This is a genomic window from Streptomyces sp. NPDC050287 (assembly GCF_044459385.1).
GTDB lineage: Bacteria > Actinomycetota > Actinomycetes > Streptomycetales > Streptomycetaceae > Streptomyces.
On record NZ_JBITIY010000002.1, the window covers coordinates 1,085,355 to 1,129,747 of the forward strand.

The window sequence follows — 44,393 nt, forward strand, 5'->3', positions numbered from 1 at the left end:
CGGGCCGGCCGTGCCCGTCTTCTGCATGTACCTCGTCGCCGCCGAGCGGCAGGGCGTGGATCCGGGGGTGCTCAACGGGACCCTCCAGACCGACATCTTCAAGGAGTACATCGCGCAGAAGGAGTGGCTCTTCCAGCCGGAGCCCCATCTGCGCCTGATCGGCGACCTCATGGAGTACTGCGCCGGCGGCGTCCCCGCGTACAAGCCGCTGTCCGTCTCCGGCTACCACATCCGCGAGGCCGGCTCGACGGCCGCGCAGGAGCTGGCGTACACGCTCGCGGACGGCTTCGGATACGTGGAGCTGGGGCTCAGCCGCGGTCTCGACGTCGATGTCTTCGCCCCCGGCCTGTCCTTCTTCTTCGACGCGCACGTCGATTTCTTCGAGGAGATCGCCAAGTTCCGCGCGGCACGCAGGATCTGGGCGCGCTGGATGCGGGACGAGTACGGGGCGACGTCCGAGAAGGCGCAGTGGCTGCGCTTCCACACGCAGACGGCCGGTGTCTCCCTGACGGCCCAGCAGCCGTACAACAACGTCGTACGGACGGCCGTGGAGGCGCTCGCGGCGGTGCTCGGCGGCACCAACTCCCTGCACACCAACGCCCTGGACGAGACCCTCGCGCTGCCCTCCGAGCAGGCCGCGGAGATCGCGCTGCGCACCCAGCAGGTCCTGATGGAGGAGACCGGCGTCGCCAACGTGGCCGATCCGCTGGGCGGTTCCTGGTACGTCGAGCAGCTCACCGACCGGATCGAGGCGGACGCCGAGAACATCTTCGAGCAGATCAAGGAGCGGGGACTGCGGGCCCACCCGGACGGCCGGCACCCCATCGGCCCGATCACCTCCGGCATCCTGCGCGGCATCGAGGACGGCTGGTTCACGGGCGAGATCGCCGAGTCGGCCTTCCAGTACCAGCAGGCCCTGGAGAAGGGCGACAAGCGGGTGGTGGGGGTCAATGTCCACACCGGGTCCGTCACCGGCGACCTGGAGATCCTGCGGGTCAGCCACGAGGTCGAGCGGGAGCAGATCCGGGCGCTCGGCGCTCGCAAGGCCACGCGGGACGAAGGCGCGGTGCGCTCCGCGCTGGACGCGATGCTCGCCGCCGCGCGAGACGGTTCGAACATGATCGACCCGATGCTGGACGCCGTACGGGCCGAGGCGACGCTGGGGGAGATCTGCGGGGTGCTGCGGGACGAGTGGGGGGTGTATACGGAGCCGGCGGGGTTCTAGTGCCGCATCAGCGGAGGAGAGCTCGGACAGGTTCGGTCAAGAGCCCGATCCCTGTGCATCCCGTTGTGCATCCCGTTCAGAAAAGACGCTGGATGGCTGGGCGCGTCCCGCCTTACGGTGACGCCATGAGCAACCACTCTGAAGCGCCTGTCGCGGCCGTCGAGGCCTATGAACCCCCCTACTACGTGGCTGTCTTCACTACGGTGCGAACCCAGGACCAGAGCGGCTACAGCGAGACCAACGCACGCATGGAAGACCTGGTGAAGGACATCCCTGGGTTCCTGGGGATGGACCACGCGCAGACTCCTGGCGGGCTGGGCATCACCGTCGGGTACTTCCGCGACGCCGACGCCCTCACGCAGTGGCGGAGCAACGCCGAGCACCGCGCGGCGCAGAAGCGCGGGCGAGCCGAGTGGTACCAGAGCTACACGCTCCATGTGGCGAAGGTGGAGCGGAGCCACGGGTTCACGCGAGCGGAGCTCGCGCAGGGCCCGACAGCAGGCTGACCGGCCGAAGGCACCTCAGCGACCGTCCCGCCACGAGCTCGCATCCGAGCGGGGCATCGGCCGCGGCGCCGACACGCTGAGCCTGGCGGATTCCGGGGGGTGGACACCGCCTGGTGGCCCTGCCGCCACTGGTCGGCGAGGCCGTCAACGCCTGCCTGCGAAACGGTCCGTCGCCTTCTGGCGTGGCAATGCCGACCCTTGACCTGACGTCCGAGCAGGTGATCGAAGTGGACGGATGGCAGTACTTCGACGCGGTCGCGGAGCCGGTCACCGCTGCCGGGACGTCAGGCCAGGAAGGCAGGAACGCGGGCAGGCGGGGATGAACGTCAGGCCGTTGTCGACGCGGCCAGGCCGTTGAGCAGGAGTTCGGTGAAAGCCCGGGTCCATTCCGGGTCGACGGGCTCGGCGCTCACCAGGGCGCGGTGGACCACCGCGCCCGCGATCACGTCGAAGATGAGGTCCGCGGTGCGGGCGGCGGCGTCGGGGTCGTTCTCGGCCGGGAGTTCCCCGCGCTGCTGGGCACGGGCGCGGCCCTCCAGGACGAGCAGTTTCTGGCGGTCGACGATCGAGGAGCGGATGCGTGCCCGCAGCGCCTCGTCGGTCGTCGACTCGGCGATCAGGGCCATCAGCGCGGTCCTCGCCTCGGGGCGCTCGAGGAGTCCGGCGAAGCGGAGTACCACGCCCTCGATGTCGGCGGCCAGGGTGCCGCGGTCGGGCGGCAGACGCAGTTCGTCGAAGAGTTCCGCCACCGCGTCGACGACGAGTTCGTTCTTGCCGGCCCAGCGGCGGTACAGGGTCGTCTTCGCGACCCCCGCCCTCGTCGCCACGTCTCCCAGGGTGAGCTTCGACCAGCCGAGCTCCACCAGCGCCTGCCGGGTGGCCGCGAGGATCGCGGCGTCCGCGGCGGTGCTGCGCGGGCGTCCTGTGGCGCGCGGGGCGGGAGTGCGGCTCTGCATCCCCTGACCATAAACCGGCGGTAGGTGGGAATCCGTGAGGGAGATCACCGGGGGGTGCTGGCCGCGAGGCACCCAGTGCCATTACGCTACGACGCGTAGCGAAACCACAGGCGTGGCGCGGGGTGGGGACCCGGCGCCGAACACCACGCCGTACGACCGGCTTTCACCACGCTTTTCACACCTGCGCGCTGACGGGGGAGGATAGACGCATGCAGCCACGGAACATGTCCATGAGCGGAGTCGTCGACCTCGCCGCGGTGAAGGCGGCCCAGGAGGCCAAGGCGAAGGCGGAGCAGGCGCGAGCCCAGGCCGCACGGCAGGGCGGCGGTACCGGCGGTGTCCCGCCCGCCGATCTCGTCATCGACGTCGATGAAGCAGGGTTCGAGCGGGATGTCCTGCAGCGGTCCGCCGAGGTGCCCGTCGTCATCGACTTCTGGGCCGAGTGGTGTGAGCCCTGTAAGCAGCTGAGCCCGGTCCTGGAGCGGCTCGCCGTCGAGTACAACGGTCGCTTCCTGCTCGCCAAGATCGACGTCGACGCCAACCAGATGCTGATGCAGCAGTTCGGGATCCAGGGGATCCCGGCCGTCTTCGCCGTCGTCGCCGGGCAGGCCCTGCCGCTCTTCCAGGGAGCCGCCGGCGAGGCGCAGATCCGGCAGACCCTGGACCAGCTGGTGCAGGTCGCCGAGGAGCGCTTCGGTCTGACCGGCCTGGTGGTCGACCCGGACGCCGAGCCGGGCGGCGCGGGTGCCGACCAGTCCGCTGCCGAGGTGCCGGCCGGGCCCTACGACTCGCTCCTCGAAGCCGCCGTACGGGCCCTGGACGCGGGCGACTTCGGTGGTGCCGTCCAGGCGTACCGGAACGTACTGAACGACGACCCCGGCAACACGGAGGCCAAACTGGGTCTTGCCCAGGCCGAGTTGCTCCACCGGGTGCAGGGCCTGGACCCGCAGCAGGTGCGCAAGGAAGCGGCCGAGAAGCCGGCCGACCCGCAGGCGCAGATCGCCGCCGCCGACCTCGATCTGGTGGGCGGGCACGTGGAGGACGCCTTCGGGCGGCTCATCGACACCGTGCGCCGCACGGCGGGTGACGACCGGGACGCCGTACGCCTGCGGCTGCTTGAGCTGTTCGAGGTCGTCGGCGGCGACGATCCGCGGGTGGCGGCGGCGCGCAGGGCGCTGGCGCGGGCGCTGTTCTGACCGGGCCGACGGCCCCGTTCTGACCAGTCCGCGGCGGCGCGCAGGGCGCTGGCGCGGGCGCTGTTCTGACCGGGCCGACGGCCCCGTTCTGACCAGTCGTTAAACGTCACAGCATGTGATGCCCGAGTGAAAGATTGGCCGACAGACGACCACTGCGGCCGCGCTTTACCAAAACTTGGTAAACGCGGCCGCTGTTACTGCCAGTAAGCCAGGGCCGTTGTTCTGTCGGATTCTGTCCAGTGGTCAACGGTTTTGTGCAGCCCCTTGTTGCCACCCAGCGTTGCCGACCGAGACCGGTGGGTCGTTGTTCGGTTATCCGGCCGTTACTAGCGAGTAACGAACCCCCTTGTGTCAGCGGCGAGAATGGACCACGATCGGCGACGCTCGGTCCATTCCCGTACCCCGGCAGCCGGTTGGGTCGACGGGAACCCAGGGTCCCCACCGAGCAGAGCCGGCGGCAGTGGCGCCGGCTCTGGGACAGGGGGGTCTTCGCTCATCCGGCGAAGCCTGTCCAGCAGGGTTGTGCGTGATGCGTGTCAGGCGCGACCAGTGGTTGTCGCTCGGGGGTGATCGCCGGTGATTCGGGTGCGATTCGCGCCTCCGAGCGCGGGCGCTCTCCTTCCCGAGGACGTAGCACTTCTCCCATCCCTGCCCGGCTGAACCGTCGACTCGACAGGGGCAGCCAGGGCCAGGAGATGTACGTCCGAGAAGGAGGAAATATGGAGTCCCAGGTGCGTGGCGGGACAAGATGGAAGCGGTTCGCTGTGGTGATGGTGCCCAGCGTTGCCGCCACGGCGTGTATAGGTGTCGCTCTCGCGCAGGGCGCGCTCGCCGCGTCGTTCAGTGTGTCGGGCCAGGAGTTCAAGGTGAAGGCCGGCAAGCTCGTCGGCTACGACATGAATCAGTACGGCTCCATAGACTCGGGCAAGAGTCTTGAGGGCAAGGACGAGGCACACCCGGTGTCGGTTTCGGCGTTCGACCACGCCACCATCACCGACATGTGCCAGTCCGTGGTCACCCCGATTCCGTTCCTGAACAAGTCGGTCACCCTGAAGCTGACCGCGGGTGACAAGGGCACGGATGTAGTGGCCGACCAGATCTACATCGATGTCGCCCAACTCGACTCGACCCAGGCCGTGTTCGAGGGAATCGACATCGGCGTCCCCGCCGGGAGCGGCGGTGAGAAGACCCCGAAGCCCAAGAGCGGAGAGAAGGCCAACCCGTTCGGGTTCGCTCAGCAGGCCGACAAGGCCACGCTGACCGATGTGCAGCAGACGGCGTGGGCCACCACGGCCGGCACCTTCAAGCTCGCCAATCTCCACATGGGGCTGAGCTGGGGCAGCGGCAAGGGAATCGAGTGCTACTAGGCGCTCGGTGACGGGCGGGGGAGCCGTTACGGTCCCCCGCCCGCCACCCCTCCGCCCACGCCTTCACATCCCCCCACAATCTCCATCGCGTTACACCCTCACTAAGAGCAACGCCGCACCAGGGAGCTGTTTTCCATGAGCGCCGAGAGTCCTGCCGCGCCCGGTCAGTTCGCCCGCCGGAGGCAGCAGTTCCGCGCCTGGCGGGGCACCCGCCCGTTCTGGGCGGGGCTGTTCGTCATGATCAGCGGCTTTCCGATCATGTACTTCCCGTATGCGCACATCAAGCTCGGTGGCCTGACCGTCGCCATGGCCACCACGGCGGGCGCCGGATCCCTGATCATCGGCGTGCTGCTCGTCGTCCTCGGCATCACCCTCTGGTTCCAGAAGCACGTACGCACGTTCGCGGGTGTCGCGGCGATCCTGCTCGGCCTCGTGTCCTTGCCCGTCTCCAACTTCGGCGGCTTCATCGTCGGCTTCCTCTTCGCGCTGATCGGCGGGGCGATGGCCGTGGCGTGGGTGCCGGGCGTACCGCCCGCGGAGGAGCCGGCCAAGCAGGACATGACGGGTGAGGGCGGCGCGCCCGAGGCCACGGATTTCGACACCACGCTCCTGCGGCCCGTGAACCCGGTGGGCGAGCCGAACGATCTGTCAGGAACGAGCCCGGTCAACGGGGCGAACGGGAGGCACAGTGCCGGCTGACGAGGTGACCCACGGGGCTGACGTGGAAGCGTCCCGTGTGAGATCCGGGCCCCGCCACGCGGCACCGAAGAAGCCACTGTTCACCAGGTTCCACGTGCCCGCGGGCAAGGCGATAGCCCTGGCGGCGATGCCGACGGCGGTCCTCATGGGTATGGGCTTCACGCCGACGCTCGCGCTCGCCGACGACCATCCGACGTCCAAGTCCCTCACGGCGGACGAGTACAAGGCGTGCATGGCGGCGTTGGAGGACGGCGCCTCGGCGTCGGCCAGCCCGTCGCCGTCCGCGAGCGACGAGTCCAAGGACCCGTCCGCGGACGCCTCCAAGGACGACTCCTCCGGCTCCTCGGACAAGGGTGACGGCACGGCCGACCCCAAGCCGTCCGCATCCCCGGACGGTTCGGGTTCGTCGGATTCAGGTTCCGACGACAAGGCCGACCCCACGCCGACCCCCACAGCCGGAGGCTCCGCCTCGACGGGCAAGGACAGCGACGCCACCGCGTCCCCCTCGCCCTCCGAGACCGACAAGAACCTGCTGGACGACATCGGCGACGCGGTCACCGGTATCTTCACCGGCGGTTCCAAGGCGACCGAGAGCGGAAGCCCGACGCCGTCCGCCACCCCGTCCGCCTCGCAGAGCCCGACGGCGGGCTCCGGCGGCTCGGCGAGCACCGGCAAGGGCACGTCGGACGCCCTCAAGGACACCACCAAGAAGGTCACCGACACGGTGGACGGCACCGTGAAGGGTGCGACGGACACCGCCTCCAAGGCGGCCGAGGACGCCACCAAGGCCGTCGAGAAGGCCGCCCAGGACGCCAAGGACGCCGCCGGGAAGGCCACCTCGTCGCCCAGCCCGTCCGCAGGGGCCTCCACGGCCCCGGAGGACTGCCCGGCCGCCACAGAGGCCGACGGCGCCGTCGACAACGACGTCCTGCTGCCCGACGACCCGTGGTACCTCGACGCCAGCAAGCTGACGCTGAACGGGGCCGACTACAAGGGCGTCGTCGAGGTGCGGACCGCGAGCGGCAAGGTCAAGAAGGTGCTGAAGTACGTCATCTCCGACGGCACCGAGATAGTCGACCTGCACCAGACCGTCAAGGACAAGAGGTCCGGCAACACCTACCACGTGCAGGCGGCCAAGGGCTCGACGTCCAAGATCGAGAACGGCAAGACGGTGATGTACACAGAGAGCATCTCCGGGAACCTGCTCGGCCTCATTCCGCTCACCTTCACCCCGGACAACCCGCCGCCGCTCAACATCCCGCTCATCATCTTCACCAACGTGAAGGTCGTCCAGGCGGGCCAGTTCGGTGGCACGCTGACCATCCCCGGGATGCGCCAGTACATCACCGACTGAGCCTCACCACACGAACCATTCCGGGAGCCGCAACAGACTGTGCCCCGCCGGGAGTCACCCGGCGGGGCACAGTCCTGCCGGAGACGGCTACGGCCGCTGGAGCGCGTCCGCGGCGGCCCGCCTGATCTTCTTGGTCCGGCCCTGCTCGGAGATGACGCGCAGGACCTCCTTGTCCGGGGTCGCACGGACGGCTCTCAGCTGAAGCCAGTCGGACCAGCCGTCGATGCGTCCACCGACGGCCGCGACCGGCACGGCGCCCCGCTCCAGCGAGGCCAGGACCCCGAGTTCCCGTGCCCGGCGTGCCGGGAAGTCGCGCACGGAGGGCGGGAGGACCTCCACCCATCGCCGGCGCTCGTCCTCGGGAACCCGTTCCAGTACGTCGCCGACGACGCCCGAGGCCAGCGGACCGTCCCGTTCCAGGGAAACCGCCTCGAACAGCAGCGAAAGCGCGGCAGGGGTGTCCATCGCCGCACGGTAGAGCGACCAGCGCTCGTGCCCGTCGGTGAAGGAGGCCCCGGCTTCGTCGTGCCCGACCGCCTGGGCGAGTTGCCGCAGCAGCTCACCCAGAGCCGGGGAGGGATCAGCGGCCACGCGCCTTGAACCTCAATCCGAAGGCTGAGGGCGCCCCCTGTCCCAGGAGGCGCCCTCAGTGCCGTACAACAGCGGTCAGCGGCCGGTCAGTTGGCTCCGCCCAGGTGGTGCACCCGCAGCATGTTCGTCGTGCCCGCCACCCCGGGCGGTGAGCCCGCGGTGATGATGACGATGTCGCCGGGGTTGAAGCGCTTGGTCTTGGTGATCTCCTGGTCGACCAGGTCGACCATCGCGTCCGTGCTGTTGACGAACGGCACGACGTGCGACTCGACGCCCCAGCTGAGGGTGAGCTGGTTGCGGGTGCCCTCGTCGGTGGTGAAGGCGATGATCGGCTGGACCGCGCGGTAGCGCGAGAGGCGGCGGGCGGTGTCGCCGGACTGGGTGAAGGCGACCAGGCCGCGGCCGCCGAGGAAGTCGGCGATCTCGCAGGCGGCACGGGCGACCGAACCGCCCTGGGTGCGCGGCTTCTTGCCCGGGACCAGCGGCTGCAGGCCCTTGGACATCAGCTCCTGCTCGGCCGCGGTGACGATCTTCGACATCGTCTTGACGGTCTCGATCGGGTACGCGCCCACCGAGGACTCCGCCGACAGCATGACCGCGTCCGCGCCGTCCAGGATCGCGTTGGCGACGTCGGAGGCCTCGGCGCGGGTCGGACGGGAGTTGGTGATCATCGACTCCATCATCTGGGTCGCCACGATCACCGGCTTGGCGTTGCGCCGGCACAGCTCGATCAGGCGCTTCTGCACCATGGGGACCTTTTCGAGCGGGTACTCGACGGCCAGGTCGCCACGGGCGACCATCACGCCGTCGAACGCCATCACGACGTCCTCCATGTTCTCCACCGCCTGCGGCTTCTCCACCTTGGCGATGACGGGGACCCGGCGGCCCTCCTCGTCCATGATCTTGTGGACGTCGTCGACGTCCGAGGCGTCCCGGACGAAGGACAGGGCGACCAGGTCGCAGCCCATGCGCAGCGCGAAGCGCAGGTCGTCGACGTCCTTCTCGGACAGCGCCGGTACGTTCACGGCCGCGCCGGGCAGGTTGATGCCCTTGTGGTCGGAGACGACACCGCCCTCGATGACGATCGTCTTCACCTTGGGGCCCTCGACCTCGGTGACCTTCAGCTCGACGTTGCCGTCGTTGATGAGGATCTGGTCGCCCTTGGTCACGTCACCGGGCAGGCCCTTGTAGGTGGTGCCGCAGATCTGCTTGTCGCCGGGGACGTCCTCGGTGGTGATGACGAACTCGTCACCCCGCTCCAGCTCGACCGGGCCCTCGGCGAAGGTCTCCAGCCGGATCTTCGGGCCCTGCAGGTCGGCGAGGACCCCGATGGCCCGGCCGGTCTCCTTGGCGGCGGCACGGACGCGGTCGTACCGGCCCTGGTGCTCGGCGTGTGAGCCGTGGCTGAAGTTGAAGCGGGCCACATTCATGCCGGCCTCGATCAGCGACACGAGTTGTTCATGGGAGTCGACCGCGGGGCCGAGAGTACAGACGATTTTCGAACGGCGCATGGGGCGATCCTATCGGTTTGTTTCGCAACGGAATATTCCGTCTGGTGGAAGAACAAATGGGCGGCTCTGTGCTCAGGCGTGTTACTGCCGTGTATTGCTCAGCCGGCCACGCGGCGGAGCCGCATATTGTTACTGCCCGACCAGTGCGTAGGTCTGTGTGGCGATCTCCAGTTCTTCGTCGGTCGGCACCACGGCGACGGCCACGCGGGCGTGAGCCGGCGAGATCAGTCGCGGCTCGTCGCCGCGTACGGCGTTGAGCGCGCCGTCCACCGCGAGGCCCAGCCCTTCCAGTCCCGCCACGGCGGCCTCCCGCACCGGGCCCGCGTTCTCCCCGACACCCGCCGTGAACGCCACCGCGTCCACCCTGCCGAGTACGGCGTAATAGGCGCCTATGTACTTCTTCAGCCGGTGAATGTAGATGTCGAAGGCGAGCTGGGCTTCTTCGTCGCCCTCGTCGATCCGGCGACGGATCTCCCGCATGTCGTTGTCCCCGCACAGACCGATCAATCCGCTCTTCTTGTTGAGAAGAGTGTCGATCTCGTCCGTGGACATTTTGCCAACACGCATCAAATGGAAGATGACGGCCGGGTCCATGTCTCCGGAGCGCGTACCCATCACGAGTCCCTCCAAAGGCGTCAGCCCCATGGAGGTGTCCACGCACTTCCCGCCCCGTACGGCGGAGGCGGACGCCCCGTTGCCCAGGTGCAGCACGATCACGTTCACCTCTTCCGGCGACTTGCCCAGCAGCTTCGCCGTCGCCCGGGACACGTACGCGTGCGAGGTCCCGTGGAAGCCGTAGCGCCGGATCCGGTGCTCGTCGGCGGTCTTCACGTCGATCGCGTAGCGTGCGGCCGACTCCGGCATCGTGGTGTGGAAGGCGGTGTCGAAAACGGCGACCTGGGGCAGATCCGGGCGCAGGGCCTGGGCGGTGCGGATACCGGTCAGGTTGGCCGGGTTGTGCAGCGGGGCCACCGGGATCAGCCGCTCGATCTCGGCGAGCACGGCGCTGTCGATGACCGTCGGCGCGGTGAAGAGCTTGCCGCCGTGCACCACCCGGTGCCCGATCGCCGCCAGCTCCGGCGAGTCAAGGCCGAGCCCGTCCTGGGCCAGCTCCTCCGCCACGGCCTTCAGGGCGGCCTCGTGATCGGCGATCGGCCCGGTCCGCTCACGCGACTCCCCGCCGCCTGCGAGGGGCGTGTGCTTGAGCCGGGAGGTCTCCTCGCCGATGCGTTCGACGAGCCCCACGGCCAGCCGGCTGCTGTCGCGCATGTCGAGCAGCTGGTACTTCACCGACGAGGAACCGGAGTTGAGGACGAGGACACGCGTGGAGCTCACTGGGCGGTTGCCTTCTCGATCGGGGACGCGGCGGTGGGGGACGCGGAGAGGGTCTGGGCCTGGATCGCGGTGATGGCGACCGTCGTGACGATGTCCTGGACGAGCGCCCCCCGGGACAGGTCGTTGACCGGCTTGCGCAGCCCCTGCAGCACCGGCCCGACCGCGATCGCGCCGGCCGAACGCTGCACGGCCTTGTAGGTGTTGTTGCCGGTGTTGAGGTCCGGGAAGATCAACACGCTGGCCTGGCCGGCGACTTCGGAGCCCGGCAGCTTGGTCTCGGCGACCGTGGGCTCCACGGCGGCGTCGTACTGGATCGGTCCCTCGATCTTCAGGTCGGGTCGCCGCGAGCGCACCAGCTCGGTCGCCTCCCGCACCTTGTCGACGTCGGCGCCCGAGCCGGACGTACCCGTCGAGTACGACAGCATCGCGATCCGCGGCTCCACGCCGAACTGCTCGGCGGTGGACGCCGACTGGATCGCGATGTCGGCGAGCTGCTCCGCGTTCGGGTCCGGGTTGACCGCGCAGTCGCCGTAGACGAGGACCTTGTCGGCGAGGCACATGAAGAAGACGGACGAGACGATGTCGGCGTCCGGCTTCGTCTTGATGATCTCGAAGGCCGGCCGGATGGTCGCGGCCGTGGAGTGCACCGACCCCGACACCATGCCGTCGGCGAGGCCCTCCTGGACCATCAGCGTGCCGAAGTAGTTCGCGTCGGAGACGACGTCGTACGCCAGCTCCACGGTGACGCCCTTGTGGGCGCGCAGGGCCGCGTACCGCTCGGCGAAGGCGTCCCGCAGCTCGCTGGTGGCCGGGTCGATCAGCCGGGCGTCGCCCACGTCGATGCCGAGGTCGGCGGCCTTCTTGCGGATCTGGTCGACCGGGCCGAGGAGGGTGAGGTCGCACACCCCGCGGCGCAGCAGGACCTCGGCCGCGTGCAGCACGCGCGGCTCGGTGCCCTCGGGCAGCACGACGCACCGCTTGTCCGAGCGGGCCTGCTCCAGGAGCTTGTGCTCGAACATCATCGGGGTGACGCGGTCGCTGCTCGGCGCCGAGACCCGCATGTCGAGGGCGGCGGTGTCGACGTACCGCTCGAACAGGCCGAGCGCGGTCTCCGCCTTGCGCGGGGTGGCCGCGTTCAGCTTCCCTTCCAGGGAGAAGAGTTCGGCGGCGGTGGGGAAGCTGTTGCCGGGCACCGAGAGGACCGGGGTGCCGGGGGCGAGGCGGGCGGCGAGGGTGAGGATGTCGTCGCCGGGGACCTCGTTCAGGGTGAGCAGGACGCCGGCTATCGGCGGGGTGCCGGCACTGTGCGCGGCCAGCGAGCCGACGACCAGGTCGGCGCGGTCGCCGGGGGTGACGACCAGGCAGCCCGGGGTCAGGGCGCCCAGGAAGTTCGGCAGCATCGCGCCGCCGAAGACGAAGTCCAGCGCGTCCCGGGCGAGCCCCGAGTCGTCGCCGAGGACCACCTTGGCGCCCAGCGCGTGCGCGATCTGGGCGACGGTCGGCGCGGACAGGGCGGGTTCGTCGGGGACGACGTAGCAGGGCACCGCGAGGCGCCCGTCGAGCTGCTCGGCGATCTTGTCCCGGTCGTCCCGGGCGACCCGGTTGGTGACCATGGCGAGGACGTCGCAGCCGAGACCGTCGTACGCGCGGTAGGCGTTGCGGGTCTCGGCGAGCACCGACTCGGCGGTCTGCCCCCGGCCGCCGACCACCGGGATCACGGACGCGCCGAACTCGTTGGCGAGGCGCGCGTTGAGCGACAGCTCGTCCGGGAACTGGGTGTCGGCGTAGTCGGTGCCGAGGACCAGGACGACGTCGTAGTCCCGGGCGACCCGGTGGAAGCGGTCGACGAGCGTCGACACCAGCTCGTCGGCGCCGCGCTCGGCCTGCAGGGCGGACGCTTCGTGGTAGTCCATGCCGTAGACCGTCGCCGGGTCCTGGGAGAGCCGGTACCGGGCGCGCAGCAGCTCGAACAGGCGGTCGGGACCGTCGTGGACAAGGGGACGGAACACGCCCACCCGGTCGACCTGCCGGGTCAGCAGCTCCATGACCCCCAGCTCGACGACCTGGCGGCCGTCGCCGCGGTCGATACCGGTCACGTACACGCTGCGCGTCACGTGTGTTCTCCGTTCCGTCTCTCGTTCAGGACTTCCGGATCCCGCGGGAATCCGGCGCGCCGATGATCGCGGCGTGGCCGCCGGCATTCCGGTCCGGTTTCCGGGATCCGGTCCATAAAAATCGCCCACCGAGGTGAGCAGAACCCTCTTGACAATACCTCCGGCGCTATATAAGGCGCCCGTCAGGTCCGGCGGCGACAGCCCCGCCACGGAGCATGAAACAATCGGACCTGGCTCACCGGTATCCACAGCGAGCAGGAGACACAGCACGATGCGCATCGGAGTTCTCACCGCAGGCGGCGACTGCCCCGGCCTGAACGCCGTGATCCGGTCGGTCGTGCACCGAGCGGTCGACCACTACGGCGACGAGGTCATCGGCTTCGAGGACGGGTACGCGGGCCTCCTCGACGGTCACTACCGCACCCTCGACCTCGACGCGGTCAGCGGCATCCTGGCCCGCGGCGGCACCATCCTCGGCTCCTCCCGCCTCCAGCGCGACCGGCTGCGCGAGGCCTGCGAGAACGCCTACGACATCGCGCGCGACTTCGGTATCGACGCGCTGATCCCGATCGGCGGCGAGGGCACGCTGACGGCCGCGCGGATGCTGGCCGACGCGGGGCTGCCGGTGGTCGGCGTCCCGAAGACCATCGACAACGACATCTCCTCCACCGACCGCACCTTCGGCTTCGACACCGCGGTCGGCGTCGCCACCGAGGCGATGGACCGCCTCAAGACCACCGCCGAGTCCCACCAGCGGGTGATGGTCGTCGAGGTCATGGGCCGGCACGCGGGCTGGATCGCCCTGGAGTCCGGCATGGCGGCCGGCGCGCACGGCATCTGCCTGCCCGAGCGCCCCTTCGACCCGGCCGACCTCGTCAAGATGGTCGAGGAGCGCTTCGCCCGGGGCAAGAAGTTCGCGGTGCTCTGCGTCGCCGAGGGCGCCCACCCCGCCGAGGGCTCCATGGACTACGGCAAGGGCGAGATCGACCAGTTCGGTCACGAGCGCTTCCAGGGCATCGGTACGGCGCTGGCGTACGAGCTGGAGCGCCGGCTCGGCAAGGAGGCCAAGCCGGTCATCCTCGGGCACGTGCAGCGCGGCGGCACCCCGACCGCGTACGACAGGGTGCTCGCCACCCGCTTCGGCTGGCACGCGGTGGAGGCCGCGCACCGGGGCGAGTTCGGCAGGATGACCGCCCTGCGCGGCACCGACATCGTGATGGTGCCGCTGGCCGAGGCGGTGACCGAGCTGAAGACGGTCCCGAAGGACCGGATGGACGAGGTGGAGTCGGTCTTCTAAGGCCGTTTGCCCGGGCGGCATGGCGTGGTTCGCTAGCCGGTGTTGTTCTGGACCGTGGTCCAGAAGTGGTCGATCACCCGGTCGAGGAAGTCCTCGCCGGTCTCACCGGCCTCGCTCCCGCCGCCGCCCCAGCCGAGGGTGGCGACCATCTGCCCCTGGTACTGCCGGTGCAGCTTGTGGAGGGTGTCCTCCAGGAGCCGCCGGCCCAGCGGCACGATCTTCGCGACCGGACGGACGTATGCCTGCCACCGCGAGGTCACGGCGTTGCGCAGCAGCTCGGCGAGTTTCGGCTCGCGGCCCGTGACGGCGATGAAATCGGGCAGCGACAGCTCCAGCAGATCGGCCAGCGCGGACGACTGACGGTCGGTTCCGCGCCACTCGTCGTGCTCCTCCATGCTGAGGTAGACGAGCAGTTCGAGCCCGACGGCCCGGGCCACTTCCTCGGCCGGCAAGCCGCGGGAGAGCCGGTGCTCGCGCAGGGTGCGCGGTCTGCCGATGAGGTCACCGGTGGAACACCACAACACGCCCGCGAGCGCGGTGAGTTCGGAGTGGTCGGGGGAGGTGATCCCGCGTTCCCAGGCGATCACGAGGGCGGGTGAGACGTAGGGGAGCCCGTACGAGGCGCGCAGGTCGTAGGCGACGCGCTCGGGTGTCATTCCGAGGGCGGTCCGCAGACGGCGGGCGGCGGGGGCGTCGAACGGGGGAGGCGGCGGCGGGCTGGACGGATTTGGCTGTGGGGGACGGCGCACGGGCCACAAGTTAGGGGCGCGGGCGTGCGCTGACTACGGTCAGTTCGGCCAGGATCACGGATCGTAGGAACATACGGTTTCGGCCGTGGGTTCGGGGTGGCCGAAGATCGTCCGTGTCGGCGCCCGGGGTGGGGTGCGAGGACGGCGCCGGGCCTCCCGGGCGGGTGCCCGGGAGGCGCACGACTTTCCTGTACGAAGCGAATGGCAAGGTAGAGGGGCATATGCGCGAAGGTCCGTCGATGCCGGACGTGTGACTCCTGGCGACGGTCGGTCCTCGCCAGGACGCCGCGGGCCTCGCCCGTGCGGAGGGACCTCGAAGATGTGTGCGTCATGGCCGACGCGACGATCGGCCGGGTGAGCGAGCAGAACCCGCGGCGCAAACCGAACGGTCCCCTCTCCGCTCGCCCCTCTCTCCCGGCTTCAACCCTTCACAGCCCCGCCCAGTGCGAACCCTCCGCCCAGCCGCCGGGCGACCAGCACGTACAGCAGGATCACCGGAGTCGAGTAGACGATCGAGAACGCGGCGAGCTGCCCGTACGCCACCATCCCCCGGTTGCCGAAGAACTCGTTGATGCTGACGGAGGCCGGCATCTGGTCCGGGGTGAGCAGGAGCATGAACGGGACGAAGAAGTTGCCCCACATCATGACGAAGGAGAACACCGTCACCACGGCCACCCCCGGCCCCATCAGCGGCAGCACGATCCGCACGAGCGACTGGAGCGACGAGGCGCCGTCGGTCCAGGCCGCCTCCTCCAGCTCCTTCGGTACGCCGTCCATGAAGTTCTTCATCAGCCAGATGGCGAAGGGGAGTTGGGAGGCCGCGAAGAAGAAGATCGTGCCCTGGAGAGTGTCGATCAGGTCCACCCGCACGAACAAGGCGTACACCGGCACCATGATCGCCGTGATAGGCAGGCTGGTCGCGAAGAGGATCGTGAGGAGGAAGGGCCGGTTCAGGCGGGACCTGAACCGCGACAGGGGGTAGGCCGCGAGCGCCGCGCACACCACCGTCAGTCCGGTCGCGCCGCCGCACAGGATCAGGCTGTTCAGCAGTGGTGTGAAGGTGATGTCGGAGGTCAGGATCGCGTCGAAGTTGCCCAGGGTGAGACCGTCGGGCGCCTTCACCCGCAGGTCCGCGCGCGGATCCAGGGACGACAGCACCACCCAGGCCAACGGCAGCGCGAAGGCGGCGGCGACCACGAGCAGTCCCGCGTCGGCGGCCAGCCGGCGGGAGCGGCGGCGGGAGGAGAGCGTGAGGGCCATGCGTCGTCAGACCTCCGTCCGCAGCAGGCGCAGATAGACGAGGGAGAACAAGGAGCCGACGAGCAGCAGGAGCAGGGCCACCGCGGTGCCGTAGCCGATCATGCTGTTCTGGAAGGCCTGTTCGTACATGAACAGGGGCAGCGTCTGGCTCTTGTTGCCCGGCCCGCCCCTGGTCATCACCCAGATCAGCCCGAAGACGGACAGCGTCTGCAGGGTGTTGAGCATCAGGTTCGTCCCGATGGAACGCCGGATCATCGGCAGCGTGATGTGCCACAACCGGCGCCAGCCGCCCGCCCCGTCGACCTCGGCGGCCTCGGTGATCTCCTTGGGGATCTCGTTGAGGGCGGCGGAGTAGACGAGCATCGAGAAGGCCGTGCCCCGCCACACGTTGGCGAACGACACGGCCAGGATCGGCAGTGTGAACAGCCAGTTCTGGGACGGGAGATGGAGCTGGTCCAGGATGGCGTTCAGGGTGCCCTCGCGGCGGAAGAACGCGTAGAGCAGGAAACCGGCGACCACTTCCGGCAGCACCCACGCCGTGATCACGATCCCGCCGGTGAGCGTACGGACCGGCTTGGAGGCCCGCTGCATGAGCGAGGCCAGCGCCAGCCCGAGGGTGTTCTGCCCGACCAGCGACGAGATGACGGTGAACACCAGCGTCAGCCATACGGCGTTGAGGAACTCCTCGTCCTGGAACGCCGTACGGAAGTTCTCGAAGCCGACGAACGACGACTCGGCCTGGCCGGTGAGCTGCAGATCGGTGAAGGCGATCCAGACGCAGTAGACGATCGGCCCGGCGAGGAAGAGCAGCAGGAGGATCAGGGCGGGGGAGAGGGGGAGGGCGCGGACGAGGGAGCGGCGGAGGGGGACTGTCGCGTGGTCGTCCGATCGTGGCGGGCGCGGACCCGAGGGGGACTTCGCCGCCCCCGGGCCCGTCGCCCGTGGTGCGGCGGTGGTCACTTCTGGACCACCTGGTTGTCGGTGGCGTCCTTGAGGGCGTCGTCGTAGCCCCGCGCGGCCTCCGGCACGGACGTGTCGGCCGTCGTCACGCCTTCCATGGCCTCCTGGACGGCGGTGGACACCCTCGGGTACGCGGGGAAGGCGGGCCGGTAGTGGGTGCTGGCGACGAGGTCGGTGAAGAACTTGATGCCGGGCTGGGCCTTCACGTACGCGGGATCGGCGGCGACGTCCTTGCGTACGGAGATCCCCGAGTTGGCGACGTACCACTTCTGCGCGTTCGCCTTGGTCTGCATCGTCTTGATGAAGTCGAAGGCGAGGTCGGGGTTGGCGGCCTTGTCCGGGACGGACCAGGTCCAGCCGCCGGACATGCTCACCTTGCCGGGGGCCTGCCCGTGCTGGGTGGGCATCGCGGCCAGGCCCAGTTCCTTCGACCACTCGGGCCACTCGTGCCCGCTGCCGGGAAGCCAGTCCTGCGGGAGCCAGGAGCCGTCGAGGGCGATACCGAGCTTGCCCTTGGGGAGCCACTCGCCGCGGACGCGGGTCATGACGTTGGGGTCGAGGGCGTCCTCGACGGCCGGCCCGAGTTTCTCCTTGTAGACGGTCTCGACGAAGGAGAGGGAGTCCTTGAAGCCGTCGCCGCCGGCGACCCACTTCTTCGACGCCCGGTCGTAGAGCGGATCCTGGTCTCCGGCGTCGCCGGTCCCGTAGAGCAGCATCTCGAAGGTCTGCATGGTGGCGGCCTCACCGACGGGCTTGCCGGTGTAGACGTTCAGGGGAATGACGCCCGGGACCTTCTCCTTGATCGCGCGGGCCGCGTCGAGGACCTCGTCCCAGTTCTTCGGCTGCCAGTCCGCGGGCAGACCGGCCTTGGCGAATATGTCCTTGCTGAACCACAGCCCGCGGGTGTCGGTCCCGTCCGGGACGCCGTACGTCTTCCCGTCCTCGGCCTTCGCGGCCGCCTTCGCGGTGTCCATGAACTGGTTCCAGTCCGGCCACTTCGCGAGGTAGGGGTCCAGCGGTTTCAAGTACCCGCTGGTGATGTCCGAGTTGATGAGGAACGTGTCCTCGTAGACCAGGTCCGGGGCGGTCTTGGGGGAGCGGAGCATCTGCTGGAGCTTGGTGTAGTACTCCGAGTCCGGGGCCTTGACGGGGACGAACTCGACCTTCTTGCCCGGGTTCTCCTTCTCGAACTGCTTCTTGACGTCGGCGAGGTAGTCGTCCATGACGTGGATCGAGTTGTCCGTGGACTGCTTGAAGGAGACCGTGACGGTGTCGGGGTCACTGCCGGAGCCGGAGCCGCAGGCGGTGAGGGTGGTGGCGGCGAGTGCGGTGACGGCGATGAGGGTCGGTACTACGGCGGTGGGGCGCACGGGCATGACCTCCTGCGGGCACGTCGCTGTGGCCGGGATGGCTGCCGTGTGAACGTAAGAGGAATGGTCTAGTCAGGTCAATGAGCGTGCGTGGATTGGGGGTTGGTACTGGTGGGCTCGCGTATTCAACTGTCGCCGGTTCCCCGAGGAACCCAGCCCGCCGGTGACCGCCTGTGATCGCCGGCGGCGTACAACTCCAGGACTCGTTCATCGCCTTCATCGACTACGGCCAGGGACCCTTCGAGTCCGCTGATAGATTCCTTCGGTGAGCGAGAAACTACCCAGCGGCGGCATCGAACTGTCACCCGACGAGATCGAAGCCCTCCCCGCCAGGTGGTCATCATGCTGGACCCCGAGTGAGGTCGCGCAGCGGTTGGCCGGGATCAGCACGCCCTGGTACGTGGCCGCGGGCTGGGCGCTGGACTTGTTCCGCGGCACGCAGACGCGCGCTCATGGAGACATCGAGATCGGGATTCCGGCCGCGAGCTTTCCCGAGGTCCGCCACCGCTTCCCCGGATACGTCTTCGACGCTGTAGGCAGCGGCCGGATCTGGGAGGACGCCACACCGGAGGTGCTGGCCGCCGTGCACCAGACATGGCTCCGCGATCCGGCCACCGGAAGCTACCTGCTCGACGTGTTCCGCGAACCGCACGACGGCGACACCTGGATCTGCCGACGCGATGAGAGGATCCGGCTTCCCTACAGCGACATCGTCCATCACACCCAGGACGGCATCCCGTATCTGGCGCCCGAACTGGTCCTGCTGTTCAAGGCCAAGCACGCCCGCCGAAAGGATCAAACAGACTTTGAGGCGACCTTCCCGCGCATGACCTCGGCTCAGCGCGAGACCCTGGCCGAGCTACTCGCCCGCGTACACCCGGGACACCCCTGGATCGCGGGCCTGTAGCCAACGGTTTACTGGTGTGACCGCCTAGCCTGTGAACAAACCCCCATCTGCGCAGCGGCGTCCGGCGCGCACGCTCGCGGGTTGCCGAAAAGCCCCGGTCGACCGGCTTGGTTTGCGGTCCGGGATCGTGGTTGCCGACCAGATCACTCCGTTATGGGCAGGCACTCGGCGAGCAGGTCGACGACGTCCCGCCAAGCTCGCTGCGCGTGCTGAGGGTGAAAACCGACCCCAGGTAGCACGATGTGGTCGACCGGTGGGTGATGGAAGGCGTGCAAGGCGCCGCCGTAGACCACGAGGCGCCAGTCAACGCCCGCAGCCTGCATCTCGGCAGTGAATGCGTCCCGTTGCGCGGGCGGCATGATCGGGTCTTCCGACCCGACCCCGGCCCACACCGGGCAGCGAATGCGCGCCGTCTCGCCTGGTCGGCCCGTGGTCAGTCCGTTGACTGTCGCGATCGCGCGCAGGTCGACGCCGTCGCGCCCGAGTTCCAGCGCGATTGCGCCCCCGGTGCCGTAGCCGACGGCGGCGATCCGGTCCGGGTCGGTCCGCGGCTCGGTGCGGAGCGCGTCGAGCGCCGCGTGGCCGATGCCTCGCATCCGGTCCGGGTCAGCGAGCAGCGGCATGCAACGGGCCAACATCTCTTCAGCGTCGCCCAGATAGCGCCCGCCGTGGAGGTCGAAGGCCAGGGCCACGTATCCCAGCTCGGCGAGCACATCGGCCCGGCGGCGCTCGACGTCGCTCAGCCCCACCCCCTCGGGCCCGACCAAGACCGCGGGCCGGCGGTCGACACCGGCCGGGAGCGCGAGATGCCCGATCATCGGCAGGCCGTCGGCCGCGTATTCGATCGTGCGCGTGGTAACCGTCGTCATGAGCCTGGACTGTAGTGATCGTCGAGCCCGGTCGGGCCGGTGTTCTGCCACTGGCAGAAGGCAGGTCCGGTCCTCGAGGAAGCCGGCCTGTTGGTGACCTTGCGTGATCTCCTGGGGCGTATCGGCTCCATGTCCCGCCTGTCTCTCTGATGAGGCGGCTGGTGGTCCTGTCGTGGTGGCCGAGGGCGTCCGCAACGACGGGGCCGGGTAGTTCGAGGAGTCGCTGTCGGATGGCAGCACCGCGGGCAGCGGCGGCCGGGACCCCGACCTCGTTCAAGAGCGCAGGAGGCCGAGCCGTCTCCGCCGTCAGGCGAGCGGCGGAAGCTGTTCGCCCTGGACGGCCCGGAGGCCGATCCCGACGCGGAGCGTGGTGCCGATGGCGGCCATGCCGGCCTGGACGACCTGGTTGTAGTTCATCGCGAAGTCCTCGCGCGGCAGTTCCGCGGTGGCCCGGAACGCGGCCCGTGGGCCGTCCCACGGGTCGGGACCGGTGCCGGGGTTGGCCAGGTCCAGGTCGACGACCCGGTCCTTGTTTGTTTCCTGACCGCCGACGCCGACGCCGGCGCGGAGGCCGACGGCCCGGCGCGCACGCCACGGGTGGGTGGCGTTGCTGCCGGGCCGTCAGTCACTCACGCGGTCTCACTTCCCGTGCAAAGCCCTGCGGCGACGTCCGCGAAGCACCAGCACGCCGCCGGCAGCGATGACCAGCAGGCCACCGAGGGCGCTGTACGTGACGGCGTTGCTCACCCCGGTGGAAGCCAGGGGGCCGGACGTGCTGCTCGGGGTCGGCTGGCCGACGGGTGCGCCGATCTCCCCCTGCGCACGGGTGCCGGTCGTGCCGGAGGCGGAGACAACCGGCGTGGCGGCGGTCGGCGTGGGGGCGGGCGTCGGCTTGTCAGCGCCGGCGGTCCCCGACGCGGGCTTCAGCTGAAGAGTCGTGATCGAGTACGGCGGCAGCGTCTGTGCGACCGCCGTGCCCCGCTCCGCCGTCGTCAGGGCAGTGTCTCCCTTGGCATACGAAACGGTCGTGACCGCCCCTGCGGCCGGGGTGAATCCGGCGTACGAGAGCGACACCTGCGCCGCGTTCTGCGGGCTCTTGTTGATCAGCATGACGTTCAGACCGCCGTTGCTGCTCCGCACCGCGTGCACAGCAACCGACGAGTTGCCCGAGGACGACTTGACCATGGTGTCGCCAGGCTGCGCCAGTGCGGTCAGCGAGCGGATGCCCCAGTAGGTGGGGAACGGCGTCTCGCGCGGCGGTTCGCACTTCCCCCCGGCGCAGGTTCCAGCGGAGAGCACACCCCCGTCCTGGTAGTCGGTCTGGCCGTTGACGGTGGTGGGTGCTTGGTCCGTGCCGTTGTGCAGGTTCCACCAGTCCACGTGGGTGGCACCCTGCTCGAACCAGGTCATGTAGGTGTCCGGCGCGAACAGGGCCGCGGCCTGGCTGGTCAAGGCGGGCGAGCCGACGGCGTCGGTCTCGGTGACCGCGATCTCCACCGAAGCGGCGCGCGAGCCCTCGTACTTGGCGATCAGCGAGCGCAGCGAGGACCTGACACCGGCGATCCGGGAGGGGGTGTTCAGCAGGTCGGCCGTGGTGGTGCCGCCCGGATACCAGTGGACGATGACGAAGTCGATCGAGCGTCCCGCGATGGAGAGCACCGTGTTGTTCCAGTCGGCGCTGTCACCGGGAGCCTTCTCCGTATCCGGCCAGCCGCCGGGGGTGGTGAGCACCGCTCCGATCTTCACCTTCGGGTCCACGGCCTTCATCGCCTTCGCGTAGGCGATCAGGTTCTTCGCGTACGCCGTCGGGCTTTTGTCGGCGTGCTTGTCAAGTTCCCAGCCCTTGCCGTCGCCGTAGTGCCCGTTGCCGTAGACCTCGTTGCCGATCTCCCAGTACTTCACGCCGTAGCCCTTGTCGACGTTGGCGTACTTGACCCAGTCGGCGGCCTCCTGGGGGGTGCCGGAACCGTAGTTCGCGGTCAGGATCGGCTGGGCGCCGACCCTCTTCGCGGTGGCCATGAAGTGGTCGAAGTCGGTGTTGGAGGGGATCCAGCCGCTGCCGTCGCCGGAGGTGTGGGTCTTCCAGTGGTAGTCGTCCGCGCCGGAGCCGCCGGGAAAGCGCAGCTGCCGAACTCCCGCGGCCTTCATCAGCGAGGACACCTTGGCGTCCCCCATGTGCTCGTCGCCGAAGCCCGTGTTGAGGCCGGCACCACTGCTGGGCACCGTGCCCAAGGAGGTACCGGCATCCACACTGATGCCGACGGTCGGCGCGGCGACCGCGCTGGGCGCCAGGGCGCCGACACCGGCCGAGGCGGCGAGCACCGCCACAGCCCCCACGAGACAATGCCGGAGCATCCGGCTACGGCGGGGTGTACGACCCCAAGGCATCGTCTGTTCGGCGGGTCTCGGGTCCTCTGATGACACGGAATGCTCCGATCAGGGTGTTGACACAGAGGGCGTTGCGCCGCTGACCACGGCTCGCCCTCGTCGGTACACCCCTAAGTGGCCACTCAGAGCGGAAAGGTTGCCATCTCAAACGTTTTTCGCCGAGACGCGGTCGGCACCGTCTCACCGGACCCGGTGACCCCGTGACCCGGTGCCCCAGTGACACGCCCGGGCTCCGCCGCTTCGCGGTGCTGAGCAGCTTGGTCGACATCAGCACCGTGAACAGCTCCAGCGCGTCGTCGATCGCCTTGGCCTCCAGGTGCTGCATCACCGCGGTCAGCATCGCGGTGCCCTTCGGCTCTGGGGCCCGCTCCAGGCTCGTCGCCTTCGACCCCAGGCCGTAACGGGCCGGCGCGGCGAGCCGGTTCGGTGGGAGCTTGTCCAGCTTCACCCGCCCCAGCCGGTACACGGCGATCTCGTACACCCCCTCCAGCCAGGTGACCAGGTGATCCGGGTGACCCAGGTGATCAGGGTGACCCAGGTGATCGCCCTACGCCTGATGCACGATCTGGATCAGGTTGCCGCAGGTGTCGTCCAGTACCGCGGTGGTGACCGAGCCCATCTCCAGCGGCTCCTGGGTGAACCGCACTCCGAGTCCGCGCAGCCGGTCGAACTCCGCGTGGACGTCGTCCACGGCGAAGGCGGTGGCCGGGATGCCGTCGTTGAGCAGGGCGTCCCGGTACGGCTTCACCGCGGGGTGGCCGGCGGGCTCCAGCAGCAGTTCGGTCCCGTCGGGATCCTCCGGCGAGACCACGGTCAGCCACCGGTCCTCGCCCAGCGGGACCTCGGCCTTCTTCACGAAGCCCAGCACCTCGGTGTAGAAGCGCAGGGCCTTGTCCTGGTCGTCGACGAAGACGCTCGACAGGTGGATCCTCATGCTTTCCGCTCCTGTTCGTCGGGCCTGATCCACCGCTCGGCGATGCGCTTCAGCGGTGCCGTGTTCAGGTCGTGGAATTTGTAGCGCCCCTCCCGGCGGCTCTCGACCAACCCGGCGGCCTCCAGTACGGCGAGGTGCTGGGAGACGGCCTGGCGCGACATGCCGAGTTGGTGCTTCATGGTCAGTCTGGAGCAGATCTCGAACAGGGTCTGTCCCGGCTGCTCGGTGAGTTCGTCGAGGATCTTGCGGCGGGTGGAGTCGGCCAAGGCCTTGAATATGTCGTCGGCCACGCACCCACTATAGGCAAGTGCACGCTTGCCTAACAAGCGTCCGACCTGTGCCCCATCCTCGCTACTGAGTTCGACACTTCCGCAGGGTGTGGTCGATGCCCCACTTGGTTGAGCGGTGAACGGTGAGGCGGGGGCCGCGCCCCGGACCGCCTTGGCTCAGCCCGGCGTGTCCATCAGGGCGGTGACATAGGCGTCCAGCCGCTCCTCCACGACTCGCGTCGTCAGCTCCGTCCTCCCTGCCGCCCGCCAGGGCCGCGCCACCAACCGCACTTCTTCCGAGGCGGCCAGCCCGTCCCGCACCCGCCAGTACAGCCGCTCGCCCGGGGCCGCGGCCAGCACCCCGCCGGCCTCCTCGTACGCCTCGGCGAACCGCAGACCCCACGCCGGGCCGTGCAGCAGCGCGAGATTGACGGAGCAGTGCGCCACATCCAGATCCGCCGGGCCCCAAGAGGTCGCCGCCCAGTCGACGACGCCGGTGATCCGGGCACCCGCCGGCCTTGCGGGCGGCACGTCGAACAGCACATTGCCGGGCTGGAAGTCCCGGTGCAGGAACCGCCCTTCGTAGGGCGGCGCGGGCTTGCGGATCACGTCGATCGCCGCGGCCCATGCCGCCGCGCCGGCGCCCTTCGGAGTCACGACGGTGTCGGCGGTCGTCAACGCCACATAGGTGCGGGGCCGCTCGGCGGGTCGCAACGCGTGGATCGCCACGAGTTGGCGGGCCAGCAGAGGGACACGCGCCTCCAGTCCCTCATCGTCGAGGACCGTCCGGCCCGCCAGATGTGTCATCAGGAGCGACGGATACTCGCACTGCGCGGCGGTCGGATCAGCCGCGACCAGTCCAGGAGCCGGCACGCCGGTCCCCGGGAGCAGGGTCAGGGCGCCGGCCTCCCGGTTCAGCGAGTCCTCGGCGTGCTCCACGTAGAACGGGTCGACGAAGGTCCGCAGCACCAGGTCACGAGTGCCTCCGTCCGGCGTGCCGATGGTCAGCCTCCGCATTTCCGCGGTGATGCCGCCCTGCAGCGCCTCGGCTCTGACGATCCGTTCGCCGACCTCCAGGTGCCGGCTCACCCAAGCCAGTGTCAACGGTCGGACAGTCGCCGCTTCATCGTGGTCGGTCACCGTGCCACCACATCATCCGGACGGCGGCACGCGCGAAGCTTTTATCGGCGGGCGCGCAGCCGGTCGATCTCGGCGAGCACGCGGTCCACATGCGGACGCACCTGCGCACGCAACGCATCACTCCATCTCTCCTGTGAGTAGGAGCAGTTGAGATACAGCTGCCTGGCGTGCTCGAGGGCGGGGCGGTGCTCGGGCGGGAGGTGGGCGAGGGCCCAGTCGGCGGCGGCGTCCTTCGACTTGATCTGGCCGGTGGCGAGCGTGGTCCAGATACGGGCGAAGGTCAGCAGGACGTTGCGGGTGTCGCTGTCCAGGTCGTCCAGCAGCCCGGGGACACCCGTCACGCTCGCCCGGACCAGGTCGGCCTCCGGGACCGGGTCGAGGACCTGCGCCGGGCGCGGGCCGGTGAGGGGGTGGTCGCCGGCCAGCGTCATAGCGATCAGCAGAGCCAGATCGGGCATCGGCTCCGGCTGGGGGACCTTCCCGGCCTGGTACTCCGCGCGCAGCCACTCGCCGTAGAGGAAGTCGCCGGTCGGCGGGTACCGCCACGGCCGGACCTCGGCCTGGACGACCACGGTGAGCTCGACCGGGCGGAGGTTGTTCCGGGGGCCGGAGATCCGGAGCAGTCCACCGAGGAGTGTCCGTCGTTCCTGCTCGTCCATGGGCCGCCGGGAGACGACCAGTAGGTCCACGTCGCTGGCCGGCCTGAGTCCGCCGAGCACGGAGGAGCCGTGGAGGTAGGTGCCGATGACATCTTGGCCCAGCGCGCCGCCGACCAGTCCCACGATCTCCTGAACCTGATTCATCGCATCAGCGTCTCCTGTCATCCTGCGGACCGCACGGCATTATTTGATTGCGGCTGGTCAGGGAGCTGCGGGGAGGCCGAGGGTGTCCTCGACGGCCATCCCGAGTTTGTGTCCTCGTAGACCAGGTCCGGGGCGGTCTTGGGGGAGCGGAGCATCTGCCGGAGCTTGGTGTATTACTCCGAGTCCGGGGCCTTGACGGGGACGAACTCGAGCGGGCCGGCCCATCACGGATCACCATCACGTCCGAGTCGAGGCATCAGGCCTATGACGGCTACGCCGGGCCGATCACGAGATCGAAGGAGCCCTGGGTCAGGTTCGCTCGCGTCTATCAAGTTTTGGCCATGCATTACTGGCGTAGAGGGAAGCGGTTGTCTCTTTCTCGCTGGGGAGGTACCCGGTCATATCCGGATTTGCGTTGCGGGTGAACTGTTATTGAGGTCGCGATTCGCTGTGAAGCAGTCATGTGGCAGCTGGGGCTGAAGAGTTGTGACTGGTTTTGTGTGGCACTTGTGGCCCGTTCGCTTCTCTTGACGAGCGCAAGTAAGCGCGGGGTAAGCTCCCGGCACTTTTGAAGATCTTGTGACTCCGGGGTGGGGGCTCTGTGGGGTCGGAGAGCGGGGGAATGTGAGAGCGTCCCGAAGACGGCGTAGTGGTGGCAGAGCACTGATCGCACTGATCGCGTCAGCGGTCGTTGCGGGCGTTGTGCCGTCACTGGACGTCAGCAGCACTGCCCGTGCAGCAGACGGGCTGACCGCTGCCACGGGGGGCGGACGAACCAAGTCGGCGGTGACGCAGGAAGCGGCGGCGACCGCAGCCGAGTCCGGTGGCTCGAACGTCGAGATCACTTCCCTGCGCACCGAGTCGGGTGAGGTGTACGCCACTCCGGACGGGCAGTTCGAGGCCGTGCAGCACCTGAAGCCGGTGCGCACGCGGATGGACGGCGCGTGGAGAGCGGTCGACAACACTTTGAGGAAGCGCAGTGACGGCAGCGTGGTGCCGAATGCCGCAGCGGTGGGGTTGTCGTTTTCCGGGGGCGGGTCGGATCCGCTGGTGACGTTGGAGAGGGGTGGGCGAAAGCTGTCTTTCTCGTGGCCGACATCGTTATCGGCGCCGACGCTGGACGGGGACACGGCAACATACGTGAACGTTCTGCCGGATGTGGACCTGAAGGTCCGCTCGATCACCGACGGCTTCAGTGAACTGCTGGTGGTGAAGTCCCCGGAAGCAGCAAAGAATCCTGCGTTGGCCGAGTTGAAGCTGCCCGTCGACTCTCCGGGGCTCGACTTGCAGGAGACGGCCTCAGGTGGCTTGGCAGCGGTGGATCAGGCCGCGGGCGGTGTTGTCTTCGAGGCGGCCCAGCCCCTCATGTGGGACTCGGCGGAGGCATCCGGCACCCAGGCGCACACGGTGCGGAGTGCGACCGTCGAAGGGGCGGCCTCCACTGCGGCGAATGTCGAAGACGGACCTGGGGATGGCGCGAATGTAGCGCCGATCGATGTCGAGGTGGCATCGGATGACAGTGAACTCCGGCTGACGCCGGACCAGGGAATGCTGACAGATCCCAGGACGACGTTCCCGGTCTACATCGACCCACAGACCTACACCCCGAAGGCGGGGGAGTGGACGATGGTCTCGCGGTACTGGGCGTCCTCGCCGCAGTGGCGGTTCAACGGGGACTCGGACGCCGGCGTGGGCTACTGCGGTTGGGACTACTGCGCGCCGTACGACGTGAAGCGGCTGTTCTACAAGTTTCCGACCTCGCGGTTCTCCGGAAAGTCGATCCTCAGCGCGACGTTCGTCGGGCATGAGACGTGGTCCGGGTCGTGCGATGGGCGGACGGTGCAGTTGTGGCGGACGAAGTCGTTCGACTCGGGCACGACCTGGAACAGTTCGGCCGACAACTGGTTGGACCAGTTGGATTCGCGCGACGTGGCCAAGGGCGGGAGCGCGAGCTGTCCAGCCGGAGACGTGGAGTTCGACGCCACGGCGGGTGTGAAGTACGCGGCGTTGCATGATTCGTCGTACACGTCCTTCGGGCTCCGTGCGGCGAATGAGGATGACAAGTACGGCTGGAAGCGGTTGTATTGACGTCTACGACCCGGAGTAGTGCCTGATGCCTCTGATTCATTCGACTGACCCTGACTTTCGCGTGTGTCAGATCAGCTTCGATACGCTGCTCGCGATCCAGTTGGAGGCGGAGAGGCGAGGCTGGGCGACTCGATGGTCCTCTGTAGATGCGCTCCGCAGCCAGGTCAGGGATAGCGCCGTCGTCCTCCAGTCGCTGATGCGCGAGGAGCGCGGAGGGGCTGTGTGGGCATACCGGTGTCTGGTGTTGTTCTCGGCTGCGGATGGCGAGGAAGCTGGCGGAATCGCCACGATCGATCTTGATCCGGCAACGTTCGAGTCGTTGGAGCGAATTGATCGAGACCCGGATACCCGCAAGGCTTTTGCGCGAATGTTCTCCCTTGCGAGCGGTGGAATTTCAATGGTCTCGAAGAAATAGCGAGATCTATCAATTGCCACCCATTGGTGGAGCAACTGCAGGTCGATTCGGCGAATTCCTCGTCTCTCTGAATTGGAAATTCATCTCTGACGCGAACCTTGGCCGCCGAACTGGGAGAATTCCCCATCGATAACGACCAGCGATAACCGCAGATGCCCCACCGGAATGATGTTCCGGTGGGGCATCTGCGGTGTCTGACGGCAGTAGTTGACGGCAACGTCAGCGGGCTGGGGTTGCACAGGGGGGTGGTTCGTTGCCGTCGTCGGGCTTGCTGGTGCTCTCGGTGGGGGTGGCGGAGGGCGTGGCCGAGGAGGTTGATGGCGTTGCGTTGGAGGCGGAGCCAGACGTGGGCGTACACGGTGGCGGTGACGCCGATGTGGGAGTGGCCGAGGAGTTCCTTGATGACGACGAGTTCGACGCCCTGTTCCAGGAGGAGGGTCGCCGCCGAGTGGCGTAGGTCGTGGAACCGGATGCGGCGGAGCCTGGCCAGTTGCACCACCTCAAGGGTCTCACCGAACGCGCCCGGCGCCTCAACGCCCCCGCCCCACCACCCCCCGCACCCACCGGTACACCAACTCCGGCCGCCCCACCTGCCCGTACACGGGAGCCCGTTCCGCTCGCCCCGCCTCCACCAGGTGTTCCAGGTAGCGGCGGGCCGTTATCCGGGAGATGCCCACGGCCTCCGCGATCCGGGCAGCCGTCAGGCCCTCTTCCGCCTCCCGCAGGGCGCCTGTGACGCGCTCCAGCGTCGGTCCGCTCAACCCCTTCGGCAGCGCCGCCGGCCCCGGTGCCCGCAGCGTCGCCAGGGCTCTGTCCACCTCGTCCTGCCCGCTCGCCTCACCCGCCGCCGCGTGGAACTCGGAGTATCTGACCAGCCGGTCCCGCAGTGTCGCGAAGGTGAACGGCTTCAGTACGTACTGGACGACCCCCAGGGACACCCCTTCCCGCACCACCGTCAGATCCCGCGCCGACGTCACCGCTATGACGTCCGCCAGGTGCCCGGCCGCCCGCAGCGAGCGCGCCAGTTGCAGGCCGTGCACGTCCGGCAGGTGCAGGTCCAGGAGCAGCAGGTCCACCGCCGTACGTTCCAGCGCGCGCCGCGCCTCCGCCCCGGTGTGCGCCTTGCCGACGGCCGCGAAGCCGGGGACCCGGTTGACGTACATGACGTGGGCGTCGGCGGCGACCGGGTCGTCCTCCACCACCAGGACCCGGATGGTCGGCTGCTGCTCGCTCGTCGTCATGCGTCGCCTCCAGAAACCGGGCCCGCCGGGACCGCGCCCTCGGACACCCGCTCGGCATCGGCTCCGTCCCGCAACGGCAGCCGTACCTCGAACACCGCCCCGCCCCCGTCGGCCTCCGCCACCGTGAGCGTCCCCTCGTGCCGGGTCACCGCCTGCCGTACGAGGGCCAGGCCGAGCCCGCGCCCGCCCGGCCCGGCCGGCTTCGTCGAGAAGCCCCGCTGGAACACCGCCTCCGCGTGCGCCGGGTCCACGCCCGCCCCCGTGTCCGAGACGCGCAGGACCAGCCGGCCGTTCGCCTCGCCCTCGGTGTACGCGGTCACCGTCACCTTCGCCCGCAGGCTCCCCTGCGCCGCGTCCACCGCGTTGTCGATCAGGTTGCCGAGGATGGTGACCAGGTCACGGGAGGACAGCGACGTCGGCAGCAGCCCGTCGTCGAGGCGGCTGTCCTCCGACACCACCAGCTCCACGCCCCGCTCGTTCGCCTGTGCCGTCTTGCCCAGCAGCAGGGCCGCCAGCACCGGCTCGCTCACCGCGGCCACCACCTGGTCGGTGAGCGCCTGCGCCAGCTCCAGTTCGGCGGTGGCGAACTCCACCGCCTCCTCCGCGCGGCCCAGTTCGATCAGGGAGACGACCGTGTGGAGCCGGTTCGCCGCCTCGTGCGCCTGCGAGCGCAGTGCCTGGGTGAAGCCGCGCTCCGAGTCCAACTCGCCCATCAGGGCCTGGAGTTCGGTGACGTCGCGCAGGGTCACCACCGTCCCCCGGCGTTCGCCTCCGGACACCGGGGAGGTGTTGATCACCAGCACCCGGTCCGCCGTCAGATGCACCTCGTCCACCCGCGGCTCGGACGCCAGCAGCGCCCCGGTGAGGGGGGCGGGCAGGGCGAGTTCCGCGACCGAGCGGCCCACCACGTCCGCCTCCGAGGTCACGCCCAGCAGCTCCCGTCCGCCGTCGTTGATCAGCGCGACCCGGTACTGCCCGTCCAGCATCAGCAGCCCCTCCCGCACCGCGTGCAGCGCGGCCTGGTGGTAGTCGTGCATCCGGCTGAGCTCGCTCGCGTTCATGTTGTGCGTGTGACGGCGCAGGCGGGCGTTGATGACGTACGTGCCGATGGCGCCGAGCGCGAGAGCGCCGGCCGGGACACCGAGCAGGGCCGTCAGCTGGTCCTGGACCCGCTCGGTGATCACCTTGACCCTGATGCCGGCGCTGACCAGGCCCACGACCCTGCCGTTGTCCTCGATCGGGGTGACCGCGCGGACCGACGGGCCGAGGGTGCCGGAGTACGTCTCGGTGAACGTCCTGCCTTCCAGCGCGCCGCCGATGTGGCCGCGGAACTTCTGGCCGATCTGGTCCTCGACGGGGTGGGTCCAGCGGATCCGCTGCGGGTTCATGATCGTGATGAAGTCGACCTCGGTGTCGCGCATCACCTGCAGCGCGTACGGCTGGAGCTCCGCCGAGGGGTCGGGGGTGCGGATCGCGGCCCGGACGGAGGGGGAATCGGCCACCGAGCGGGCCACCGCCGTGGCCTGGCGGCGTGCCGCTTCCTCGGCCTGGCTGCGGTCGCTGACGTAGGTGAACAGCGCGTACCCGGCGACGACCACCGCTATCAGCACGGCCTGCATGGCGAAGAGCTGGCCGGCCAGGCTGCGGGGGGTCGGTACGCGGACGTGCATGTCGTCAGTCTGCCCCTTGGCTGATTGTGAACTAAATGAACGGAAGGGTGACCGCCCTCACACGACGGGAGATAGTCACCGCATCCCCCCATGCAGAGCCGCCCTGCGGAACCCCCTACAGAACCGCATGGCGCCGGAAGTCAGAACCGCACAACGCCGCAGTACAGAAACGCACAACGCCGCAGTACAGAAACGCCATGAGAACCCCCATCCCCCGGACGTGAGCCGCACGCCGGTGATGCCGACGACGTCGTCAAGGAGGGCCGCTGTGACCAGCGCAGCCGATACGGCACCTGCCGCACCCAAAGCCAAGCGGGACCGCACGCACTATCTCTACATCGCGGTGATCGTCGCGGTCGCCATCGGTATCACCGTCGGTCTGGTCGCACCTGACTTCGCCGTCGAGCTGAAGCCGATCGGCACCGGGTTCGTGAACCTGATCAAGATGATGATCTCGCCGATCATCTTCTGCACCATCGTGCTGGGCATCGGCTCGGTCCGGAAGGCCGCCAAGGTCGGCGCGGTCGGTGGTATCGCGCTGCTCTACTTCACGATCATGTCGCTGGTCGCCCTGGCCATCGGTCTGGTCGTCGGCAACATCCTGGAGCCCGGTACGGGCCTCGCGGTGACCGACGCGATCAAGAACGCCGGTCACGCACAGGTCGACGCCGAGGCCAAGGACACCACCGAGTTCCTGCTCGGCATCATCCCGACGACGATCGTCTCCGCCTTCACCGAGGGCGAGGTGCTGCAGACACTGCTGATCGCCCTGCTCGCCGGTTTCGCGCTGCAGGCCATGGGTCCGGCCGGGCAGCCGGTCCTGCGCGGTGTCGAACACATCCAGCGGCTCGTCTTCCGCATCCTCGCCATGGTGATGTGGGCCGCCCCGATCGGTGCCTTCGGTGCCATGGCGGCGGTGGTCGGTTCGGCCGGCGTCGACGCGCTCAAGAGCCTGGCCGTGCTGATGCTCGGCTTCTACGTCACCTGTTTCCTCTTCGTCTTCATCGTGCTCGGCACGCTGCTGCGGGTGATCGCGGGCCTGAACATCCTCACGCTCTTCAAGTACCTGGGCCGCGAGTTCCTGCTGATCCTGTCCACCTCGTCGTCCGAGTCCGCGCTGCCGCGGCTCATCGCGAAGATGGAGCACCTCGGCGTCAGCAAGCCGGTGGTCGGCATCACCGTCCCGACCGGCTACTCCTTCAACCTCGACGGCACCATGATCTACATGACCATGGCGTCCCTGTTCATCGCCGACGCCATGGGTACGCCGATGTCGGTCGGCGAGCAGATCCCGCTGCTGCTCTTCCTGTTCGTCGCCTCCAAGGGCGCGGCCGGTGTGACCGGCGCGGGTCTGGCCACGCTGGCGGGCGGTCTCCAGTCGCACAAGCCCGCGCTGGTCGACGGCATCGGCCTGATCGTCGGCATCGACCGCTTCATGAGCGAGGCCCGCGCCCTGACGAACTTCGCGGGCAACGCCGTCGCCACGATCCTGATCGGGACCTGGACCAAGGAGATCGACCGGGGCCGCGTCGACCAGGTGCTCTCCGGTGAGATTCCCTTCGACGAGAAGACCCTCCTCGACGACGGCTCCGACGATGCCGCCGACTCCACCCACGCGCAGCTTCCCGAACAGGGCGGCGAGAAGGAACTGGCCAAGGCCTGACGGGCCTCGCCGCCGCGTCCGGCGGGCCCGGCCCCACGCCCGGCGGGCCCGGCCCCACGCCCGGTGGGTCCGGGCCCTCACGCCCGGTGGGCCCCGGCTCCCACGCCCGACGGGGCCCGGCCTTCTGGCCCTGGCGGGCGGATGGGCTCGGGCCCCCTGGACCCGGACCCGACCGGCCTTCCGCGCCGGACCGGCCGGCCTTCCGGCCCTGACGGGCGGGTGCCCCCAGGCGGGTGGGGCCGGGCGCCTGGAGCCGGGCATGACCGGCAGGAGGCAGGAGGCCGGCCCTTCGCCCGACCGCCGACCCTCCGCGCCTGACCGGCAGCCGTCTCCGACCGGGTCGGCAGGCGCCCCAAGCCCGACCGGCAGATCCCCCCAGCCGGGCCGGGCCCGGAGCCTGAACCCGGGCCCGGCCCGTCGACTCCGGGCGGCTGAGTGCTCCCCCGTGTCTCAGCCGCCCGGTCGCCGGTCTGTCAGCCTCTGTCGGCGTCTGTGGGAGCCGGCCTCCGCACGATGACTCACCGAACTCTTACCCGGCCCCACTAGCCTGCCGCACCGGACCGACCGGTGCGGCAGGCTCATGCGGAGGCATGCGGGCGATGAAGATCGACTGGGACCGGCGGACCTGTGCCCGGCGTGGGCACGTCACGTACGCGCCGGACGAACCCGTGCTGCGGGAGCGGCTGCACGCCGAGACCGCGCTGGGCGTGGCCTGGCGCTGTCTGCGCTGCGGTGACTTCGCCCTCGGCGACCCGCACGGCTCCGGGCCGGCCGTCCGGGCCCCGCTCGTCCCGCGCGGCAAGGTACTGCGCGACCTGTTCATCCTGCGCTTCCTGGCCGTCGAGCGGGCCGTGCGCGGGGTGTTCATCGTGCTGGTCGCGGTGGCGGTGTGGAAGTTCAGCAACTCTCAGGACGCGGTCCGCCGGCTCTTCGACGAGTACCTGGACGTCTTCCGCCCCGTCTTCCGGCACTTCCACTACGACCTCGACCACTCACCGGTCGTCGGCACCTTCCAGAAGATCTTCGGCTACCGGCACTCCACGCTGGTGCTGGTGGCGGTTCTGCTGCTCGCCTACGCGCTGATCGAACTGGTCGAGGCGGTCGGTCTCTGGTACGCCAAACGCTGGGCGGAGTACCTGACCGTCGTCGCCACCGCCGCGTTCCTCCCCCTGGAGATCTACGAACTCACCGAGCACATCAGCGGTTTGAAGATCGCTACACTGGTCCTGAACGTCCTCGCCGTCCTCTACATCGCCCTCGCCAAGCGGCTGTTCGGCCTGCGGGGCGGCCGCCGGGCGTTCGAGGAGGAGCGGCAGAGCGCCTCCCTGCTGGAGGTGGAGGAGTCCGCCCGAGTGCCTGCCTAGGGGCGACATCCGTGGCTTGGTTGCCTTGACGTCGGCGTCAAGGCTTACGTTCCTACGTATGCGCATCGGCGAGCTGGCCGCGCGGGCCGGGACCACGACCCGGACGCTGCGGTACTACGAGGCACGGGGGCTGCTGCCCGCGAAGCGGAACGGCAACGGATACCGCGTCTACGACGAGGACGACCTGAAGCTGCTGCGGCAGATCAGGACGCTGCAGGACTTCGGGTTCGACCTGGAGGAGACGCGGCCGTTCGTGGAGTGTCTGCGGGCCGGACACCCGGAGGGCGACACGTGTCCGGCCTCGCTCGCGGTCTACCGGCGCAAGCTGGACGAACTGGACGCGCTGATCGGCGAGTTGCAGGCCGTGCGGGCTCAGGTCGGGGCGCAGCTGGTGCGGGCCGAGCGGGCCCGGGACGAGCTGGCCGTCGGGGCGCTGGCTCCGGGTGGTCCGGAGCCGCAGTGCGAGCTGGGAGGGAACCTCAGGTGATCAAGGCGGCGGGTGTGGCCGAGGTGACGGACGCGGACTTCGAGGCGGAGGTGATCGGCGCGGAACTGCCGGTGCTGGTGGAGTTCACCGCCGACTGGTGTCCGCCGTGCCGGCAGATGGGGCCGGTGCTCAGTGCGGTCGCCGAAGAGGAGGGCGAGCGGTTGAAGGTGGTGCAGCTGGACGTGGACACCAACCCGGAGACCACGAACGCGTACCAGGTCCTGTCGATGCCGACCTTCATGGTCTTCCGGGGCGGCGAGCCGGTGAAGGCGATGGTGGGGGCGCGGCCGAAGCGACGGCTGCTGGAGGAACTGGCGGACGTCCTGTGACCTGACGCTCTGACGCCCAAAAGAGGAAATCCCCCGAGCAATTGCGCTCGGGGGATTTCCTTGCGTATATTTAATGGTTCGCGACTTCACCGGTATCGGGTCGCAAAGAAGTTCAGTAGCCACAGTATATCCGGGCGGGAGCGGAATTGTCAAACAACGACTTTCCAGATCGTGAATTGAAGCGCGAGCAGGAATTCATCGACGGGCTGTACGCGCGCGTGGACGCGCTGCGCGGCGACACCGAGGTCTCCGTCACGGACGCGCTCGCCCAGGGCAACACGCCCATGCAGGCCCGCCTGGAACGGGACATCCTGGTCGCCGAGCGCTCGGGGCTGCTGGCGGCGCTGAACGCGGTCGACGGGTCGCTCTGCTTCGGCCGCCTCGACCTCACCTCCGGCGTCACCCACCACATCGGCCGCATCGGCCTGCGCACCGAGGACGCCGAGCGCACCCCGATCCTCATCGACTGGCGGGCCGACGTCGCCCGCCCCTTCTACCTGGCCACCGGCCACACCCCGATGGGTCTGCGCCGGCGCCGGCACCTCACCACCGAGGGGCGCAGGGTGACCGCCCTGCACGACGAGATCCTCGACCTCGGCGACGTCACCCGCACCGGCCACGAGGACCCGAGCGGCGACGCCGTCCTGCTCGCCGCCCTCAACTCCGCGCGCACCGGCCGGATGAGCGACATCGTGCAGACCATCCAGGCCGAGCAGGACGAGATCATCCGCGCCCCGCACCGCGGCGTGCTGGTCGTCGAGGGCGGCCCCGGCACCGGCAAGACGGCGGTCGCCCTGCACCGGGCCGCCTACCTCCTCTACGAACACCGGGAACTGCTCGCCAAGCGGGCCGTCCTGATCGTCGGCCCCAACCCCGCCTTCCTCGGCTACATCGGCGAGGTACTGCCCTCCCTGGGCGAGACCGGCGTCCTGCTGGCCACGGTCGGCGAACTCTTCCCCGGCGTGAAGGCGACGGCCGCCGACCCGCCTCAGGCGGCCGCGGTGAAGGGCCGTGCCGACATGGCGGACGTCCTCGCCGCCGTCGTACGCGACCGGCAGGCGCTGCCCGACCCGGTGATCGCGATCGAGCACGACCGCGAGATCCTCATGCTGGACGACGACCTGGTGAACGTGGCGCGCGAGCGGACCCGGGCCGCCGGGCTCCCGCACAACGTGGCCCGTGAGCACTTCGAGGGCCACATCCTCAACACGCTCACCGACATGGTCGCCGAACGCATCGGCACCGACCCCTACGACGGCTCCAACCTGCTCGACCCCAGCGACATCACCCAGATCCGCGACGAGCTCGCCGAGAACCGTGAAGTCTGGTCGGCCATCGAGCAGTTGTGGCCACGGCTGACCCCGCAGCGGCTGGTCGCGGACTTCCTCGCCGCACCCGAGGGGTACGTGAGCGAGGAGGACGCAGCCGCGATCCGCCGCCCGGTGACGCGGGCGTGGACCGTGGCGGACGTACCGCTGCTCGACGAGGCGGCCGAACTGCTCGGCGAGGACGACCGGGTGGCGCGGGCCCGCGCGGAACGGGAACGGGAGACACAGATCGCGTACGCGCAGGGCGTGCTGGACGTGTCGTACGCCTCCCGTACCTACGAGTTCGAGGACAAGGAGGACGGCGACCCCGAGTCCTCCGAGGTGCTGTCCGCGCACGACATCATCGACGCCGAACGGTTCGCCGAACGCCATGAGGAGGACGACCACCGCAGCGCCGCCGAACGCGCGGCGGCCGACCGCACCTGGGCGTTCGGGCACATCATCGTCGACGAGGCCCAGGAACTGTCCCCGATGGCCTGGCGGTTGCTGATGCGGCGCAGCCCCACCCGCTCCATGACCCTGGTCGGCGACCCCGCGCAGACCGCGGAGGCGGCCGGCGTCGGCTCGTGGGCGGGCATCCTCGAACCGTATGTCGAGGACCGCTGGGAGCACACCCGCCTCGGGGTCAACTACCGCACCCCGGCCGAGATCATGGACGTCGCGGCGGCCGTGGTGCGCGCCCGGCACCCGGGCTTCGAACCGCCGAGTTCGGTGCGCTCCACCGGGGAACGGCCCTGGGCACGCGCCACCGACGACCTCCCCGGCGCCGTCGCCAAGGCGGTGGCGGAGCTGACCCCGGCCGAGGGCCGCCTCGCCGTCATCGCACCGCGCGAACTGCACCGGAGGCTGGCCGCCCGTCTGGACGGTGTGACGGCGGGCGCCGAACCCGACCTCACCCGGACCGTCGTCCTCCTCGACCCCCGCCAGGCCAAGGGGCTGGAGTTCGACTCCGTCCTGGTCGTCGAACCCGGCCGGTACGGCACGAGCGACCTGTACGTCGCCCTGACGAGGGCGACCCAACATCTCGGCGTGCTGCACACCGAGCCCCTTCCGGCCGCTCTCGCCGAGGCGTTCGCGTCCGTGCGGGAACAGGACGTCTGAGAGCCGGGCCCGTCCCTGAGGGCTGAGCCCTCAGGGACGGGCAGCCCCTACGCCGGGCGGAACCAGACCGTGGCCAGGGGCGGCAGCGTCACGCGGATGCTCGCCGGGCGGCCGTGCCACGCCGTTGCTTCCGGCTTGACGGCGTCGGGGTTGGTGACGTCGCTCCCGCCGTACCGCGCCGCGTCCGTGTTGAGGGCCTCGTACCAGGCGGGGACGTCGTCGGGGACGCCGAGCCGGTAGTCGTGGCGGACGACCGGGGAGAAGTGGGACACCGCCAGCAGGGGGACGCCGTCCGCGTCGTAGCGCAGGAACGCGAAGACGTTGTCCTCGGCCGCGTCACCGATCACCCACTGGAAACCGGACGGATCGGCGTCCCGTTGCCACAGGGACGGGGTGTGGCGGTAGACCGTGTTGAGGTCGCGGACCAGGTCACGCACGCCCCGGTGGTCGGCCTCGGCCCCGTACTCCGGGTCCAGCAGCCACCAGTCCGGGCCGCGCGCCTCCGACCACTCCGCGCCCTGCGCGAACTCCTGGCCCATGAAGAGGAGTTGTTTGCCGGGGTGGGCCCACATGAAGCCGAGATAGGAGCGGTGGTTGGCGCGCTGCTGCCACCAGTCGCCCGGCATCTTCGACACCAGTGAACCCTTGCCGTGCACCACCTCGTCGTGCGAGATCGGCAGGACGTAGTTCTCGCTGTAGGCGTACACCATCGAGAACGTCATCTCACCGTGGTGGTACTTGCGGTGCACCGGCTCGTGACTCATGTAGTCGAGCGAGTCGTGCATCCAGCCCATGTTCCACTTCAGGCCGAAGCCGAGGCCGCCGAACCCGCCCGGGCCCACGTGGTGGGTGGCGCGGGTGACGCCGTCCCAGGCCGTGGACTCCTCCGCGACCGTCACCACACCCGGCACCCGCCGGTACACGGTGGCGTTCATCTCCTGCAGGAACGCCACCGCGTCCAGGTTCTCCCGCCCGCCGTGCTCGTTCGGCGTCCACTGGCCCGGCTCGCGCGAGTAGTCGAGGTAGAGCATCGAGGCGACCGCGTCCACCCGCAGGCCGTCGATGTGGAACTCCTCGCACCAGTACACGGCGTTGGCGACCAGGAAGTTTCGCACCTCGCGCCGGCCGTAGTCGAACTCCAGCGTGCCCCAGTCGGGATGGGCGGACCGGAGGGGATCCTCGTGCTCGTACAGCGGGCGCCCGTCGAACTCCGCCAACGCCCAGTCGTCGCGCGGGAAGTGCGCGGGCACCCAGTCCATCAGCACCCCGATCCCGGCCTGGTGCAGGGCGTCGACCAGGAACTTGAAGTCGTCGGGGGTGCCGAGGCGGGCCGTCGGGGCGTAGAAGCCGGTGACCTGGTAGCCCCAGGAGCCGCCGAAGGGGTGCTCGGCGACCGGCATCAGCTCGACATGGGTGAAGCCCATCTCCTTGACGTACACGGGGAGTTCCTGGGCCAGCTGACGATACGTCAGCCCCGGTCGCCAGGACGCGAGATGGATCTCGTAGATCGACAACGGGGCCTCGTGCGCGGGGGCGTCCCCGCGGCGTGCCAGCCACTCCTCGTCGCCCCACTCGTAGTGCGAGGCGTGCACGATCGACGACGTGGCGGGCGGCACCTCGGTACGGCGGGCAAGCGGGTCGGCGCGCACGGTCTTCGAACCGTCGGGGCGGGTGATCTCGAACTTGTACAGCTCGCCCTCGCCGATACCGGGCACGAACAGCTCCCACACACCGGTGCCGCCGAGCGAGCGCATCGGGAACGCCGAGCCGTCCCAGAAGTTGAAGGTGCCGGCCACCCGCACGCCCCGCGCGTTCGGCGCCCACACCGTGAACCGGGTCCCGGACACGCCCTGGTGCGTCATCGGCTCCGCCCCGAGCGCCCGCCACAGCTCCTCGTGCCGGCCCTCGCCGATCAGGTGCAGGTCCAGATCGCCCAGCGCGGGCAGGAAGGCGTACGCGTCCTCGGTGTCCTGCACCGACCCCTCGTACGCCACGAGGAGGCGGTACGCCGGGACCTCGGGCAGCGGCAGCAGCCCCGAGAAGAACCCGTCCCCGTCGTTGTACAGCTCGGCCCGCACATCAGCGGTGACGACCGTCACGGACAGCGCGTACGGCCTGAACGCCCGGAAGGCGACCCCGCCGGGCACCGGATGCGCGCCGAGCACGCCGTGCGGGTTGTGATGCGTGCCCGCGATCAGCCGCTCCCGGTCATCGGCGTCGATGACGGGGGAGACGACGACGGGGGCGGGCGCGGGGGCCTCCGGCGGTGGAACGGGGGTCGGCTCGACGAGGTTCTCCGGCGTGACTTCCTTCGCGGTGACCTTCTTGGCGGTGACCTTCTTGGCGGTGACCTTCTTCGCGGTGACTTTCCTGGCAGGGGCCTTCTTCGTGGCGACCGGGGTCTTCTCGGTGGTGGCCTTCTTCGTGGCGACCGGGGTCTTCTCGGTGGTGGCCTTCTTCGTGGCGACCGGGGTCTTCTTGGCAGGCTTCTTCGCGGCTGCGGGGGTCTTCTTGGCGGTGACCGTCTTCGCGGGCGCGGGAGTCCGCTTCGCGGCGGTCTTCGTGGCCGCGGTCTTCTTCACGGCGACGGTGGCTTTCTTCGCGGTCGCCTTCGTGGCAGCGGCCTTCGTGGCAGCGGCCTTAGTGGTGGGTTTCTTCGCCGTCGGCTTTGCCGCAGCGGCCTTGGTGGCGGCGGTCTTCGCGGTGGTCTTGGTCGCGGTGCTCTTGGTTGCGGTGGCCTTGGTAGCGGTGGTCTTCGTCGCCGTAGCCTTCTTCGCGGCGGGCGTCGCCTTCTTGGCCGCCGCCTTCACCGGGGCGGCCTTCACCGGGGCCGCCTTCTTCGCCGCGGCCCTCTTCGTCACCGCTTTCTTGGCGGCCGTCTCCTTCGCGGCCGTCGCCTTGGTCGCCGGCGTCTTCTTCGCCGTCGTCTTCTCGGCCGTCGCCTTCTTCGGAGCCACTGCCTTCTCGACCTTCTCGACGGCCTTCTTCACACTCTTCGTGGCCTTCTTCGCAGCCGGCTCGGCAGCCGTCTTCTTCGGATCCGAACCGCTGGACGGGGGGCGGGGGGTCACGGGGGGAGCCTCCTCGGCGAAAACTCTGGTCGGTCAGATCAGGTCGGATGTGGCGTAACGCTCTATCGCGGCCATCGGCACGGCCATCCAGTCGGGGCGGTGCCGGGCCTCGTAGACGACCTCGTAGATCGCCTTGTCAGTCTCACAGGCCCGCAGCAGTACCGGGTCGGTCCGCGGATCCACGCCGCTGACCTCGGCGTATCCCGAGCAGTAGGCGGCCCGGCAGGCCTCCGCCCAGCCGGGGGCCGGCGGGTCGGCGGAGAGGGCCGCGTAGTCGAAGGAGCGGAGCATCCCCGCGATGTCCCGGGCCGGCGGCTGCGGCATCCGGCGTTCGGCGAGCGGCTTCGACGGCTCGCCCTCGAAGTCGATCAGCGACCACTGTCCGGCGGCCGAGCGCAGGCACTGGCCGAGGTGCAGATCGCCGTGGACGCGCTGCGCGGTCCAGGTACGGCCCTCGGCGGCCAGGTCGGCCAGCGCGGTGAACGCGGAGTGCAGCGCGGGGGCGTACGGCCGGAGCGCGGGCACCGCCTGGGTGGCCGCCTCCAGGCGCTCGGTCATGCCGTCGACCAGGAGGTGCAGCTGGGCGTGGCCGAGGGTCACTGTCGGCAGTGCGCGGGCGAGGGCCGTGTGCACCTCGGCGGTGGCCCGCCCGAGCGCCCGTGCCTCCGCGCTGAAGTCCTCGCCCTTGGCCAGTTCCCGCAGCGCCAGCTCCCAGCCGTCGCTCGCACCCTGTACGAAGGGCTGGAGCACGCCGAGGACGTACGAGTCACCGGACAGCTCCGCCCGCAGCCACCCCGTCGGCGCGGGCACCCTGGTGCAGCCCTCGCGGGCCAGCGCCAGCGGCAGTTCCAGGTCGGGATTGACGCCGGGCAGGACCCGGCGCAACAGCTTGAGGATGAACGTATCTCCATAGACGATCGACGAGTTCGACTGCTCGCCGGTCGTCAGGCGGGGCACCAGCCCGTCGCGGATCTCCTGGTGCGGGTCCCGTTCGAAGCGCAGCCCGCCGATGCGTGCCTGGGTGCGTACGGCTTCCAGGAGCAGTTCGGCGGGCCGGGCGTCGTGCAGGGCCTCGTAGACCGTGTGTCCGGCCAGCGGGCCCTCGTCGACGTGTCCGATCAGCGCGGGCGCGAGCCGGGGCGGCAGCGCCTCGCGCACGCCTATGAAGAGCTGGTAGCAGTCGCCCGGGTGCGGCGGGGCGCCCGGGCCGGGCGGCTGGTGGGCGCGCACCAGCAGGTGGTAGAGACCGAGCTTGGCCGTGGCAGGGAGCAGCTCGGTGGCCGCCACCAGCGAGAATCCGGTGATCGGACGCCCCTTGCCCGCGAACCAGCGCTGCCGCGGCAGCCACTCCCGCAGCAGTGGATCCAGTGACGCAAGGAGGCCGGGGTTGCCGGGGCTGGCGGTGGCGGTACGGATGACGGCTTCCGACATGGCGTCGCGTCCTTTCCCCGGGGTGGGCGGGGTGTTACTGATGCGTGCCCCGGGCGGGGCGGAGGAAACCGCCCCGCCCGGGGTCAAGGCGGGCTTTTCACGCTCCTACGCGGTGTCTTTGCGCAGCCGGAACCAGTAGAAGCCGTGGCCGCCGAGGGTCAGCAGATACGGCAGTTCACCGATGGCCGGGAAACGCACCCCGCCGAAGAGCTCCACCGGGTGCCGCCCCTCGAACGCGCTGAGATCCAGCTCCGTCGGCTGCGCGAACCGGGAGAAGTTGTTCACGCACAGAACGAGATCGTCCTCGTACTCCCGCAGGAAAGCAATGACGGCCGGGTTGGACGAGGGGAGTTCCGTGTAGGAGCCGAGGCCGAAGGCGTGGTTCTGCTTGCGGATCTCGATCATGCGCCGGGTCCAGTGCAGCAGCGAGGACGGCGAGGCCATGGACGCCTCGACGTTCGTGACCTGGTAGCCGTAGACCGGGTCCATGATCGTGGGCAGGTACAGCCGCCCCGGGTCGCACGACGAGAATCCCGCGTTGCGGTCCGGTGTCCACTGCATCGGGGTGCGGACGGCGTCGCGGTCGCCGAGCCAGATGTTGTCGCCCATGCCGATCTCGTCGCCGTAGTACAGGATCGGCGAGCCCGGCAGGGACAGCAGCAGGGCGGTGAACAGCTCGATCTGGTTGCGGTCGTTGTCGAGGAGAGGGGCGAGCCGCCGGCGGATGCCGATGTTGGCGCGCATGCGGGGGTCCTTGGCGTACTCGGCCCACATGTAGTCGCGTTCCTCGTCGGTGACCATTTCCAGGGTCAGCTCGTCGTGGTTGCGCAGGAAGATGCCCCACTGGCAGTTCGACGGGATGGCCGGGGTCTTGGCGAGGATTTCCGAGACGGGGTAGCGGGATTCCCGCCGTACCGCCATGAAGATCCGCGGCATGACCGGGAAGTGGAACGCCATGTGGCATTCGTCGCCGCCGCTCTCGAAGTCGCCGAAGTAGTCGACGACGTCTTCCGGCCACTGGTTCGCCTCCGCCAGCACCACGGTGTCCGGATAGGAGGCGTCGATCTCCTTGCGGACCCGTTTGAGGAACTCGTGGGTGGCGGGCAGGTTCTCGCAGTTGGTGCCCTCCTCCTGGTAGAGGTAGGGCACCGCGTCGAGGCGGAACCCGTCGATGCCGAGGTCCAGCCAGAACCGCAGCGCGGAGATCATCTCCTCCTGGACCGCCGGGTTCTCGTAGTTGAGGTCCGGCTGGTGGGAGAAGAAGCGGTGCCAGAAATACTGCTTGCGCACCGGATCGAAGGTCCAGTTGGAGGCCTCGGTGTCGACGAAGATGATCCGGGCGTCCTGGTACTGCTTGTCGTCGTCGGCCCACATGTAGTAGTCGCCGTAGGGGCCGTCGGGGTTGGTGCGGGACTCCTGGAACCACGGGTGCTGGTCGCTGGTGTGGTTCATGACGAAGTCGATGATCACGCGCATGCCGCGGTTGTGGGCGGCGTCGACGAACTCCACGAAGTCGGCGAGGTCACCGAACTCCGGCAGGACGGCGGTGTAGTCCGAGACGTCGTAGCCGCCGTCTTTCAGGGGGGACTTGAAGAAAGGCGGCAGCCACAGGCAGTCGATGCCCAGCCACTGCAGGTAGTCGAGCTTGGCGGTCAGGCCCTTGAGGTCGCCCACGCCGTCGCCGTCGCTGTCCTGGAAGGAACGGACGAGGACCTCGTAGAAGACGGCGCGTTTGAACCACTCCGGGTCCCGGTCTTTCGCGGGGGTGTCCTCGAAGGTGTCCTGGACGGGCTCATTGACGATCATGTTGTGGGTGACCCTCCGATCTGCGGGGTGGACGGTCGCAGGACGGTGCTGTGCTCGTCCGAGGACGCCACGTCGGCGGATTCCGCCGCGTGGCCCTCGGGCCCCCGGCCGACCGTAAGCACATGTGCCCCGCCAGGCCGAAGCCGCACATAATTGGCCCTGCCCCAGTGATAGGTCTCACCGGTGAGCTCGTCGCGCACCGGCACCGACTCGTGCCATTCCAGGCCGAGTTGCGGCATGTTCAACGAGACCGTGGCCTCCTGGGTGTGGTGGAAGTCGAGGTTCGCGACCACCAGAACCGTGTTCGAACCGCTTCGCTTCGAGTATGCGATCACCGCTTCCTTGTCCGCCTGGTGGAAGTGGAGATCACGCAGCTGCCGCAGGGCCGGGTTCGCCCGCCGGATCGCGTTGAGCCGGGCGATGAGGGGGGCGATGGTGCGGCCCTCGCGTTCGGCGGTGTCCCAGTCGCGGGGTTTGAGCTGGTACTTCTCCGAGTCGAGGTACTCCTCGCTGCCCTCCCTGAGCGGGGTGTTCTCGCACAGTTCGTAGCCGCTGTAGACACCCCAGGTCGGGGAGAGGGTGGCCGCCAGGACCGCGCG

General features: G+C 69.3%; 36 protein-coding genes and 4 pseudogenes (1 of these 40 only partly in view). 16 read left to right on the forward strand and 24 right to left on the reverse strand.

Going from position 1 to position 44,393, the window contains the following annotated elements; all coding sequences use genetic code 11:
* The 3 genes from ACIBK3_RS10345 to ACIBK3_RS10355 all read left to right on the forward strand — a co-directional run.
* Positions 1-1,225, forward strand: partial view of a methylmalonyl-CoA mutase gene (locus tag ACIBK3_RS10345; RefSeq protein WP_399363842.1) — the 3' portion only. It extends 476 nt beyond the left edge of the window; only the last 1,225 of its 1,701 coding nucleotides appear in the window; its start codon lies beyond the left edge, outside the window; it ends in the stop codon at positions 1,223-1,225.
* A gap of 125 nt (positions 1,226-1,350) precedes the next feature.
* The gene (locus ACIBK3_RS10350) at positions 1,351-1,731 is read left to right on the forward strand and encodes an antibiotic biosynthesis monooxygenase family protein (protein WP_399363844.1); all 381 of its coding nucleotides are present in this window, start codon (positions 1,351-1,353) and stop codon (positions 1,729-1,731) included.
* Between the two features lie 182 nt (positions 1,732-1,913).
* Positions 1,914-2,054 (forward strand): hypothetical protein, encoded by a 141-nt coding sequence (locus ACIBK3_RS10355; RefSeq protein WP_399363846.1) that lies wholly within the window; start codon positions 1,914-1,916, stop codon positions 2,052-2,054.
* 3 nt (positions 2,055-2,057) lie between these two features.
* Here the strand turns inward: ACIBK3_RS10355 and ACIBK3_RS10360 are convergent, their stop codons facing one another.
* Entirely contained in the window at positions 2,058-2,687 is a 630-nt protein-coding gene (locus ACIBK3_RS10360; protein ID WP_399363848.1) for a TetR/AcrR family transcriptional regulator, read from the reverse strand.
* A 209-nt stretch (positions 2,688-2,896) separates the two neighbouring features.
* On the opposite strand from ACIBK3_RS10360, the gene ACIBK3_RS10365 reads away from it, so the two are divergent.
* The 4 genes from ACIBK3_RS10365 (at position 2,897) to ACIBK3_RS10380 (ending at position 7,303) form a co-directional block, all read left to right on the forward strand.
* Positions 2,897-3,883 carry a tetratricopeptide repeat protein gene (locus tag ACIBK3_RS10365; protein ID WP_399363850.1) on the forward strand — a complete coding sequence of 329 codons (987 nt, stop codon included), beginning with the start codon at positions 2,897-2,899 and terminating at the stop codon, positions 3,881-3,883.
* A gap of 719 nt (positions 3,884-4,602) precedes the next feature.
* Positions 4,603-5,250, forward strand: coding sequence for a DUF6230 family protein (locus ACIBK3_RS10370; RefSeq protein WP_399363852.1), 648 nt, complete (start codon positions 4,603-4,605; stop codon positions 5,248-5,250).
* A 135-nt stretch (positions 5,251-5,385) separates the two neighbouring features.
* Positions 5,386-5,949 (forward strand): DUF6114 domain-containing protein, encoded by a 564-nt coding sequence (locus ACIBK3_RS10375; RefSeq protein WP_399363854.1) that lies wholly within the window; start codon positions 5,386-5,388, stop codon positions 5,947-5,949.
* Positions 5,939-7,303: a hypothetical protein gene (locus tag ACIBK3_RS10380; protein ID WP_399363856.1), complete on the forward strand. Its 1,365-nt coding sequence runs from the start codon at positions 5,939-5,941 to the stop codon at positions 7,301-7,303. The genes ACIBK3_RS10375 and ACIBK3_RS10380 overlap by 11 nt, the downstream gene beginning before the upstream one ends.
* Positions 7,304-7,390: 87 nt before the next feature.
* On the opposite strand, the gene ACIBK3_RS10385 is transcribed toward ACIBK3_RS10380, so the two are convergent.
* The 4 genes from ACIBK3_RS10385 to pta form a co-directional block, all read right to left on the reverse strand.
* Positions 7,391-7,894 (reverse strand): hypothetical protein, encoded by a 504-nt coding sequence (locus ACIBK3_RS10385; RefSeq protein ID WP_399363858.1) that lies wholly within the window; start codon positions 7,892-7,894, stop codon positions 7,391-7,393.
* An 86-nt stretch (positions 7,895-7,980) separates the two neighbouring features.
* The gene (gene pyk / locus ACIBK3_RS10390) at positions 7,981-9,405 is read right to left on the reverse strand and encodes a pyruvate kinase (RefSeq protein ID WP_399363860.1); all 1,425 of its coding nucleotides are present in this window, start codon (positions 9,403-9,405) and stop codon (positions 7,981-7,983) included.
* A gap of 129 nt (positions 9,406-9,534) precedes the next feature.
* A complete protein-coding gene (locus ACIBK3_RS10395) occupies positions 9,535-10,740 on the reverse strand; it encodes an acetate kinase (protein WP_399363862.1) in 1,206 nt (401 codons plus the stop codon).
* Complete coding sequence (gene pta / locus ACIBK3_RS10400) at positions 10,737-12,854, reverse strand: phosphate acetyltransferase (RefSeq protein ID WP_399363864.1); 2,118 nt, start codon at positions 12,852-12,854, stop codon at positions 10,737-10,739. Before pta ends, ACIBK3_RS10395 begins: the two co-directional genes overlap by 4 nt.
* 271 nt (positions 12,855-13,125) lie before the next feature.
* Here pta and ACIBK3_RS10405 point away from each other — a divergent pair, with 271 nt between their 5' ends.
* Positions 13,126-14,151: an ATP-dependent 6-phosphofructokinase gene (locus tag ACIBK3_RS10405; RefSeq protein WP_030672169.1), complete on the forward strand. Its 1,026-nt coding sequence runs from the start codon at positions 13,126-13,128 to the stop codon at positions 14,149-14,151.
* Positions 14,152-14,183: 32 nt separating this feature from the next.
* Here the strand turns inward: ACIBK3_RS10405 and ACIBK3_RS10410 are convergent, their stop codons facing one another.
* From ACIBK3_RS10410 to ACIBK3_RS10425, 4 genes are all read right to left on the reverse strand, one after another.
* A complete protein-coding gene (locus ACIBK3_RS10410; protein ID WP_399363866.1) occupies positions 14,184-14,900 on the reverse strand; it encodes a helix-turn-helix domain-containing protein in 717 nt (238 codons plus the stop codon).
* Positions 14,901-15,320: 420 nt separating this feature from the next.
* Positions 15,321-16,160, reverse strand: coding sequence for a carbohydrate ABC transporter permease (locus tag ACIBK3_RS10415; protein ID WP_399363868.1), 840 nt, complete (start codon positions 16,158-16,160; stop codon positions 15,321-15,323).
* Between the two features lie 6 nt (positions 16,161-16,166).
* Positions 16,167-17,120 carry a carbohydrate ABC transporter permease gene (locus ACIBK3_RS10420; RefSeq protein ID WP_399363870.1) on the reverse strand — a complete coding sequence of 318 codons (954 nt, stop codon included), beginning with the start codon at positions 17,118-17,120 and terminating at the stop codon, positions 16,167-16,169.
* Positions 17,117-18,496, reverse strand: coding sequence for an extracellular solute-binding protein (locus ACIBK3_RS10425; RefSeq protein WP_399363872.1), 1,380 nt, complete (start codon positions 18,494-18,496; stop codon positions 17,117-17,119). Before ACIBK3_RS10425 ends, ACIBK3_RS10420 begins: the two co-directional genes overlap by 4 nt.
* Positions 18,497-18,755: 259 nt before the next feature.
* On the opposite strand from ACIBK3_RS10425, the gene ACIBK3_RS10430 reads away from it, so the two are divergent.
* Complete coding sequence (locus ACIBK3_RS10430) at positions 18,756-19,397, forward strand: nucleotidyltransferase domain-containing protein (protein WP_399363874.1); 642 nt, start codon at positions 18,756-18,758, stop codon at positions 19,395-19,397.
* Positions 19,398-19,540: 143 nt separating this feature from the next.
* Here the strand turns inward: ACIBK3_RS10430 and ACIBK3_RS10435 are convergent, their stop codons facing one another.
* The 8 genes and pseudogenes from ACIBK3_RS10435 to ACIBK3_RS10470 form a co-directional block, all read right to left on the reverse strand.
* Positions 19,541-20,266 (reverse strand): dienelactone hydrolase family protein, encoded by a 726-nt coding sequence (locus tag ACIBK3_RS10435; protein ID WP_399363876.1) that lies wholly within the window; start codon positions 20,264-20,266, stop codon positions 19,541-19,543.
* Positions 20,267-20,572: 306 nt separating this feature from the next.
* Positions 20,573-20,791 (reverse strand): annotated as a pseudogene (locus tag ACIBK3_RS10440) (hypothetical protein); the annotation flags it as partial.
* A gap of 114 nt (positions 20,792-20,905) precedes the next feature.
* Positions 20,906-22,603, reverse strand: a complete 1,698-nt coding sequence (locus ACIBK3_RS10445) for an LPXTG cell wall anchor domain-containing protein (RefSeq protein WP_399363878.1) — start codon at positions 22,601-22,603, stop codon at positions 20,906-20,908.
* Positions 22,604-22,883: 280 nt separating this feature from the next.
* Positions 22,884-23,144, reverse strand: a pseudogene (locus ACIBK3_RS10450) (hypothetical protein); the annotation flags it as partial.
* A gap of 57 nt (positions 23,145-23,201) precedes the next feature.
* Entirely contained in the window at positions 23,202-23,588 is a 387-nt protein-coding gene (locus tag ACIBK3_RS10455; RefSeq protein WP_399363880.1) for a VOC family protein, read from the reverse strand.
* A complete protein-coding gene (locus ACIBK3_RS10460; protein WP_399363882.1) occupies positions 23,585-23,878 on the reverse strand; it encodes an ArsR/SmtB family transcription factor in 294 nt (97 codons plus the stop codon). Before ACIBK3_RS10460 ends, ACIBK3_RS10455 begins: the two co-directional genes overlap by 4 nt.
* A 156-nt stretch (positions 23,879-24,034) precedes the next feature.
* Positions 24,035-24,946, reverse strand: a complete 912-nt coding sequence (locus ACIBK3_RS10465) for a phosphotransferase family protein (protein WP_399363884.1) — start codon at positions 24,944-24,946, stop codon at positions 24,035-24,037.
* A 92-nt stretch (positions 24,947-25,038) separates the two neighbouring features.
* Entirely contained in the window at positions 25,039-25,800 is a 762-nt protein-coding gene (locus ACIBK3_RS10470) for an aminoglycoside adenylyltransferase family protein (protein WP_399363886.1), read from the reverse strand.
* Positions 25,801-26,586: 786 nt separating this feature from the next.
* Between ACIBK3_RS10470 and ACIBK3_RS10475 the strand changes: the two genes are divergently transcribed.
* Positions 26,587-27,888 carry a DNRLRE domain-containing protein gene (locus ACIBK3_RS10475; RefSeq protein WP_399363888.1) on the forward strand — a complete coding sequence of 434 codons (1,302 nt, stop codon included), beginning with the start codon at positions 26,587-26,589 and terminating at the stop codon, positions 27,886-27,888.
* A 25-nt stretch (positions 27,889-27,913) separates the two neighbouring features.
* Entirely contained in the window at positions 27,914-28,303 is a 390-nt protein-coding gene (locus ACIBK3_RS10480; RefSeq protein WP_399363890.1) for a hypothetical protein, read from the forward strand.
* A gap of 403 nt (positions 28,304-28,706) precedes the next feature.
* Here the strand turns inward: ACIBK3_RS10480 and ACIBK3_RS10485 are convergent.
* From ACIBK3_RS10485 to ACIBK3_RS10495, 3 genes and pseudogenes are all read right to left on the reverse strand, one after another.
* Positions 28,707-28,802 (reverse strand): annotated as a pseudogene (locus ACIBK3_RS10485) (integrase); the annotation flags it as partial.
* A 31-nt stretch (positions 28,803-28,833) separates the two neighbouring features.
* Positions 28,834-29,544, reverse strand: a complete 711-nt coding sequence (locus tag ACIBK3_RS10490) for a response regulator (RefSeq protein ID WP_399363892.1) — start codon at positions 29,542-29,544, stop codon at positions 28,834-28,836.
* Entirely contained in the window at positions 29,541-31,214 is a 1,674-nt protein-coding gene (locus ACIBK3_RS10495; RefSeq protein WP_399363894.1) for an ATP-binding protein, read from the reverse strand. Before ACIBK3_RS10495 ends, ACIBK3_RS10490 begins: the two co-directional genes overlap by 4 nt.
* Before the next feature lie 238 nt (positions 31,215-31,452).
* Between ACIBK3_RS10495 and ACIBK3_RS10500 the strand changes: the two genes are divergently transcribed.
* The 5 genes from ACIBK3_RS10500 to ACIBK3_RS10520 all read left to right on the forward strand — a co-directional run bounded on the left by ACIBK3_RS10500 (position 31,453) and on the right by ACIBK3_RS10520 (position 37,486).
* Positions 31,453-32,877 (forward strand): cation:dicarboxylate symporter family transporter, encoded by a 1,425-nt coding sequence (locus tag ACIBK3_RS10500; protein ID WP_399364008.1) that lies wholly within the window; start codon positions 31,453-31,455, stop codon positions 32,875-32,877.
* A 599-nt stretch (positions 32,878-33,476) separates the two neighbouring features.
* On the forward strand, positions 33,477-34,241 hold the full coding sequence (locus tag ACIBK3_RS10505; RefSeq protein ID WP_399363896.1) for a DUF2127 domain-containing protein: 765 nt from the start codon (positions 33,477-33,479) through the stop codon (positions 34,239-34,241).
* A 58-nt stretch (positions 34,242-34,299) separates the two neighbouring features.
* Positions 34,300-34,728, forward strand: coding sequence for a MerR family transcriptional regulator (locus ACIBK3_RS10510; protein WP_399363898.1), 429 nt, complete (start codon positions 34,300-34,302; stop codon positions 34,726-34,728).
* A gap of 14 nt (positions 34,729-34,742) precedes the next feature.
* The gene (locus ACIBK3_RS10515; protein WP_399364010.1) at positions 34,743-35,057 is read left to right on the forward strand and encodes a thioredoxin family protein; all 315 of its coding nucleotides are present in this window, start codon (positions 34,743-34,745) and stop codon (positions 35,055-35,057) included.
* A gap of 176 nt (positions 35,058-35,233) precedes the next feature.
* A complete protein-coding gene (locus tag ACIBK3_RS10520) occupies positions 35,234-37,486 on the forward strand; it encodes a HelD family protein (protein ID WP_399363900.1) in 2,253 nt (750 codons plus the stop codon).
* 47 nt (positions 37,487-37,533) lie between these two features.
* Here the strand turns inward: ACIBK3_RS10520 and glgB are convergent, their stop codons facing one another.
* The 4 genes and pseudogenes from glgB to ACIBK3_RS10540 all read right to left on the reverse strand — a co-directional run.
* Positions 37,534-40,557 (reverse strand): 1,4-alpha-glucan branching enzyme, encoded by a 3,024-nt coding sequence (gene glgB / locus ACIBK3_RS10525; RefSeq protein WP_399363902.1) that lies wholly within the window; start codon positions 40,555-40,557, stop codon positions 37,534-37,536.
* Between the two features lie 33 nt (positions 40,558-40,590).
* On the reverse strand, positions 40,591-41,988 hold the full coding sequence (locus tag ACIBK3_RS10530; protein ID WP_399363904.1) for a maltokinase: 1,398 nt from the start codon (positions 41,986-41,988) through the stop codon (positions 40,591-40,593).
* Between the two features lie 105 nt (positions 41,989-42,093).
* Positions 42,094-43,794: a maltose alpha-D-glucosyltransferase gene (gene treS, locus ACIBK3_RS10535; protein WP_399363906.1), complete on the reverse strand. Its 1,701-nt coding sequence runs from the start codon at positions 43,792-43,794 to the stop codon at positions 42,094-42,096.
* A pseudogene (locus tag ACIBK3_RS10540) lies at positions 43,791-44,393 on the reverse strand (alpha-1,4-glucan--maltose-1-phosphate maltosyltransferase); the annotation flags it as partial. The gene treS and the pseudogene ACIBK3_RS10540, both read right to left, overlap by 4 nt.

Bases quoted from the DNA above. Each gene is read 5' to 3' on its own strand.
- ACIBK3_RS10425 (WP_399363872.1), bottom strand. From the start codon at position 18,496: ATGCCCGTGCGCCCCACCGCCGTAGTACCGACCCTCATCGCCGTCACC.
- ACIBK3_RS10490 (WP_399363892.1), bottom strand. From the start codon at position 29,544: ATGACGACGAGCGAGCAGCAGCCGACCATCCGGGTCCTGGTGGTGGAG.
- ACIBK3_RS10415 (WP_399363868.1), bottom strand. From the start codon at position 16,160: ATGGCCCTCACGCTCTCCTCCCGCCGCCGCTCCCGCCGGCTGGCCGCC.
- ACIBK3_RS10495 (WP_399363894.1), bottom strand. From the start codon at position 31,214: ATGCACGTCCGCGTACCGACCCCCCGCAGCCTGGCCGGCCAGCTCTTC.
- ACIBK3_RS10530 (WP_399363904.1), bottom strand. From the start codon at position 41,988: ATGTCGGAAGCCGTCATCCGTACCGCCACCGCCAGCCCCGGCAACCCC.
- ACIBK3_RS10505 (WP_399363896.1), top strand. From the start codon at position 33,477: ATGAAGATCGACTGGGACCGGCGGACCTGTGCCCGGCGTGGGCACGTC.
- treS (WP_399363906.1), bottom strand. From the start codon at position 43,794: ATGATCGTCAATGAGCCCGTCCAGGACACCTTCGAGGACACCCCCGCG.
- ACIBK3_RS10370 (WP_399363852.1), top strand. From the start codon at position 4,603: ATGGAGTCCCAGGTGCGTGGCGGGACAAGATGGAAGCGGTTCGCTGTG.
- ACIBK3_RS10510 (WP_399363898.1), top strand. From the start codon at position 34,300: ATGCGCATCGGCGAGCTGGCCGCGCGGGCCGGGACCACGACCCGGACG.
- ACIBK3_RS10365 (WP_399363850.1), top strand. From the start codon at position 2,897: ATGCAGCCACGGAACATGTCCATGAGCGGAGTCGTCGACCTCGCCGCG.
- ACIBK3_RS10435 (WP_399363876.1), bottom strand. From the start codon at position 20,266: ATGACGACGGTTACCACGCGCACGATCGAATACGCGGCCGACGGCCTG.
- ACIBK3_RS10500 (WP_399364008.1), top strand. From the start codon at position 31,453: ATGCCGACGACGTCGTCAAGGAGGGCCGCTGTGACCAGCGCAGCCGAT.
- pyk (WP_399363860.1), bottom strand. From the start codon at position 9,405: ATGCGCCGTTCGAAAATCGTCTGTACTCTCGGCCCCGCGGTCGACTCC.
- ACIBK3_RS10470 (WP_399363886.1), bottom strand. From the start codon at position 25,800: ATGAATCAGGTTCAGGAGATCGTGGGACTGGTCGGCGGCGCGCTGGGC.
- ACIBK3_RS10375 (WP_399363854.1), top strand. From the start codon at position 5,386: ATGAGCGCCGAGAGTCCTGCCGCGCCCGGTCAGTTCGCCCGCCGGAGG.
- ACIBK3_RS10480 (WP_399363890.1), top strand. From the start codon at position 27,914: ATGCCTCTGATTCATTCGACTGACCCTGACTTTCGCGTGTGTCAGATC.
- ACIBK3_RS10455 (WP_399363880.1), bottom strand. From the start codon at position 23,588: ATGAGGATCCACCTGTCGAGCGTCTTCGTCGACGACCAGGACAAGGCC.
- ACIBK3_RS10350 (WP_399363844.1), top strand. From the start codon at position 1,351: ATGAGCAACCACTCTGAAGCGCCTGTCGCGGCCGTCGAGGCCTATGAA.
- ACIBK3_RS10360 (WP_399363848.1), bottom strand. From the start codon at position 2,687: ATGCAGAGCCGCACTCCCGCCCCGCGCGCCACAGGACGCCCGCGCAGC.
- ACIBK3_RS10405 (WP_030672169.1), top strand. From the start codon at position 13,126: ATGCGCATCGGAGTTCTCACCGCAGGCGGCGACTGCCCCGGCCTGAAC.